The sequence below is a fragment of the Brevundimonas sp. genome (genome assembly GCF_041688735.1).
In the GTDB taxonomy this organism is placed as follows: domain Bacteria; phylum Pseudomonadota; class Alphaproteobacteria; order Caulobacterales; family Caulobacteraceae; genus Brevundimonas.
This window is the reverse complement of sequence record NZ_JBDNHO010000025.1, coordinates 1-50650: the sequence shown is the minus strand read 5'-3', so window position 1 is coordinate 50650 and position 50650 is coordinate 1. Positions and strand designations below refer to the sequence as shown.

The following is a 50650-nucleotide window of genomic DNA, read 5'->3' as shown; positions in this document are numbered from 1 at the left end:
CTAGGCTTACGGTCATGCCCAGCCCAAGCCCAAGCCCAAGCCCAAGCCTTGGCCACGGTCGCCGGGCGCCGCTCGCCTACAGGCCCGTTCGATCCTGACAGGGGCCGAAAACGCGCATGACCGTCACCTCCATCGCTTCCGCATCGATCTTGTAGATGATGGTGTGTCCCTCGATCAGCCTCTGTCGCGTTCCGGGCGCGGTATTTGCCGGCCATCGATCCGGCCTGAATTGGAGTTCGGCCAGGGCGCGGCTGATGCGTGCAATCCTCAACTGTGCCTTCAGCCCACTACCGGGTTGGAGCAGCCACTTCCTGATTGCGTTCAGGTCGCGTCTGGCCCGGGCGGTGAAAAAGACCGAATAGTCGGTCATCTAGCCGATAGCCGAATCTTCCAGCTCTTCCCCTGCGGCCCATCGGTCGAGCCAGTCGAGGGCTTCCTGACCACCTATAACCCGGCCGGCGGCGATATCCTCCTCAGCCTCGGCGATCCGTTCGCCTTCCCACGCCAGACGGGCTTCCCGTTCTGCGGATGTCTCGGTCGCGAGATCGACGGGGTATGTCGGGACAGGCTGGGCCATGGGAAGAGCCTATCACAACCTGCCGTCGTCGGCATCCTTCGGTTGACCCCCGCGTCACGGACAGGCATCTGTCCCTCGTCAGACGGTCGGGCGGTCGCGGCGGGGGCTTGCCCTTGTCGAGGAAAGTCCGGGCTCCACGGTGAAAAGGCGGCGGGTAACTCCCGCCCGGGGTGACCCGAGGGATAGCGCCACAGAAAGCAAACCTCCGGCCTCGCGAGGCCGGTAAGGGTGAAAGGGTGGGGTAAGAGCCCACCGCGTGCCTGGCAACAGGGACGGCATGGCAAGCCCCGCCTGGAGCAAGACCGAATAGGGACGTCGCGCGGGGCTCGCTTCGCAGGGTTCATCGCCCGAGGCGTCCGGGTAGGTCGCGAGAACCGTCCGGCAACGGACGGTCCAGAGGAATGATCGTCGCCCGCTTCGGCGGGAACAGAACCCGGCTTACAGGCCGTCTGACATTTTTTTAGAGGCCTATCGCGAGCCGCGCGGCGGCTCGCTGCTTGAGGTCGGGGGGCTCTCGCTCGCAATGCGAGGAAACCGCGCCGCCGCATTAACCATTTGGCCCCGAATATGGCGGAGGTTTGGTCCACAGCCTGTCTATACTTCGGATGTTCTGTGTATGTTCGCGGCGATACACCGCTCCGTGCCTCAATTGAGGTTAATCGGCGCTAACTAATCCCATTGAGACCCATCTAATCCCATGCTATCCCATATGTCTTGAACGGGGGATGGCGAGCGTTTGGTGGCGCTGCCGGGACGAGAGGGGCGGATCGAAGGGTCCGAGTTGGGGTAGAACGTGTTTCTCTCGACCTATGAGAAACAGCTGGACGGGAAGAGACGCCTGCTGATCCCGCAGGAGTTCCGCACCGCCGACAACGGCGCCGAGCACGGCGTCCTCTGCTTTTTCTCCATCATGTCGGATTGCCTCGAGGCCGGCGGCGACAAGCTGATGGCCGAATACGTCGCCCGCATCGAAGCCCTGCCGTTTGGCGGCGACCGTCGCACCGCGCTCGAAGAGGCTTTCTACGCCGGTCAGCGCCCGCTCGCGTATGACGGCGGCGGCCGGATCACACTGCCGGAAAGTCTTTGCCAGGACGCCGGTCTGGGCGAGGACGTGGTCATCGTCGGCCTGGGCCCCCGTTTCCAGATCTGGGACCGCGCCCGCTGGAACGCCCGCCGCGTCGCCAGCCGCGCGCTGGCCCGCGACGTGATCTCGGGGGAGGGCGCATGACCTCACCCCACGCCCCGGTCCTGCTGAATGAAGTGATCGAGACGCTCGCGCCCCGGGCCGGCGACGTGATGATCGACGCGACCTTCGGCGCCGGCGGCTACACCCGCGCCATCCTCCAGACCGGCGCGACCGTCATCGCCCTGGACCGCGACCCCACGGTCCAGTCTTACGCCGACGCCGTCGCCAACGACTTCCCCGGTCGATTCTCCCTCTTGCGCACGCCCTTCTCCGGCCTGGCCGCAGCCTTCGCCGACAGCGGCGAGGACCGGCTGGACGGGGTGGTCTTTGACATCGGCGTCTCGTCGATGCAGCTGGATCAGGCCGAGCGCGGCTTTTCCTTCATGCGCGACGGACCGCTGGACATGCGGATGTCGGCCAATTCCGACCATGGGGGCGAGACCGCCGCCGACATCGTCAACGGCTGGGACCACGGGCCGATGGCCCACATCTTCAAGCTCTACGGCGACGAGCGTCAGTCGGGGCGCGTGGCCACCACCATCCTGCGTCGCCGGGTCGAGCGGCCGTTCGAGCGCACGCTCGATCTGGCCGAGGTCGTCGAAAAGGCGCTGGGAGGCCGTCGCGGCGCGCCGATCCATCCGGCCACGCGCGTGTTTCAGGCCCTGCGTATCGCCGTCAACGACGAGCTGGGCGAACTGCGGGGCGGACTGGAAGCGGCCGAGGCGGCGCTGTCGCCCGGCGGACGTCTGGTCGTCGTCACCTTCCATTCGCTGGAAGACCGCATCGTCAAGGCCTTCCTGACCGAGCGCACCGGCAACGCCCCCGGCGGCTCGCGTCACGCCCCGGTCGCGGTCGAGACCCGCAAGCCCAGCTTCACCCTGCAATTCAAGGGCGCGCGCGAGGCGGCCGGGGCCGAGCTGACCACCAATCCCCGCGCCCGTTCGGCCAAGCTGCGCGCCGCCTTCCGCACCGACGCCGCGCCCTGGGGGAGGATCGCCGCATGACCGCGACCCTGGCCCTGAAGCGCATGTTCGACTGGAAGGTCCGCGGCGTCCGCTGGATCGAAATCATCGGCGTGGTCCTGGTCGGGGCCATGATCTTCTCAGTCTATCTGGCCAAGGCCGCCGCCGCCCGCGAGAGCGTTCGCATTTCGGGGCTGGAACGTCAGATCGGCGAGAACGGCCAGCGCGTCCGCCTGTTGCGGGCCGAGGTCGCGCGGCTGGAACAGCCCGGTCGGCTGGAGGCTTTGTCGCGCGGCGCGGGCCTGGTGCCCGTCGACGTGCATCGTCAGGCGACCGAGGACAAGCTGGCCACGCTGGCGCCCATTTCCGAACCGGCTCCGGTGGTGATCATCTCGCCGACCGCGCCGACCGAACCCGCCGTCGCTCCGGCCGAGGGGGTCGCGCGGTGAGCGTTCATGACCCCCGCGCCTGGGACGTTCCGCCGAGCCGGCCGACCGGCCCCGCCTATGCGCAGCGCCGCCGCATGCCGTCGTGGCGCTGGCTGACCGCGGCCATGTGGTGGGTCGAGCATGCCTTTGGCCGCGCCCGCGCCGACGCCCGTCCGGAAGAGGACACCCGCGTCCGCATTTTCCTGATCCTGACCGTCTTCGCCCTGGTCTTCGTCAGCCTGGCGCTGGGGGCCGCCAATGCCGCCCTGCTGGCCCCGCGTGGCGGCGTCGGTTCCGTCAACCATCCGAACGCCGTGGTCCGCGCCGATGTGGTGGACCGCAACGGTGCCCTGCTGGCCACCAACATCACCCACTACGGCCTGTACATCGATCCGTCGCAGGTCTGGGATCGTCGTCTGGCCGCGACGCGCATCAAACAGGCGCTGCCACGCGTCTCGATGGCCAAGCTGAACAAGGTGATGTCCGGCGACCGCCGCCTGATCGTCCTGCCCGGCCTGACGCCGCAGGAAAAAGTCGCGGTCCATGGGCTGGCGCTCGGCGGGGTGACGTTCGAGCCCGAGGATCGCCGGGTGTATCCGCTGGGGTCGTCGGCCGCCCACGTCCTCGGCATGGCCGACACCGGCGGCGAGGGCATCGCCGGGGCAGAGCTGGCCTTCAACACCGAAATCCGCGCTGCGGGCCTGCTCGGCGAGGACTTCCCGTTGTCGATCGACCTGCGCGTCCAGGGCGTGCTGGAGAACGAACTGGCCGCCGCCGCAGCCGAGAATCAGGCCAGGGGCGCCGTCGGCATCATCACCGACGTCCAGACCGGCGAGGTTCTGGGCATGGCCAGCTGGCCGACCACCGATCGACTGAACCGCGCGACCTCGGCCCACTATGAGATGGGTTCGGTGTTCAAGACCTTCACCGTCGCCGCCGGGCTCGACACCGGCCGGGCCGACATGGACACGCTGTTCGACGCCTCGCAGGCCTTCATGATCGGCAACCGCCGCATCACCGACTTCCACGCCACCAATCAGGTGCTGACGCTGGAAGAGGTCTATCTCCACTCGTCCAACATCGGCACGTCGCGGCTGGCCGTCGAAATGGGTCCGACGACGATGCGGGACTATTTCGCCCGCTTCGGCCTGATGGACGCCGCGCCTATCGAATTGCACGAATCGGCGCGTCCGCGCCGCCCGGGCAAATGGGACGATTCGACCCTGGCCTCGCTGTCGTTCGGCTACGGCATCATGATCACCCCGCTGCAGATGTCGGCGGCCATGGGAGCCCTGACCAATGGGGGTCGCTTCATCCCCCTGACCCTGCGCAAGGGTGGACGGCCCGGTGCTCAGGCGCGGCAGGTGGTGACGCCGCAAACCTCGCTGGCCCTGCTGGACCTGATGCGCCGCAACGTCGTGCGTGGCTCGGGCGGCCGGGCCGAGGCTGCGGGTCTGCGCGTCGGCGGCAAGACCGGTTCCGCGAACAAGCTGCTCAACGGCCGCTATGATCCCTCGCACGCCGTCGGCACCTTCGTCGCCGTCTTCCCGGCCGACGGCCCGGTCGACGCGCGCCGTTACTCGATCCTGATCCTGATTGATGAGCCGCAAGCCTATCCCAGGACCGGTGGCTTCGTCGCCGCGCCCGCCGTCGGCCGCATCGCCGACCGCATCGCGCCCTTCCTCGGGGTGGAGCGTCGAGCCGACCCCTACCGCACGGCGATGGGCGAGAGGATTCCGGCCTTTGAAGATGTTGGGGGCGACGGCCGATGAGCGCGCCCGCCGCCCCCTGGCGTCTGTCCGACCTGCTGCGCCGCGATGTGCCCGCCGACCCCGTCATCACCGGCGTGACTGCCGACAGCCGCAAGGTCGGGCCGGGTTCGCTGTTCGTCGCCCTGCCGGGCACGGCCACCGACGGGCGGGCCTACATTCCGCAGGCCCTGTCGCAAGGCGCCGCCGCCGTCCTGGCCCCATCCGACACCGACATCGGCCTGGCCCCTGTGCTGGTCACCTCGGGCGACGTGCGTCGGGCCTACGCCATCGCGGCGCGCAGCTTCTACGGCGCCCAGCCCGCGACCTGTGTCGCGGTCACCGGCACCAACGGCAAGACCTCCGTGGCCGCCTTTTGTCGCCAGATCTGGGCCGGTCTGGGCCTGCACGCGGCGAGCATGGGCACGCTGGGGGTTTTGGCGCAGTCGGGTAACGTTAATCGCGCGATAACGGGCCCGGGCCTGACCAGCCCCGACGCCGCCGACGCCGCCCGGTTGCTGGCCGATCTGGCCGTCGACGGCGTGACCCATCTGGCGCTGGAGGCCTCGTCGCACGGCATCGACCAGCGTCGTCTGGACGGGGTGTCGCTGAAGGCCGCTGCCTTTACCAACCTGACCCAGGACCACCTCGACTACCACGGCAGCATGGACGCCTATCGCGACGCCAAGCTGCGCCTGTTCGAGGCCCTGTTGCCGCGCGGCCGGACCGCCGTTCTGAACGCGGATTCCGACGCCTATTCCAGCTTCGCCGCCGCCTCGATCATGTCCGGGGTGGGCGTGATGGGCGTGGGCGAGCGGGGTCGGGACCTCAGCCTGGTCTCGCGCCGCGCCGTGCCGGAGGGCCAGCGCCTGACCATCGAGGTCTGCGGCATCACACACGAAGTCCTGCTGCCGCTGGCGGGCGCCTTCCAGGCCTCGAACGCCCTCGTGGCGGCGGGCCTGTGCATCGCCGGCGGCGAACCGGCCGACCGCGTGCTGGCCGCCCTTGAGGGCATCACGGGCGCGCATGGCCGTTTGCAGCGCATCGCCGGATCGGAACGCGGAGAGGTCTATGTTGACTACGCCCACACGCCGGACGGGCTGGAGACCGTTCTCAAGGCGCTGCGGCCGCATGCGACGGGGCGTCTGATTGTGGTCTTCGGCGCGGGCGGCGATCGCGACCGGGCCAAGCGGCCCATGATGGGCGAGATCGCGGGCCGTCTGGCCGACGTCGCCATCGTCACCGACGACAATCCCCGCTCGGAAGATCCCGCCGCGATCCGCGAGGCCATCCGCGCGGGCTGTCGCGACGCCAGGGACATCGGCGACCGCCGGACGGCCATTCGCGCGGCGATCGGACAAATGCGCGACGGAGATGTGGTGGTCATCGCTGGAAAGGGGCATGAGCAGGGACAGATCGTCGGCGCGGTGACCCATCCCTTCGACGACGCGACCGAAGCCGCCCAAGCCCTGCACCAACATGTCTGACCAGACGCCCCTCTGGACCTCCGATGAGATCGCGGCCGCGACCGGCGGGGCGTTGTCGGGACCGCCGTTCCACGCCTCCGGCCTGACCTACAACAGCCGGGAGATCGTCCCCGGCGACCTGTTCCTGGCCTTGAAGGGCGCGCGCGACGGCCACGACTTCGCCGCCGCCGCCTTCGCGGCCGGCGCGAGCGGCGCGGTGACCGAGCATGCGGTCGCGGGTGGGGCGTCCGTCGTCGTCGCCGACACCCTGCGCGCGCTGGCAGCCCTCGGATTCGCCGCGCGCGATCGCAGCCCGCAGGTCCGTCGCGGCGCCGTCACCGGCTCGGTCGGCAAGACCAGCGTCACCCAGGCGGTCAAGGCGGGACTGGATCTGGCGGGCCCGGCCCATGCGTCGATCAAGAGTTACAACAACCACATCGGCGTGCCGTTGACGCTGGCCCGGATGCCGCGCGCGACCCTGCGCGCCGTGTTCGAGATCGGCATGAACGCGCCCGGCGAGATCGCGCCGCTGTCGAAGATGGTCAGGCCTCATGCCGCCTGCGTCACCACCGTCGGCCCGGTCCACATCGAGGCTTTCGCCGAGGGTGAGGCGGGGGTCGCGGCGGAGAAGGCGGCGATTTTCGAAGGTCTGGCCCCCGACGGCGTCGCGGTGCTGAACGGCGACACGGGCTTCTCCGTCCTGCTGGACGCTGCGGCCCGCAAGGCCGGGGCGCGACGCGTGACCTTTGGGACCGCCGGCGGTGCCGACGCCCGCCTGATCAATTTCCAGCCCGATCCGCAAGGGGCGCGGGTGAAGGCCGAACTGTTCGGCAAGACGATCGATTTCACCCTCAGCCAGTCCGGCTTCCACTGGGGCCTGAACAGCCTCTGCGTCATCCTGATGCTGGAGGCGCTGGACGTGCCGCTGGAGACGGCGCTGGCGGCCCTCGCCGATTTCGAGCCGCTGGCGGGGCGGGGCCGGACCAGCGTGGTGGCCGCGCCGGGCGGGGCCTTCACCCTGATCGACGAGAGCTACAACGCCAATCCGCTGTCGATGGCCGCCGGCTTCCGCAGCCTGGGTGCCAGGCCGGTCCCCAAGGGCGGACGGCGCGTCGTGGTGCTGACCGACATGCTGGAACTGGGCGACTGGTCGCGCGCGCTGCACGAAGGCTTGTCCGCCGCCATCGCCGCCGCCGGCCTGGACCTGGTTCATGCGGCGGGTCCCGAGATCAAGCGCCTGCATGACGTCCTGCCGCCCGCCCGTCGCGGCCTGTGGCGAGAGACGGCCGCCGAGCTCGCCGCCGAGGCCGCCGATCTGGTCGCGCCCGGAGACGTGGTCATGGTCAAAGGTTCGAACGGGTCGAAGGCGTCGCTGATCGCCAAGGCTCTGTCAGACCTCGGCTCCCCCTCAAGCAGCGACGCGCCGAGCGCGGAGCGATAGGGAAACAAGATGTTCTACCTGCTCTATCTCCACTATGCCGACATCGCGAAGGACTACCCCCTGCTCAATCTGGTCCAGTACCAGACGGTGCGGGTGGCGCTGGCCATGGCCACGGCCATGATCGTCTCGGTCGCCATGGGCAGCCGGTTCATCGCCTGGATGCGGGTCAAACAGGGCAGGGGCCAGCCGATCCGGTCCGACGGCCCGGTGTCGCATCTGTCCAAGGTCGGCACCCCGACCATGGGCGGGCTGATGATTCTGGCGGGGATCGCGGTGGCGGTGTTCCTGTGGGGTGACCTGAGCAATCCCTACATCTGGATCGTCTCTGGCGTGACCGCGGCCTTCGGCCTGCTGGGCTTCATCGACGACTATGCCAAGGTGTCGAAACAGACCTCGGCCGGCCTGACCTCGAAACAGAAGCTGCTGGCGCAGGTGGTCATCTCGGTCATCGCCGGCGTGCTGACGGTGCTGTGGATGACAGCCTCGCCGACCTCCCCCAATCTTGAGACCTCGATCGCCTTCCCCTTCTTCAAGGCGGTTCTGCTCAATATCGGCTGGTTCTATGTCGTGTTCGCGGCCTTCACCATGGTCGGCTTCTCCAATGCGGTGAACCTGACCGACGGTCTCGACGGCCTGGCCATTGTGCCGGTGATGATGGCCGCGGGGGCCTTCGGCATCATCAGCTACCTGGTCGGCAACTTCATCTTCTCGGACTATCTGGGGGTCCACCATGTGCCGGGCTCGGGCGAGTTGGCCATCTTCTGCGCCGCCATCATCGGCGCGGGGACGGGCTTCCTCTGGTACAATGCGCCGCCGGCCAAGATCTTCATGGGCGACACCGGGTCGCTGGCACTGGGCGGCGCGCTCGGCGCCATCGCCGTGGCCACCAAGCACGAGCTGGTGCTGGGCATCGTCGGCGGCCTGTTCGTCATCGAGGCGCTCAGCGTCATGATCCAGGTCGGTTACTACAAGGCCACCAAGAAACGCATCTTCCTGATGGCCCCGATCCACCACCATTTCGAGAAGATGGGCTGGCCGGAATCGACGGTGGTGATCCGCTTCTGGATCGTCTCGGCCATGCTGGCGCTGGCGGGCCTCGCCACGCTGAAGCTGCGGTGAGGGACGAGTGCCTGTGGTCGAAACGCCCTCTCACAAAACCGCTCATCCCCGCGAAAGCGGGGACCCAGTCCTTTCGCTGAACAACCCTGTGGCCGATCGGCTGTCGGACCCATTGTCCGCACCGGCGCGCACAAAGCACGGGGTCCCCGCTTTCGCGGGGATGAGCGGAACCGAGGCATGATCCCCGTCCCCGGCTTTGAAGGGCGGCGCATCGCGGTCTTCGGCCTGGGACGGTCGGGGCTGACGGCGGCGCGCGCGCTGAAGGCGGGCGGGGCCCTGCCGGTGCTGTGGGACGACAGCGTGTCCAGCCGCATGCAGGCCGAGGCGGAAGGGTTTGCGGTCGAGGACCTGACCGCCGCCGACTGGTCGGGCTTCGCCGCTCTGGTGCTGTCGCCGGGCGCGCCGCTGACGCATCCCAAGCCGCACTGGACGGTGGACAAGGCGAAGGCGGCGGGCGTCGAGATCATCGGCGACATCGAACTGTTCGCCTGCGCGCTGGACGCCCTGCCAAAGGGCGAGCGGCCCCGCGTCGTCGCCATCACCGGCACCAACGGCAAGTCGACGACGACGGCGCTGATCGGCTGGGTGTTCAAGCAGGCGGGGATCACCACCCACGTCGGCGGCAACATCGGCATCGGCGTGCTGGCGCTGCCGGCCCCCACGCCCGACGCGGTCTATGTGATCGAGGTGTCGAGCTACCAGCTGGACCTGACCACGAGCTTCGCGCCGGACGTGGCGATCCTGACCAACGTCAGCCCGGACCATCTGGAGCGGCATGGCGGGATGGATGGTTATGTGGCGGCCAAGGCCAGGATTTTCCAGGCTCAGGGGCCGGACGGTGTCGCGCTGGTGGGGGTGGATGAGGACTGGGGAAAGGCCGTCACCGATCGTCTTGGAGACGCGGGTCGCGCGGTGACTATGGTCATGTCCGCTCATCCCGGCGAAAGCCGGGACCCAGTGCTTTCGTCGGAGCGCGGTGACGGGAATGAGCGACGGGACTCATCGTCCATGCCGGAGCGGCCAAAGGACTGGGTCCCGGCTTTCGCCGGGATGGGCGGATGTATCGGGGTGGCCGACGGTGCGCTGACGTTGCAAGGCACCCGCATCGACCTGACCTCCGCCCGCTCACTCCCCGGACGTCACAATGCCCAGAACGCCGCCTTCGCCTGGGCCGCCGCCCGGGCGCTCGGGGTCTCGCATGACGCCGCCGTACATGGCCTGATGACCTTCCCCGGCCTGGCCCACCGGATGGAAGAGGTCGGACGCCTCGGCAAGGTCCGTTTCATCAATGACTCCAAGGCCACCAACGCCGACGCGGCGCGGCAAGCGCTCATGTCCTACGCCCGCTGCTTCTGGATCGCCGGTGGGCGGGCCAAGCAGGGCGGCATCGACGACCTCGAGGAGCTGTTCCCCCGCGTGGTGGAGGCCTTCCTGATCGGCGAGGCGGCGGGACCGTTCGCGGCCCGGCTGGGCGACACGCCGCACCGGATCAGCGGCGACATGGCGACCGCCGTGCGTCAGGCCGCCGAGGCCGCCGCCGCCACGGGCCGCGAGGAGGTGGTTTTGCTGTCCCCCGCCAGCGCCAGTTTTGACCAGTATCCCGACTTCGAGGCGAGGGGCGAGGCTTTCCGCGCCGCCGTTCTCGGCCTCGGCGCCCGACCCTTCTCTGGCCCCGCGAGCGCGTCATGACCCAGAGCTACAGCCCCGCCTTCTCGCGCAACGATCAGGGTGCGATCGCCAAATGGTTCTGGACCGTCGACCGGGGCCTGCTGGCCGCGGGCCTGACGCTGATGGCCTTGGGCGTGGCGCTCAGCTTCGCCTCCAGCCCGGCCGCCATCCTCGCGAACCAGTCGATCTCTGACCCGTTCCATTATTCATGGCGGATGATCGTCTGGGCCGGACTGGGCCTGATCGCCATGCTGGCCAGTTCCCTGCTGTCCCCGCGCGGGGTCCGGCGGATCGCGGTGCTGGCGCTGCTGGGAGCCATCGTCGTCATGGCCGCCCTGCCGTTCATCGGCAATGAGGTGAAGGGAGCCGCGCGCTGGGTGAACCTCGGCCCGTTCAGCCTGCAGCCGTCCGAATTCGCCAAGCCCGCATTGATCGTCTTCGCCGCCTGGATGTTCGCCGAGGCCCAGAAGGGGCAGGGGGTGCCCGGCGTCAGCATCGCCTTCGCGGCCTGGGCCGTGACCGTCTTCCTGCTGCTGATCCAGCCTGACATCGGCCAGACCCTGCTGATCACCACCACCTTCATGGCCGTCTTCTTCATGGCCGGGGTGCCGCTGAAATGGGTGGCGGCGTTGGCGGCGGCGGGCGCGGCGGGCGTCGTCGGCCTGTATTTCGCCTTCAGCCACATGCGCGACCGCCTCAGCCGTTTCACCTCTCCGGAGACGACCGACACCCACCAGATCGACCGCGCGTTAGAAGCCATTCGCTCGGGCGGACTGGTCGGCCGCGGTGTGGGCGAGGGGGTGATGAAGCGCTCGGTGCCCGACCTGCACACCGACTTCATATATTCCGTCGGCGCCGAGGAGTTCGGCCTGATCCTGTCGCTGGTCATGATCGGTCTTTACGCCTTCATCGTGCTGCGCGGCATGCGCAGGGCGATGAAGCTGAACGACCCCTATGAGCAGACCGCGGCGGCGGGCCTGTTCATGCTGATCGGGTTGCAGGCCTGCATCAACATCGCGGTCAATCTGAACCTGATCCCGACCAAGGGGATGACCCTGCCCTTCATCAGCTACGGCGGCTCGTCGATGCTGGCCATGGGGCTGACAATGGGGCTGGCGCTGGCCTTGACCCGCCGCCGCCCCGGTGCCTACGAGCCGGGGGCCAGCCTGCCGCAGGGCCGGCGGATACTGCCGTAAGGGCCGCCATGTCATCGAAAGTCTGCGTCGTCGCGGCCGGGGGTACCGGCGGTCACATGTTTCCGGCCGAGGCGCTTTCGCGCGAGCTTCAGGCGCGCGGCTGGCGCATCGTCCTGGCCACCGATCATCGCGGCGAGGCCTATGCCCATGACTTCCCGGCCGAGGAACGGATCGCGCTCGACGCCGCCACCGGGCGCGGGCCGATCGGGATGGCCAGGGCCGGCGTGGCCATTGCGCGCGGGCTGTTCAAGGCCCGCGCGGCGCTGAACCGGCTGGACGCCGCCGTGGTGGTCGGCTTCGGCGGCTATCCGTCCGCCCCGGCCCTGCTGGCCGCGCTGAGCCAGAAGCGGCCGACGCTGCTGCATGAGCAGAACGCCGTGCTGGGCCGCACCAACCGCTGGCTTTCGCCCTATGTCGGCGGCGTCGCCTCGTCCTTCCCCAATTTGCGGAAGGTCCCGCCCGCCGTCGCCGGACGCGTGACCCTGGTCGGCAATCCGGTGCGGCCCGACATCCGTGCCCTGTTCGACCGGCCCTATCTCGCGCCGACGGGTGATGGCCCGATCCATGTGCTGGTCACCGGCGGGAGCCAGGGCGCCCGCATCCTGGCCGAGACCGCGCCCCGCGCCCTGGCGGCTCTGCCCCCGCCCTTGCGCAAACGTCTGCGTGTGCAGCAACAGTCGCGCGCCGAGACGCTGGAGGCCGCCCGGGCCGTCTATCAGGCCGCCGGCATTGAGGCCGAGGTCGCCCCCTTCTTCGGTGACATGGCCCGGCGGCTGTCGGCGGCCCATCTGGTGATCGGTCGCGCTGGGGCCTCGACCTGTTCCGAGCTGGCGGTGGCCGCCGTGCCTTCGCTGCTGATCCCGCTGAAGATCGCCATGGACGACCACCAGCGCTTCAACGCTCTCAGCCTCGCCGAAGCCGGCGGGGCCGAGGTGATGCTGGAGGATGAGGTGACGGTTGAGGCCCTGACCGTCGTCCTCTTGTCTCTGCTGTCCGATCCCGCCCGACTGTCCGCCATGAGCGCCGGTGCCCGGTCCGCCGCCCTGCCGGACGCGACCGGGGTCCTTGCCGATATGGTCGAGGGGTCGGTCCGCCCTGCCTGAATCGTCAGGGCTGGGCCGCGAAGAGTTGCGCGGCCGAAGCACGCGCCGCCGTCAGGGTGGGCACGGGCCGGGTGCGGGGACGCTCGGTCGTGCAGGCGGCTCCCATGGTCACGGCACCCGGCGTGCCTGCGGCAGGCACTGCCGCCGCCGCCGGTCCGGCGTCCGTGCGCATGTGGGTCGCATCCTGATAGACGACCGTGCGTACGGTGTGCACGGTTCCCGCTGTGCAATCGACATCCCATTCCATCGCCAGGGTGTTCGCGCCGCCGGCGATGGGCTGTTTCAGAAACAGCCAGGTCCAGACCTGTCTGTGACCCGTCTCGACCGTCTTCGGCATGGTCATGAAGGCGACGACGCCGGGGACCTGGAAGATCTGGCGCATGGGTTCGTCGGGGCCCTGGGTGACGTCCTGAGTCCGGGCGGTCGCCGGGATTGCCACGGCTGTCGCTACGGCAAGACAAAGTGCGAGTGATTTCATTTAAGCCTCCCTGTCCGGATTATGGCCGAAAAACGGCGCTGCGCGAGTCCCGGAAGCGTTTGAATTCGATATTCAATGCCGGGTTACAAGCCTGCCATCGCTGCGCGCCCAACGCGAACCGCGTCGGCCAGGTTGTCCGCTTCCGCCTCACCCGCCGATACATCATCGAGGGGCCGGCGATCTTCGGCTGGTTCGTACGATGCGAGGTGCCGGGGTCGCAGTCCTCCCCCCGAGCGCAGCAACAGGGGGAGGGGGACCGCCGGTACGGCGGTGGAGGGGGCTTGCCCCACAAACCGGCACTTGCAGTTGGCCCCCTCCACCATCCTTCGGATGGTCCCCCTCCCCCTATGGGGGAGGATTTAAGCCACCAGCGTTTCAGCCTGCCGCAGGTCCACGCTGACCAGTTGCGACACGCCGCGTTCGGGCATGGTCACGCCGTAGAGGCGGTCCATCCGGCTCATGGTCACGGGGTTGTGGGTGATGACGATGAAACGGGTATCGGTGCGCTTTCTCATCTCGTCCAGCATGCGGCAGAAGCGGTCGACGTTGGCGTCGTCCAGCGGGGCGTCGACCTCGTCCAGCACACAGACCGGAGCCGGATTGGCGAGGAAGACGGCAAAGATCAGCGCCGCCGCCGTCAGGGCCTGTTCGCCGCCGCTCATCAGGCTCATCACCGACAGCCGCTTGCCGGGCGGGCAGGCGTAGATTTCCAGCCCGGCCTCCAGCGGGTCGTCGCTTTCGACCAGTTTCAGCTCGGCCTGGCCGCCGCCGAACAGGGCCTCGAACAGGCTTTTGAAATTGGCGTTGATGACGTCGAACGCCGCGACCAGCCGCTCGCGGCCCTCGGCGTTCAGCTCATCGATGCCGTCGCGCAGTTTGGCGATGGCGCTGGTCAGGTCCGACCGTTCGGCCTTCATGGTCTGCAGTCGGTCGCCGTAGTCGTTGGCCTCGGCCTCGGCCAGCAGGTTGACCGCGCCCAGCGCCTCGCGCTCGCGCTCCAGACCGTAGAGCAGGCTTTCGGCCCCGGCCGCGTCCGGCGGACTGGCGATGGCGTCGTCGGTCAGCTTGCGGGCCAGCTCTTCCGGCGACATCTGGGCCGTCTCGCGCAGGTTCGCCTCGGCATCGGCCAGACGCTCGGTCGCCGCCTCCGCCCGCGCCGCCAGACCCGCCCGGGCCTCGCGCGCCGCCGAGGCCGAGCTCTCCGCCGCCCGCGCGCCGCGATCCGCCTCGGTCGCCGCGTGCTCGGCCACGGCGAGGGCGTCGGCGGCGGCCCTGCGTCGCGTCTCCGCCGTGGTCAGGGAATCCAGCAGGGACGATCGCTGCGTCATTAGCTGTTCCGGCGCGTTCGACGCCGCCTTCAGCCGCCCAGCCGTCTTCTCCGCGTCGGTCTCCAGCACGGCGATCCGCGCCGTCGTGTCCTTCGCCCGCCCGGCCCAGCCGTCGCGTTCGCGCGTCAGCCCGTCCAGCCGCGACTGGCGGCCCGCCACTTCGCGCGCCTCGGCGTCGCGTTCGACCCGCGCCGTTGACGCCGCGCTCCGCGCCGCCTCCGCCGCCGCCCGCGACACCGTCAACTCCGCCCTGAGCCCGTCCAGAGTCTCCGACGGCGCCTGGCCCCCCTGGGCCTCCGCCAGAGCGGTCGTGTCGACCTCCACCTCAAGCGCCAGCCGCGTCAGGGTCTCGTCCAGCGCCTGCGCCCTGGCCTCATTGCGGGCCTGTTCGCGGCCCAGCGCATCGACCCGGTCGCGGGCGGTCGAGACGGCCTTGTCCAGCGGGAAGGGTGCCGCGCGAGCCGTCCTGACCGTCTCCTCGGCGGCGCGGAAAGCCTCGGTCGCCGCCTTCAGCGCGGCCTGCGCGGCTTCCAGCGCCGGTTTGCCGTCATCGATGTCGGCTTCCAGCTCGGACAGTCGCGTGCGCTGGGCCAGTCGAACGGCCGCCGGGCGCGGAGCCTCGGCGCGCTGGACGAAGCCATCCCAGCGCCACAGGTCGCCCTCGCGCGTCACCAGCCGCGCCCCGACCGGCAGGGCCCTGGCCAGCCGTTCGATCTCGTCGCGCGCCGCCACCCCGCAAAGGGCGAGGCGCGCCTGCAACTGGTCCGGCGCCGAGACATGGTTCGCCAGCGGCTCGACGCCGGCAGGCCACGCGGGAGAGGGGACATCCGCTCCCGCCCACCAGGCCGCCGCCCGCGGGTCCAGTGCCGCGTCCAGATCGTCGCCCAGCGCCGCAGCCAGCGCGGCCTCATAGCCCTTGCCCGCCTGAACCCGGTCCAGCGCCGGGGGATGCTCGCGCCGACCCTGCGTCAGCAGCTGAGCCAGTCCGCGCGCCTCGGTCTGCAGACGGCCCAGCCGGTCCTCGGCCGCCCGCGCCTGTGTCCGCGCCTCGGCTTCCGCTCGCGCCCGGTCGCCCCGGTCGGCTTCTGCGGCCTCGACCGCCGCCCGCGCCGCCGACAGCGCTGCCTGCACCGTCTCCAGCGCGACGGTCGCCGCATTGATCTCGGGCGTCTCCAGCGGGCCTATCGCCTCACGCTCCGCCTTCGCCGACGACCACTGGGCCTGGGCCCGCGCCACCCGCGCCTCGGCATCGCGCCTGCGGGCGGTTTCGGCGTTCACGCGGGCCTCGATCGAGGCCACGGCACCCGCGACCCGCTCTACCTCGGCGTCCGCCGCCCTGCGCGCGTCCTCGGCCGGGGCGAGGGCGGCCTCCAGTTCGGGACCACGCGTCGGCGCGCCCGCCATCTCGGCCTTCAGCGTCTCCAGCGCCGCGTTCAGCCGCGCCAGCTCGCCCCCGGCGTCTCCGGCCATGGCGGTCTCGCGTTCAATGTCGGCGGCGATGCGCGCGCCCTCGGCGATCAGCCGCTCGACCTCGGCGCGCGCCGCCTGTTCGGCCATGTCCAGCCGGTCGCGTTCCAGCGATGCGCGGTGGAGCAGAGCGCCAGCCACGGCGTCCTCCTCGCGGGCGGGCTTCAGCGCGTCCTGGGCGTTCAGCGACGCCGTCTGCTCTCGGCCCGACGCCGAGGTGGCCTCCAGAACCGCGCGTTCGGCCTCGGCCAGTTCCCGCGTCGCGCCCTCGGCCGCCACCCGCGCATCATTCCAGCGGACGTAAACCAGCGCCGCCTGAAGCGCCCGGATCTCGGCCGAGATCTTCTTGTACTTCTCGGCCTGCCGCGCCTCGCGCTTCAAGCGGGCAAGCGTGGTCTCGAGCTCGCGGCCGATGTCGTCCAGCCGCTCCAGATTGGTCTCCGCCGCCTTCAGCCTCAGCTCCGCCTCATGACGCCGGGTGTGCAAACCGGCCACCCCACCGGCTTCCTCGAGGATGCGGCGGCGGTTCTGCGGCTTCGCGGCGATCAGCTCGCTGATCTGTCCCTGGCGCACCAGAGCGGGCGAGTTGGCACCTGTCGAGGCGTCGGCGAACAGCAGCTGCACGTCGCGGGCGCGCACCTCCTTGCCATTGATGCGATAGGTCGAGCCCTGACCCCGGTCGATGCGGCGCGACACCTCGATAATGGCGCTGTCGGTGAAGGGCTGGGGAGCCTTGCGCTGGGCGTTGTCGATGGTCAGCTGGACTTCGGCGTGGTTGCGCGGCGGGCGGTCGGCGGCCCCGGAGAAGATGACGTCATCCATGCCCTGACCGCGCATGGCCTTGGCCGAGTTCGCTCCCATGACCCAGCGCAGGCCTTCCAGCACATTGGACTTGCCGCAGCCGTTGGGGCCGACCACCCCGGTCAGGCCCGGCTCGATATGCACCTCCGCCGGGTCGACGAAGGACTTGAAGCCCACGAGCCGGAGGCGCTGGAACTGCATCGGCTAGGGCGTCACCGACCGGCCAGCAGAGGCTGCAGGACGGCGTCGAAGGCCGCGACGTCATGCGTTTTCGACGTGAGCAGAACGGGACTGCCGTTGACGAAGAAGGCGGGCGTGAACTCGACGCCATCGTCGATGGCTTGTTCCCCGCGGGCCTCGACCACAGCCTTGCCCGCCGGGTCCTGCATGCAGGCGTTCATCTGCTCGATCGTCATGCCGCCGGCCGCTCCGGCCTGCGCGAGCCAGATTCGGGCTGCGGCGGGATAGGGCCCGGCCTGCAAGGCGGCCTGACCCCGAAAAAGGCCGTCCAATACGTCGTCGTAGCGGTCTTCTGGCGCGCACCGGGCCATCGTGGCACCGGCGACGGCCAAGGTTTGAGGCGGGGTCGGCAGGTCGCGGTAGACGATCCGGACCTGACCGTCGTTCACATACCTGGCCTTGATCGTCGGCAGGTCGGTCGTGTGCCAGGCGGCGCAGTGGCCGCAGGTCGCCGACAGATAGACCGTGAGGGTGACGGGCGCGTCGGCGCTGCCCAGGGTCCGGTCGTCCGGACGCACCGGCTCGATCGCCTGCGCCATGACGACCGCAGGCGCGAGCGCCGCGATCAGCATGGGCAGCAGGAAGCGAAGCAGACGCGCCACGTCCCGGCTCACTTGGCCAGTTCGGCGTCGATGGCCTTGGACAGGTCGGCCAGGCTGGTGCCCGACTGCGATCCCGGGGTGATGATCTTCACGCCGTTGACGAAGAAGGTCGGCGTGCCGTCGACGCCAGCGGCGCGCGCGGCCTTGGCGCGTTCCTCGGCACCCGTCAGGGCGGCTTCGTCGGTGATGCACTGCTGGACGCGTTCGTTGCTCAGGCCGGCGCCGTTGCCGACGCGGAACAGGGTGGCGCGGGGATCGGCGCGCATCTCGTCCTGGCTGGACAGCAGTTCGTGCACGACGTCGAAATACTTGTCGTCCCCGGCGCAGCGCGCGATGGCGAAACCGGCGATGGCTACCTGGGCCGGCGGCGTCGGAATTTCGCGGAAGACGTAGCGCACCTTGTTGGTGTCGACGTAGGCGCGCTTGAGACCGTCCCAGTGCTCGGCCTGCCAGGCGGCGCAGACGTGGCAGGTGATCGACGCATACTCCACCACGGTGACCTTGGCCCCTTCGGCGGCGCCCAAGGCCATGTCGCCGTCGACAGGCGCGCCCGCGCCACCGCCGCCGCAACCGGCCAGGGTGGCCATGGCGGCCAGGGTGGCGGCCGTCATGGCGGCGCGGCGGTTCATCGCGGCGTATCTGGTCCTGCCGCTGATCTGGGCGCTGATCTGGTCGCTCATGACGTGGTCCTTGCTGTCGCGGGGCTGCTGGAGTTTCGCGCGATTCCCCGCAAAAGCGCGCACATGGGTTTTCGAGAACAGAAGCGGCAACATTACGCCACGACTGTCGCCGATATCCTATCCAAGGCCCCAAAGCCAAGCGATCCCCGGAGGATTGGACCTGCGGTCAACGCGAGCGGACTCGCCGACGGTCTGGATGGGTGGGGAGCGGACATCGCCTCCGCACGCCGCAACTGTCCTTACGGCACCAAGAGCGATGCTTACCAAGTCCCCGGAAACACGACATTCCGCTCAAGCTGGCCTGGATTGAGACGGTAAGCTTGTCGGTTTGTCATTTGAGACGAATTCCGACCCTCTGCGGCCGGCGCAGTTCATGGCCTCGATAATCGCCGCGCATCGAACCGGAGGGTCGAACCGGAGGGTCGAACCGATCCGCAGCCTCTCTCTCAATCAGAATTCCAGTCGCCTCATTGCGCGCCTTCACCTGTGGCCAGGCCGCGGCCTTCGATCGAGATGCAGCGCTGCCGGGTGCCTTGCTCGCCCGGTTCCGTGCGGGCGACAAGGCTGACGGCCTCGCCGCCCGGACCATAGGTGGCGAGCCACTGACAACCGGTCTGCAAGTCGGTGAGCACGAACAGGTTCGCCTCGGCGGTGGGCGTCTTGGTAAAGGTCGCTCCCAGAGCCGCGGTCCGCAGAGCCCCGACCGGATCGTTGATCGCCCCCTGTATCTCGGACGCACGCGCATTCAAGCTGTCAGCCGCAGTGCGAGCCGCCTCTGCCGTCTTTTCTATCTCGCGCAGGGCCGACGTATCGATCGGCTCGCACGCGGCCAGAGCCACCACGGCCGATAAGGCAACCAGCGTGGTGCGGATTGTGGATATCATCAGGCAAGTCCCTTCAAGACAAATGGGCCGGTGATGCGAATCGACCGCCCCTTAACCGCGATCAGACGCGGATATCGAATGTGTGCCGGCTGGGTCGGCGGGTCAGCGTTTCATCGTTGATGGCGCCAGCGGGATCGACGGGTCGATCCGTGGGCGTGCTCTGATGCCCAGCCACCCGGCCCGTCATCTGGGAGAGCTGAACGGCCCATGCGTGAGCGGTTGGGTTGAATGGTGCGCCGACCCTCATCTTCGCTCATCTTCGCTCTGGATCAGGTCATAAGGTTCGGGATCGACGCCCAGGAGTTTGCAAAGTCGCAGGATCACGGCCCGTTCTTCGGCGTCAAGGCCGCCGTCGGCTTCGGCGACCGAGCAGGCCGTCTCGATCAGCAGACGAGAGGCGCCCGGCTGGCCTCGCAGGCGCGCGACCGCGAGCTCCGCCGTCTCCTCCCCATCGTCGAGATCGCGCTCGAACCGCAGGTTCAGCGCTTCGAACAAGGCCAGCACGTCGTCGGTGCCGAAGAAGGCGATCGTCGGTGAGTTACGCATGCGGTCGAGCATGCGCGTGCGCTCGTCGGCGGTGACCCAGCCGTCGGCCTGGGAAACCATGGCACAGGCGGCCACGACCGCGTCCATCTGGACGATGTTTCCGGGAGTCCAGACGTCGTTCTGGTCAATCCCGGGACGTTTTCGCAGCAATCTGTTGGACTGGGGCATTGGGCCTCGCATTGCATCGCCGGTTATGCGGCGATCGGCTGTTGATATGGGAGCGATCGGGGTCGGCGACCGGGGGAAGCCGCCGACCCTCCTCTTCGCTAGCGCGACCCGACCGCCTTCTGGCGACCGTCGAGGACGGCGAACCGGTCCTTGACGGCCGGCTTCTTCTTCTTGATGTCCGCGACGGTGCGGTCGTCCCCCGGCGCCATCTTAAGCAGGGCATGAAATCCCTGCAGCCTGCGCGCCAACGCAATAGTCATGCGGCCTCTCCTTCTCTGATGGGGAGAGCTCGACGCCGAAGCCGACGGTTCGATGGGGGAGAACAGCCGGACCCCGTCATCGAGCGCACCCGATGCGATCCGACATCACGATCGCCAGCGATCGTCAGAGGGGCCCGGGCCGCTCCGATAAGCTGCCGCACTTCCGATGCGGGCGCCAATAAGAAGTTCTGATGCCAGGCATCACAAAGCAATATGCTCGCGATCCGGCAATAGAAGCACCGGCTCGGACAGTCGCGCGCTGACCGGCGAGACTGGGTTAAGTCTGCGATACGGAAAGCGGCACCCTGGTCGGTCAGCGTCATGACGCGTTGACGCGTCGTGTGTATGCCGTCATTGACGGCTCCTCCACGGGTCCGGGCCCCTCTGGCAGCCGAGGCGTCGGCTGCGATGTTGGACCCCCGCATGGATGGCGTGACGCGGCGCCTGTTTCTTTATTATGAGGTCCGGGATGCTTGAGTCCCTTCCATTTCTGGCCGCGACCTATGTCGGCCAGCCGATATGGCTTTGGCTGGCCTTCCTCGGCTTCATCGGCTTCCTGCTGTGGATCGACCTGGGGGTCGTGAACAACAAGGACGGGGTGGTGTCGGCCAAGAAGTCGGCAGCGATGTGGGCGTCGTTCGCATCCCTCGCCATCGCGTTCGGGGCCTATGTCTACTTCGTTTACGAGCCCGACCCGATCTACTATATGAGTCCCGATAATCTCAATCAGCAAGCCGTTCTACAGTATTTTACCGGCTATCTTCTCGAAACCGCGCTGGCGTTCGACAACATCTTCGTCATCGGGATGATCTTCACCTTCTTCGCGGTCCCACGCGAGTACCAGCATCGCGTGCTGTTCTGGGGCATCATCGGTGCAATCGTGTTCCGGGCGATTTTCATCTCGCTCGGCGCGGCCATCGTGAACGAGTTCACCTGGGTGCTGTTCATCTTCGCCGCCTTCCTGATCTTCACGGGCTGGAAGATGATTTTCGGCGGCAGTCACGAGATGGATCTGAACGATAATCCGATCCTCAAGTTCCTGAAGAAGCGGATGCGCGTCACGGACACGATCGATAATCACAACTTCTTTGTGAAACGACCCGACCCCAAAGGCTCGGGTCGGCTCGTTTTGTTCGCGACCCCGCTGTTCCTGGCCTTGATCATGGTCGAGGTGGTGGACATCATCTTCGCGGTTGATTCCGTGCCGGCGATCTTCGCGGTCACAAAGGACCCCTTCATCGTTTACACGTCCAACATCTTCGCGATCCTGGGCCTGCGCTCGATGTATTTTATGCTCGCCGAGGCAGTCGCCCGCTTCAAATATCTGAAATACGGGCTGTCGCTTGTGCTCGTGCTGATCGGGGTCAAGATCATCTGGAATTTTGGTCTCTACAAGGCTTGGAAAGACATGACCGGTGAGGCGCTGGTGCCCTACCTCGAGCCACAATGGTCCCTTATTGCGACCCTCGCCCTGATCGGTGGCTCCATGCTCTATTCCTGGATCAGGACCCATGAGGGGAAGGACGGGCGGAACCCTCCGGTCGATTGATCTGTCACCCGGTCAGCGTGCTGTCGGGATAGCAAATATGCCGACAGCACCAGCCGCACTCGCCCGAGCAATCAGGCCTGACAGGGAGCCTCGCCTCTTACAAATGCGAACTTAGCCGCTTCAGGTCCAATGTCCGGGCTGGGTCGAAAACGTCTTGTGCGCGTCGCCGGCAAGCGGGCCTAGCGACCGTGGCCCAAGAACAGACACCACGCGTGGCAGACAAGGGTCGAAAGCGGTCAATGACTTCCACCCTTTAATCGACCATCCGGCATAAGCTGGGCTCGACAAGGAAACCCAGCCTTTTTGCAACGTCCCGCGGTTGCCAATTGGAACACGCCAGCGGCGAAGTTCTGTTATCGGCCCGAGCGATCGGTGCCCTTGTCCGGATCGCTGAGGACGGCGCGGCCGAGCCGCTCCAGCGCGCCCTTCAGTGCGTCCGGCGCAGCGGCGACAGAGGCCTTCAGCTCGGCCTCCGCATGGGCAGGAAGGGGGGTGGGCGCGACCTTGCGGGGACGCGGCGCGGCGCAGTCTACCATTGGCTTGACCGGTCCCTGCGCGATCCTCAGCTTGTCGACGCTGCCCGCGCCGAGGAACAGATTGACGCGCTGAAGAATGTCTTCCGACTGATGCTGGACCAGCAGGGCGGCCGGGCCCGCGACGCGCAGCTCCAGCGTTCCACCACCGCCCCGGCTTTTGCTCAGCTTCTGCGGTCGGGTGACGCGCGCCAGCCGCTCGCCGACGATCTCGCGCCAGCGCGGTTCCAGCGCGGCGGCTCCGCGCCCGAACTTGTCGTCCAGTTCCTTGATCAGCCCCTGCAAGGCTCGACCGGCCTTGGGCGCGGGACGCGGCGCGGCGCGCGTGCGTCGCCGCGACAGGATTTCACGCGCTTCGGCGTCCGTTGGCAGCGAGCGGGCCATTTCCGGTCTATAGCGCGAAGGATGCCCCCCGTCTCCGCTATCCGCGCCGCGCTTCTGAACTGGTACGACGCCCATGCGCGGACTCTGGCCTGGCGCAGTTCGCCGGGGACGGCCGCGCGGCCCGATCCGTACCGGGTCTGGCTCTCGGAGGTCATGCTGCAACAGACCACGACCCCGCACGCCACGCCCTATTTCCAGGCTTTCACAGCCCGCTGGCCTGCGGTCTCCGACCTGGCGGCGGCCGAGGACGGCGAGGTCATGGCCGCATGGGCGGGCCTGGGCTATTACGCCCGCGCTCGCAACCTGCTGGCCTGCGCCCGTGCGGTGACGAGAGACCACGGTGGCGTCTTTCCCGATACGGAGGCGGGGTTGCTGGCCCTGCCGGGGGTCGGCACCTACACCGCTGCGGCCGTCGCCGCCATCGCCTTCGACCGGCCCGCCAATGTGGTGGACGGCAACGTCGAGCGGGTCATGGCGCGGCTGTTCGCGGTCGAGACGCCACTGCCCGCCGCCCGGTCGCGTCTGCGAGAACTGGCCGGAACGCTGGTCGGGGACGACCGTCCGGGAGACTGGGCCCAGGCGTTGATGGACCTCGGGGCGACGGTCTGTCGTCCGAAGACCCCGCTATGCGAGCGATGCCCCCTGACCGAATGGTGCGCCGCCTACGGTTCGGGCCGGCCCGAACGCTATCCCTTGAAGGCCAGGAAGGCCGATCGCCCCCATCGGTCGGGAACGGCCTGGGTGCTGCGCGACGGGCAGGGTCGCGTCGCCCTCGTTCGGCGTCCGGACAAAGGCCTGTTGGGCGGCATGCTGGGTCTGCCCACCGGCGACTGGACCGCGGCGCCCCAGCCCACGCCGCCGCCCGTCGCGGCCGAGTGGCGCGATGCGGGCGCGGTCGAGCACGTCTTCACCCATTTCTCCCTGACCCTGACCGTCCACGCGGCGGAAGGGCACGGCGACTTCATCTGGACGCCCGAGGGCGAGGCGCTGGAGTCGCTGCCGACCGTGTTCCGCAAGGCGCTGGAGCGCGGGTTGGCTTAGCGAACCAACCGCACGACCACGTCGCCGATCCGGTTACGCGGCACGACCACCGTGTGTCCGTCCAGGCGCTGGAAGGCCAGGTCCACGACGGCGTCCCCGACCCGCAGGTTCGAGATGGTCAGACGTTCGACGCCGGTGGGCAGCATGGGATCGTCGACCTCGATCACTCCCTTGGTCGCATCGACCCGAACCCCCAGCGTCGATTGCAACATCAGGAACACCGATCCGGCCGCCCAGGCCTGCGGCAGGCAGGCCACCGGATAGGCGATGGGCGGCTCGCCCGGCTCACGCTCGAAGCCGCAGAACAATTCCGGCAGTCGCAGATGGAAATGCGCCGCCGCGGAATAGATCTCGGACAGGATCAGGCCGACCGCCTCGCGCTCGCCATACCGGGCCATGCCCGCCACCGCCATGGCCGTGTCGTGCGGCCAGACCGAGCCGTTGTGATAGCTCATCGGATTGAACCGGGCCTGACCGCGCGCCAGGGTGCGGATGCCCCAGCCGGACCGGAACTCGGCCCCCAGCATCCGTTTCGCCACGACCTTGGCGCGCTCGGGCGACGGCAGTCCGGAGAACAGCAGATGCCCGGCGTTCGACCCGATGGCGCGGCACTGCCGCCCGTCGCCGTCCAGGGCGATGGCGTAGAACTGCTCGTCCTCCATCCAGAACAGGTCTTCGACCCGTCGTCTGACGCTTTCGGCCCGCGCCGCCCATTCCGGCGCGCGGTCGTCGCCGAGCGTCAGAGCCAGATCGGCCATCGCCTGCCAGGCGGAATAGGCGTAGCCCTGCACCTCCAGCAGTGCGATCGGTCCCTTCGGGAACTGTCCATCGGCATGGAAGATGGAGTCCTCGGAGTCCTTCCAGCCCTGATTGGACAGGCCGGTGTCGGCACCGCGCTGATAGCGGATCAGGCCGTCGCCGTTGACGTCGCCATAATCCGTCATCCAGCCGACGGCGGCGATCAGATTGGGCCACAGGGAGCGGATGGTCTCGAAATCCCCGGTCCTGCGCGCATAGGCCCCGGCAAGGGCGACGAACAGGCAGGTCGTATCGACGCCGCCGTAATAGAGACCGAACGGCACCTCTCCGAGCGCCGACATCTCGCCGCCGCGGGTCTCGTGCATGATCTTGCCGGGGGCGGAGTCCTGGAAGGCGGAGCTTTCAGTGGCCTGACGCATCGCCAGATAGGTCAGCACCCCCTTGGCCAGGGAGGGATCCAGCCACAGCAACTGCCAGGCCGTGATGATCCCGTCCCGCCCGAACGGCGTCGAGAACCAGGGCACGCCCGCATAGGGATAGGGGCCCGTCGGCAGGTCGCTGGTCAGCAGGGCGACGTCGGCCCGCGACTGGTCCAGCCATTGGTTGAAGCGCGGGCTGCGCGGACCCCGAACCGAGGTGCCCCGCCTGCATCGCGCCCGCATGGCCAGCCGCGCATCGACCGCGTTGGCCCGAAACCGTATGGCGTCCGGAGCCTCGCAGGCGTCGCCGCCGCATTCGATGTACAGGTCGCACCGCTTGCCCATTGGCAGACTGAACATGAATTCCGCCCGCGATCCCGACAGGCGCGCCGGCGGCTCGGAAAAGGCCAGGCAACCTGACCGCCGAACGCCGTCCAGACCCAGATAGCCGAAGGTCACGCGCCGGCCGTCGTGGGTGGGAGTCTCGCTCGCGCCGCGTTTTTCCCTCAGCGTGCCGCGTACCTGGAAGATGTCGGCGAAGTCGGCCGCGAAGTCGAAGGCCAGCGGCAGCAGCAGGTCTTCGGTGCCGTGGTTGACCATCCGCACCCGCTCGAACATGCGCCGTGCACGGACGAAGCGCCGCCGCTCCATGTGGATCACCCCCGCCGGCGCGGACCTCTTGCCCATCGGCGGCAGGGGCCGGTTGGTGGTGTGGCAGGTGAAGAAGACGTTGTCCGAGCCGACGCCAGAACTCAGCCGCGAGGGTCGCGTCTGACCCGCCGTCATGACGAACCGGGACAACAGGCGGGTGTCGCGGTCGAACAGGCCGTCCGCTCCGCCCTTCATGTCGCCCCAGCCGTCGGCCACCACGAAGGTGTCCCCATCCTTCAAGGCCATCAGGCGCTCGGGACCATCCGTGTCCGTAAACTCGGCGGCGTTCGTCGCGACGGAATAGGTATCATCCATGCGGGCTCCGGATTCGGGCGAGGCAGCGACGCTGACCATGGAATGCGAACGCTTTGAGGCCGCATCCCGTTCATCTTGCGCCCATCAGGCGCCGATGGCGAAGCTCTTGTCCTCGTAGGGCCGCAGCGGGGTGACCACGTCATCCAGAGGCGTCTCCGCGAAAGGGCGTTTGGCCAGCAGGTCGGCATAGACGTCCAGATAGCGTCGCGCCATGGCTGTCGCGGAGAACCGCAGCTCGAACCGCGTGCGGATCGCTTCGCGGTCCAGCAGATGCGCTCTTCCCGCAGCCGCGATTGCCTGTTCCAGCGTATCGACCAGGAAGCCCGTCTCGCCATCCTCGATCACCTCGGGGGTGGAGCCGCATTTGAAGCTGATCACCGGCGTGCCGCAGGCCATGGCCTCGATCATCACCAGGCCGAAGGGCTCGGGCCAATCAATGGGGAACAGCAGCGCCTCGGCTCCGCCCAGGAAAGCGGATTTCTGATGATCGCCGATCTCGCCGACAAATTCGATCAGGGGATTGCCGTCGACCATAGGCTTGATGGAGGTCTCCCAGTAGGCCTTGTCCGCCGCGTCGACCTTGGCCGCGATCTTCAGCGGCATGTTCAGGGCGGTGGCGATCTTGATGGCGCGGTCCGGTCGCTTCTCCGGCGAGATGCGACCGAGGAAGGCCAGATAGCCCGACGATTTCGGCGAGAAGGCGTACAGATCGGACGGCATGCCGTGGTGCACCGTCGCCTTCCAATTGGCGAAGGGCAGGGGGCGCCGCTGGTCGTCGGAAATCGATACCAGCCCGAACTGCGGCCACAGTTCATAGACGCCGTCGATGTCCTTCATGTCCAGCCGCCCGTGCAGGGTGGTGAGGGTCCGGTCGGCGTACCGCTCGAACATGGGGAACTGGACCATGTCGGTGTGGAAATGGATGACGTCAAAATCCTCGGCCCGCGCGAGCACCTCCGACAGCATGACCATATGCGCGGCCAGATCGGACTTCAGCGGGGCCGGGTCCAGCCGGATCGCCTGGTCCCGCACCGGGACAAGGCGCGCCCGCGTCTGGGCGTCGGCGCTGGCGAACAGGGTGACATCATGCCCAAGGTCGACCAGGGCGTCGGTCAGATGCGCGACGACACGCTCGGTGCCGCCGTAAAGTTTCGGGGGCACGGCTTCGTAAAGCGGCGTGACTTGCGCGATCTTCATGGCCGTACTCCCGACGCTCCGGGGAGGAGGCGACCAATATGCAACCATCTCGCACTTGCGAAGTTCCGCGAACCGCGGTTTCCCCTGCGGGAACTGCGCGGGTTATCGTCGTTCCAGCGTTAGCCCACGTTCACTGCATCCCGGCGCGAACCTCGGCCCTCAGGGTGTCGATCGACCTAAGTCCCTGATCCGTCTTGAAGCGCCAGTAGGTCCAGCCGTTGCAGGCCGGGGCGTTCTCGAACAGGGCGCCGAGCTTGTGGATCGAGCCGCTCATCTCGCCGGCCACCAGCGAGCCGTCGGCCCGGACCCGCGCCTCGCGCTCACCCTTGGGGCAGTACAGCTTGTCGCCGGGCGACAGCAAGCCGGCCTCGACCAGCGCCCCAAACGGCACCTTCACCTCGGCCCGCTTTGAGCCCATGACCATCAGGTCCTCGGGCGACGCGGGGATCACCGCCTTGATCCGCTTCTCGGCCACCTTGACGTAGGTCTCGTCGCGCTCGATGCCCATGAAATGCCGCCCCAGACGTTTCGCCGCCGCGCCCGTGGTGCCGGTGCCGAAGAAGGGGTCCAGCACCACGTCGCCCGGCCGCGTGGCCGCCAGCAAGACCCGATGCAGCAGGCCCTCGGGCTTCTGGGTCGGATGGGCCTTCTTGCCGTCCGCGTCCTTGATCCGCTCCTCCCCGGTGCACAGCGCCAGGGTCCAGTCGGACCGCATCTGGGTGTCCTCGTTGAAGGCCTTCAGGGCGTCGTAGTTGAAGGTGTAGCGCTTCTGGTCACGCGACCGCGCGGCCCAGATCAGGGTCTCGTGGGCATTGGTGAAGCGCGTGCCCTTGAAGTTCGGCATCGGATTGGTCTTGCGCCAGATGATGTCGTTCAGCACCCAGAAGCCCAGGTCCTGGATCGCCGTGCCGAGCCTGAAGACGTTGTGATAGCTGCCGATCACCCAGATCGAGCCTTCCGGCTTCAGCACCCGGCGGCATTCCGCCAGCCATTCGCGGGTGAAGGCGTCATAGGATGCGAAACTGTCGAACTTGTCCCAGTCGTCATCGACCGCGTTGACCAGGCTGTTGTCCGGCCGCAGCAGGTCGCCGCCCAGTTGGAGATTATAGGGCGGGTCGGCGAAGACCATGTCGACGCAGGCGTCGGGCAGCGATCGCAGCACCGCGATGCAGTCGCCCTTCAGGATCTGGTCGACAGGAAGATCGGACATGGATACGCGGCCCCGCACAGCTTGAAGGCTGATTGGTGAATCATCGCGGTTAAGGGCGGTTTAAGCGGCGGCGCGTTCGTGATGCATGCCGGCCTGGGATGCCGCTCGATTTTCCTTCTCCCCTTGCGGGACAAGGAACCTGTGACCTTGCCCAACAGAATCCCGCTCGACTTCCCTCGGGTCATCACGGAATGTTTCAGGCTCGTGGTCAGGAGGATTCATGCCCATCGCGCGCGCCGGACTGCAGGTCGACGAGGCCCTCGTGGCCTTCATCGAGGACGAGGTCATGCCGGGGCTCGGCCTTGAGGCCGATGCGTTCTGGACGGGGGCCGCGGGCCTGTTCGCCCGGTTCGCGCCGGAGAACCGGCGTCTGCTGGCCGTCCGCGACGACATGCAGGCCCGCATCGACACCTGGCATGTCGAGCGGCGCGGCCGTCCGCATGACGTCGCCGCCGCGACCGTCTTCCTCGGCGACATCGGCTATCTGGTGCCCGAACCTGCGGCCTTCGCCGTCGGCACGCGCAATGTGGACGCCGAGGTCGCCACCCTGGCCGGGCCTCAGCTCGTGGTGCCCAGCCTGAACGCCCGCTTCGTGCTCAATGCCGCCAACGCCCGCTGGGGCAGTCTGTACGATGCCTTGTACGGCACCGACGCGCTCGGCGAGGCCGCAGCTCCGGGACCCTATGATCCCGTCCGTGGGGCCCGCGTGGTGGCCCGGGCCAAGGCCTTCCTCGACGCGGCCGTGCCCCTGGCCACGGGGTCATGGACCGAGCTGTCGAACCCGTATGAAGGCATCGCCATCCGCGATCCGGATCAGTACGTGGGCAAGAGCGAAGCCTCGCGGCTGTTCCGCCACAACGGGCTGCATATCGAGGTGGTGTTCGACCCGGAGCATCCGATAGGCCGTGACGATCCGGCGGGCATCGCCGACGTGGTGCTGGAATCCGCGCTGTCGACCATCGTCGATCTGGAGGATTCGGTCGCCGCCGTCGACGCGCAAGACAAGGTCGCGGCCTATCGCAATTGGCTGGGCCTGATGACCGGCGAGCTCAGCGAGACCTTCGACAAGGGCGGTCGGTCGATGACCCGCAAGCTCGCTGCGGATCGTCTGTTCGAGACACCGGGCGGATCGACCGTGACCCTGCCCGGCCGGTCCCTGCTGTTCGTCCGCAACGTCGGCCATCTGATGGCCACGCCGGCCCTGCACCTGCCGGACGGATCGGAAGCGCCCGAGGGCATTCTCGACGCCGTCATGACGTCGATGATCGCGATGCACGACCTGAAGGGTCTCGGTCGGTTCCGCAACAGTCGCGCCGGCTCGATCTATATCGTCAAACCCAAGATGCACGGGCCGGAGGAGTGCGCCTTCACCAATGACCTCTTCGACGCGGTCGAGGACCTGCTCGGGCTGAGCCGTCACACGATCAAGGTCGGCGTCATGGACGAGGAGCGCCGCACGTCCGCCAACCTCGCGGCCTGCATCCATGCGGTGAAGGACCGGATCGTGTTCATCAACACCGGCTTTCTCGACCGCACCGGTGACGAGATCCACACGGCCATGCAGGCCGGGCCGATGGTGCGCAAGGGCGACGTCAAAGCCTCGACCTGGATCGCCGCCTATGAAGCGCGCAACGTCGCCATCGGCCTGCAATGCGGCCTGTCCGGCAAGGCCCAGATCGGCAAGGGCATGTGGGCCGCGCCCGATCGCATGGCCGAGATGCTGGAGCAGAAGGCGGCCCATCCCGGGACCGGCGCCAACACCGCCTGGGTGCCCAGTCCGACCGCCGCAACCCTGCACGCGCTGCATTATCATCAGACCGACGTTTTCGCCCTGAGGGCCGAGATCGCCGCCCGGCCCCTTCCCGGCCTCGACGCGCTGCTGACACCGCCGCTGGCGGATGGCCGAAACTGGTCGGAAGACGAGGTCGCCGAAGAGCTCGACAACAACGCCCAGGGCCTGCTCGGCTATGTCGTGCGCTGGGTCGATCAGGGCGTCGGCTGTTCCAAGGTGCCGGACATCCACGACGTCGGCCTCATGGAGGATCGCGCCACCCTGCGGATTTCCTCGCAACACATGGCCAACTGGCTGCTGCACGGTGTCTGCACCGCCGAACAGGTGGACGCCGCCCTGCTGCGGATGGCCGCGCGGGTCGACGCCCAGAACGCGCCCGATCCCCTCTATCGCCCCATGACCCCCGACCCGGCGAACAGCCTCGCCTTCCAGGCGGCGCGGGCCCTGGTGTTCGAGGGGACGGCCCAGCCCAACGGCTATACCGAGCCCCTGCTGCATGCGTTCAGGCAAAGGGCCAAGGCGACACTTTGAGCCTTGGCTGACCGCGCGACTTGACTCCGTCACACAGTATGCGTCATACACTGTATGTCACACACTATGTGACGGGCAGGGTAACGGTATGAGCGTCGATCCGGCCCTTTTCGAATCCATGCGGATGGAGCTGCGGCGCGGGTCGCTGGTGCTGGCGGTGCTCGCCTGCCTGAGGACCGAGCGATACGGCTACACCCTGCGTCAGGCGCTGGCCGCCGACGGGCTGGAGATGGAGGAATCGACCCTCTATCCGCTGCTGCGCCGGCTGGAGAGCCAGGGCCTGTTGAACAGCGAATGGCGCGAGGAGGAGAAGCGGAAAAAGCGCTTCTACGTCCTGTCGCCCGGGGGCGTGTCGATGCTGGCCGCCCTGGCCGACGAGTGGCGGGGGATCAACGCCTCGCTCGACAAGATTCTCTGAAAACCGGGGCTCAAGGGGAAACCGAAATGGACCTGATTGATCGCTATCTGAACGCCGTCGCTGCGCAACTGCCGCAGGACGAACGGGCCGACATCACCGCCGAACTGCGCGACCTGATCCTGAGCCGGTTCGAGGCCAAGGAAGAGGAGCTGGGCCGCGCCCTGACCGGGGACGAGCAGGAGGCCATCCTGCGCGAGATCGGCCATCCGCTGGTCGTGGCGACACGCTACCGCAAGGGTCCGGACTCGCTGGTCGGGCCGGAGCTGTTTCCCTACTGGCTGTTCGGGGTGAAGGCGGGACTGATGGTGCTGGGGGCTGTCTTTGCCCTGGGACTGCTGGTGCAGCTCGTCAGCGGGTCCGGGAATTTTGGCCAGGACATCGCCCAGGCGTTTCATGGCTTCTTCGGAGCGGGTCTGACGCTGATCGGCTTTGCCACCCTGGCGGCCGCCATTTTCGAGCATCAGGGCATCCGGCCGACCTTCCTGACCAAATGGCGGGTGAAGGATCTGGGTGCTTTCGGCTTGGCCGATCCTGGGGCATGGGGCGCGTCACTGGCCGGAACGAAGACGGCGAAGGCGACCTGGATGCCGAAAGCCCGGGCGAAGGCCTGGCCGGGCGCAGAGTATCTGTTCTCGTTCATCGCCGTCGGCATGTTCGCGCTGTGGTGGATCGGGGTCCTGAACTTCCCGGGGCTGATGAAGGTCACCGTGGCGGGCGCCGATGCGACGGTGACACCCACGCCGATCTGGACGACCCTGTTCGTTCCGATCCTGGCCTATGCCCTGATCCAGATGTCGGTCGACCTGACCAGCCTGTTTCGCCCCTATGCGGTCCGGATGCGGGCGCTGGCGCAGATCGGGCTTGCGGTCGCGGGCCTGTGGCTGACTTGGGTCATCGTCGAGGCCGGCCACTGGTTCACCCTGAGCCGCGAGGGCGAGACCGCCCGCATCGCCGGCGACTGGGTCATGCTGGACTTCGATACCATGCGCACGCTGGGCGACGGCACCCGCGATCTGGTGGGCGTAGCGTCGAGCCTGTCGATGGTCATGACCTGGGCGCTGGCCCTCTCGGCGATCAGCCTGATCGTCAACGTCTGCGTAAACCTCTGGCGGCTGGCGCGGGGGTAAGCGTTCCTCCCCCGACGGGGGAGGGGAACCGCGAAGCGGTGGAGGGGGCTCACTCCAGTCACCGGCGTTTGGGGCCGGCCCCCTCCACCACCCGTGGGGCGGTCCCCCTCCCCCCGGTGGGGGAGGATTAGTCATGTCCGAAAACCGCGAGACATCCGGCGACGCCGGGGCCATTCTGCGGTCATGGAAGACGCCGCTCAACTGGATCAGGAGGCCTGTTACCGCGCAGTGTTGACCCGTGACGCGCGGTTCGACGGGCGGTTCTTCGGCTGTGCGAAGACCACGGGCATCTACTGCCGCCCGGTCTGTCCGGCGCGGACGCCGAAGCGGGACTCACAGGCGTCGCCTTGGAACGGATGGAGAAGTGCGATGCCAAACGCGCAGCCTGAAACCCTGACCCTGGACCGGGTCGCCACGCCGGTCGGCGAGGTGCTGCTGGTCACCGACATGGACGGCGCCGTCAGGGCGCTCGATTTCCAGGACTATGAAGAACGGATGACGCGGCTGCTTCATCGCCATGCGCCGGGCGCGGCACTCGTCGATGGGCGGGCACCGGAAGCGGTCCGCACGGCGGTCGAGGCCTATTTCGGCGGCGACCTGCGGGCGCTAGACAGCGTCGTGGTCAGGACTGGCGGCACGGTCTTCCAGCGGACGGTCTGGGCGGCGCTAAGGGCCATCCCGGCGGGCGAGACGCGCAGCTATGGCCAGCTGGCGGCGGCCATCGGCGCGCCGAGGGCCGTGCGGGCGGCAGGGCTGGCCAACGGTCAGAACCCGATCGCGGTCATCGTGCCGTGCCACCGCGTGATCGGGGCGAACGGGATGCTGACCGGCTATGCCGGCGGGCTGGAAAGGAAGCGCTGGCTGCTGGCTCATGAACAGGGTTCAGCGACGGCTCGCACTCGCAAGTGAACTTCAGCCGCTTGCGTTTTCCGACGACCGGCCTACATTCACTCCGACTTATGCTAACTTTGAGCATAAGTGGAGGAAGAGCGAGATGGCGGACGGCATGTTTGGCTTGTCGAAGGCACTGGAGCGGGAAACCGCGCCGGTCTGGGCCAAGGTCAAGGATCACGTCACCCCCATGGAGTGGCCGGATCAGGCCCGGCTGATCCACGAAATCAACGCGCTGAAGAAGGAGCGTGACGGCGTCATTCTGGCCCACAACTATATGACGCCGGAGATATTCCACGGCGTCGGCGACTATGTCGGCGACAGCCTCGGCCTGGCCAAGGAGGCGGCGCGGTCGAAGGCCAGGGTGATCGTTCAGGCGGGCGTGCATTTCATGGCCGAGACGTCCAAGATCCTGTCGCCCGACAAGACCGTATTGATTCCCGATCTGAAGGCCGGCTGTTCGCTGGCCGAGTCGATCACGGGGGAGGACGTGCGGCTGATCAAGCAGCGCTATCCGGGCCTGCCGGTGGTGACCTATGTCAACACCACGGCCGACGTGAAGGCCGAGACCGACATCTGCTGCACCAGCGCCAACGCCGTGCAGGTGGTGGAGTGGGCGGCAAAGGAATGGGGTGTCGACCGGGTCATATTGATCCCCGACGAATTCCTGGCGCGCAACGTCGCGGCCCAGACCCACGTCGGCATCATCGCCTGGAAGGGCCGCTGCATCGTGCACGAGCGGTTCACCGCCGCGGACATCGCCGAGATGCGGGCGGCGTATCCCGGGGCCGAAATCCTGGCCCATCCGGAATGCCCCGAGGACGTTCTGGCGGCGTCGGACTTCGCCGGATCGACCGCGGCGCTGACGGACTATATCGCCGCCAACAAGCCCAGGCAGGTGGTGCTGCTGACCGAATGCTCGATGGCGGCGAACATCCAGGGCGACGCGCCAGAGGTCAGCTTCATCGGCCCGTGCAACCTCTGCCCCTATATGAAGCGGATCACGCTGGAGAACATCCGCGACGCCCTGCTGCACATGCAGTTCGAGGTGACGGTGCCGGAAGAGATGGCCGAGCGCGCGCGTCTGGCCGTGCAGCGGATGATCGACCTGCCGCCGCCCGCGATCCCGGCCCGGTACGACCTGGTCAAGGCAAAGCACCACGTGGCGGTGGAGCTGATCTGATGCACTCTGTTTCCCCCGTCCGTATCGTGGCCGGCCTGGAGCCGAAAAGCCTGCGGCTTCTCGCCCTGCCGGCCTTGTGGCCGCGGTCGGAAAAGGCCACGTCACCGCGATGACAGACACAGACCGAACCCGCCGCCCCGGTCCTTGGGACGGCCTGCCGCCCGCCGCGCCGGTCGAGCGAGAGATCGCCCGCCCGCAGGCCGATGAGCCGCCGCTGGACAAGGGTCAGAAGCCGGTCTGGGCCGTGATCTCCACCCTGCTTCTGGGCGGCTTCATCTGGTTCATCTCCGGCAGCTGGGTCATCGCGGTCGCCGCCGTCTGGGGCCTGCTGGTGCATGAGTACGGCCACGTGCTGGCGATGAACAAGCTCGGCATGGGACCGGCCCGCATCTACATCATTCCTTTCCTGGGCGGCGTGGCCAAGAGCCAGCGCCTGCCGGCCAGCGAATGGCACGGCGTGCTGGTGTCTCTGGCCGGGCCGGCGTTCGGCCTGCTGGCGGCCATTCCCTTTTTCGCCCTGTTCCTCGGCACGGGGCAGGGGATGTGGCTGCAGGGCGTGTTCGCCATCGCCCTGATCAATCTGGTCAACCTCGCCCCGGCGCCGCCGCTGGACGGGTCAAAGGCGTTGGGTCCCGTGCTGGCCCTGATCCACCCGATGGTCGAGAAGGCCGCCATGGTCGCCATCGGCGTGCTGGTGGTGTTCTGGGGCATCACCAACGGCGCCTACATCTTCGCGGCCTTCCTGGCGCTGGCCCTGTTCGGCCACCTGCTTCGCGGGGCGTGGCGGCCGGACGGTTGTCCGCTGACCTGGCCCGAGGCGGGTCGCAGCGTCGTCCTGTTTGTGGTGACCGCCACGGCCTGCGCGGCCGTGGGTCTGGCCGGGCTGATGCCCGTGACGGGATCCGTGGGCGAGGCGCTGGCACTGGGCGCGAGCTATTTCGGGTTCGGCCGTTGAACCGTATCCGTCATGACGGACCCCTGATCGTGGGTGGCGGGCTGGCGGGGCTTTCGGCCGCGCTGGCGGCGGCGCCGCGCAAGGTTCTGGTCGTGACACCCGCGCCGTTGCTGGAGGCCTGCTCCTCGGCCTGGGCCCAGGGCGGCGTGGCGGCCGCGCTTTCCGACGCCGACGCGCCCGCCCTGCATGCGGCCGACACTGTCGCGGCCGGTGCGGGACTGGTCGACGCAAAGGCCACCCGCGCCCTGACCGAGGACGGCCGCGCCACGGTCGAATGGCTGGCGGCGCTGGGCGCGCCGTTCGACCGCGACGCCGGGGGCGGGTTCGCCGTCAGCCTCGAGGCCGCCCACTCGCGGGCCCGGGTCGCGCGCGTCGGCGGCGACGGTGCCGGGCGGGCCATCCTGTCGGCCCTGGTCATGGCGGTCCGCGCCTCGGCCCATGTCGAGGTCTGGGAAGACGGACGGCTGCGTGGCCTGCTGCGGGATGAAACGGGCCGGGTCCGGGGGGTGCTGATCGCGCGCGCCGGCGGACTGGTCGAGGTGACGGCTTCGGCCGTGGTGCTGGCGACCGGCGGGGCCGGTGGACTGTATGGTCAGACGACCACGCCCGCCGCCCTGCTGGGCGAAGGTCTGGCGCTGGCCTGGCGCGCCGGGGCCGAGATCGTGGATCCCGAGTTCGTCCAATTCCATCCCACCGCCATCGACGTCGGCCTCGACCCCATGCCGCTGGCCACCGAGGCGTTGCGCGGCGAGGGCGCGAGGTTGATCGACCGCGATGGCGCCTTCCTGCTGGGTGCCGCGCCGGACGCCGACCTGCAACCGCGCGACGTGGTGGCCCGCGCTGTGCATGCCGCGCGCGCCGAAGGCCGCGGCGCGTTTCTCGACGCGCGCGCCGCCATCGGCGAAGAATTCCCCCACGCCTTCCCCACCGTCTTCGCCGCCTGCATGCGAGCCGGGCTGGACCCCAGGGTCTCTCCCATCCCGGTGGCGGCGGCGGCGCACTATCACATGGGCGGGATCGCCGCCGGACCGGACGGGCGCACGACGCTGCCGGGGCTGTTCGCGGTCGGCGAATGCGCCGCGACCGGGGTGCACGGGGCCAACCGGCTGGCGTCCAACTCCTTGCTCGAGGCGGCGGCCTTCGGGCGGCGCACCGGTCGCGCGGCGGCCGGGGAAGGCGGCATCGGCGGCTCGACGTCCCCGGTCGCCAATCCACCAGACATGGAGGCCGACGATCTGCAGAACCTGCGCGAGACGATGAGCGCCGACGTCGGCGTCGTACGCGACGCGGCGGGTCTGCAGCGGGCGTTGGCCTTGATCTCCACCCTGGAAGTGCGCGCGCCGGGCGCTCTACCCTTGATCGCCGCGCGCCTGATCGCCGAGGGGGCTCTGGCCCGGCGCGAGAGCCGGGGCGGCCATTTCAGGCGTGACTATCCGGCGACCGCTGACGCGGCGCGGCACACCCGGCTGAGCCTGAACGTCGCCGCCCCCGCCCTTCTCGTCACGGCATAGGCCGATGCTCCGACCGCTCCCGCACCTGCTGGTCGAACCGATTGTGCGCATGGCCCTGGCCGAGGATCTGGGCCGCGCCGGCGACGTCACGGCTGCGGCCTGCGTTCCCGAGGGCGCGCGAATGAAGGCGGCCTTCGTCGCGCGCAAGGCCGGCGTGCTGGCGGGCGTGGACTGCGTCCGGCTGAGCCTGCTGGCCATGGACCCGGATGCGAGGATCGAGCCGCGGCTGCGCGACGGCGACGTCTTCGAGGCGGGGGCCGTTCTGGTCGAGGCCGAGGCCGACGCCCGCGCCTTTCTGGCGGCGGAGCGGACGGCCTTGAACCTGCTGGGGCGCCTGAGCGGCATCGCCACCCTGACCCGCGCCTATGTGGACGCCGTGGCCGGGACGCGGGCGCGCATCGCCGACACTCGCAAGACCACGCCCGGCCTGCGCGCGCTGGAGAAGCATGCGGTGCTCTGCGGCGGCGGCGTCAATCACCGCTTCGGTCTGGACGACGCCATTCTGATCAAGGACAACCACGTGGCCGTGTGTGGCGGCGTGGCCCAGGCCGTTCGCGCCGCCCGGGCCGCCGTCGGTCACCTGATGAAGATCGAGGTCGAGGTCGACGGGCTGGATCAGCTGGATCAGGCCCTTGCGGAGGGTCCAGACGTGATCATGCTGGACAATTTCACGCTCGACATGCTGCGCGAGGCCGTGAAACGGGTCGCCGGCCAGGTCACGCTGGAGGCGTCCGGCGGGGTCAGTCTGGAGACGGTCCGCGCCATCGCGGAGACGGGCGTGGACGTGATTTCCGTCGGTGCCCTGACCCATTCGGCACCTGTGCTGGACATCGGCCTGGACGCGCGCTGAGCGATCCAGCGAACGCCACTGATGCCGTGAATCAGGCTCCAACATGATCCTGGAGCGAAATGCGGGTTCGGACGCGTCGCGTCCAAAACCGAACCCGCTCCAAGGAACGCTACAGGCGCGCCGGGGGTTAATCGGGTCAAGGAAGGAGACTTCAATGACCCACGCTCCCCGCGTTCCCAAGGGACAGCGCAGCGACGCCGACAAGGGCGGCAAATCCGTCGAGGACGCCGCCAACACCGACCGCCGCGATCTTGAGACCGAGATTCAGACCGGTCAGCCCGGCGACGCCGACGTCAACCTGGATCAACAGGGCCGGTTCGGCAATCTCAAGCAGAACCTGACCAATCAGTGGAAGGGTCGTGGACGCTGAGCTTTCGGGAATGTGACGATCAGGTCGAGGGCGACGTACCGGCCGAAGACGCCATCGGAACGGTGATGGTTTCCGGGGCGACGGGAGTTGCGACTTCAACCCTCGCCGTCGGCGCGGCGATAGCGGCTTCGGGCGCGGCGCGACCCGGGTTCTGGGGAACCAACAGCGTGTAGGCAATGGCCCCTGCTTCGCGCACCGGGCCTGAGGGATCAAGACTGGCCTGGATCAGGCGCGGTTCGTCGGCGTGGTTCGACGGGCGGGCGGCGTAGGAGAAGGCCGCGCTGGAACCCGAGCGACCGCCAAAGCGGTAGAAGATGTGGACGCCAACCTGATTCACGCGCTGTAGCGAATGCCGCCACGAAGGCGAGACGCCGGTGGTGTGGAAATGAGTAGCGTTGCCGACCGCGCTGTAAACCGCGCCGGACAGGGCCGCCGAGGCTACGTCGCGGGCCCGGTTCCAGGCGGTGGAGTTGACCCTCGAGCGCATGGAGTCGTTGCAGGTGAAGCTGAACTGGCAGCCCGTGCGGCGTTCCGCGCCTTGGTAAACGACACCGCAGACGCTTTTGGGGAAGGCGGTGTGGCGGGCGCGGTTCAGGACCACCTGGGCCACGGCCCTCATGCCGTCGCGACCTTCGCCGCGGGCTTCATAATAGGCGGCCTGGGTCAGGCATTCGAGATCGCGCGAGGCGTCCAGCGCGCCGCCGAGGCGGAATGGCTGGGCGGCCACGGGGCCGGTCAGGCTGACGCGGCGAAGATGGGTTTCGGCGGACTGGCCACGCAGCTGTTCCAGACGCGCGGTCATCAATTCGGACTGACGATCGCGCTGGGCCGAGCCGGCGACGGTGTAGGGATCATGGCGGCGCGCGATGGCCAGGGCGCTTTCGTCCAGACCGCCGGCGGCGGCCGCCAAGGCTTCTTCGGTGAACCCCGCTGCGGTCGCGCCGTCGATGCGCTCGGCCTGGGCCCGCACGGTCGTCGCCTTCGCCGCGGTTCCACCCAGATAGGCGCAGCCGATCGCCAATCCCAACAATGCGCCGAAGGTCGCCGCAGCCGTCGCAGGCCGGATCTTGGCTTTGCGGTCGGCAGGGGAGGTCACGCGCGATTGCGAGGCGTTCGACAAGGGCTCGGTCCATTCAGCGGGGCGCAATGCCGCCCCCGGATAGTCTCGCGGGGGGGGGCGACGCATTCCATCCCGTGGGATTCAACGTCGCGGGCCTGCCGCGTAAAGATCGATGGTCGGCGAACGACCGGGTCATCAAAGGACGCGCCTTAAGCCAGCCGTTTATGGCGCCAATGTGGTTGATTCGCAAGATTCGGGTGCGACGCAACATCGCGTGCTGTCGCCAATGGGTCTTGAAGTTAAGGCGCTCATAATATGCGTCTAATTTAAAAGTCTATCGAGCGAGAACTGTATCCACTAATCATTGGAGGACATAATCCGTTCGCAAGGTCATTAAAGGGTCACTTATCAAGCCGACTTGTATTGTCTTTATGTGGCTCGAAACGATCGCGTCGACTTCCCCTGAAAGGCGAGCCGGAACCGCGCGATGTCCGCGGCGTTCCGGCCAATGCAAACACAGGAGTCCGTCATGAAACGCCTCGCCATCGCTCTGTTCGTCGCCGCCGCGCTGACTTCGGTCGCCGCCTGCGGCACCACCCGCTCGGAAAAAGCCGCAACCGGCGCGGTCGCGGGTGCGGTCGTCGCCGGACCTGTCGGCGCGGTCGTGGGCGGGGTCGCCGGCGCGGCCCTGGCCAAGCCCAAGTGACACATCTGAAGTCCTGATTGCGAGGCGAAACGGTTTTCATCGCCCCGCGATCTTGATTTTGGTCTCCATATGGGGTTAGCCGACCCGCATCAGGTTGAGCGCCGCTCGCCCGCGCTTCCGGCGCGCTTCAAAACGATCAAGGACATCGACGACTTCCCGCATGAGAGATCTTAAACAAACCGGCTTCACCGATCGCCTGACCACCCAGCAGGAGGCCAAGAAGGCCCTGCTCGCCCGCTTCAAGCCCAAGCCCGCCGTGCAGGACCCCGAGTTCGACCGCCTGGCCGCCAAGCGCGCCGCCGAGAAAGACGCCCTGCGCCAGCAACACGAACTGGTGAAGGCCGAAACCAAGCGCGTGAAGGCCGAGGCAGACGGCGCGCGCGCGGACGCCCAACGGGAAGCGGTGGAAGCCGTCGAGGCCGAGAAGCGCGCCGCCCGCAAGGAGCGCAAGCAACTCACCAAGGAAGAGCAGAAGACCGCGCGCGACCAGCGCTACGCCGCCCGCAAGGCGCGCACGCGCTGATCGACCTCCGCCGCGGCGCGATGCAACGCATCGTGACGACTGGTGTTCATACGTCACCCTTCGCGGTCAATGCGACGGCGCTCCCGGATTAGAGCCCGCACCGTCCTGACTGCGCGGGTCGACGCCATTGAACAGCACAGGATCTCCTCATGATAGCGACCATCGACACCGGCCTGACCAAGACCGAGCGCGCCGACGTGGCCCAGGAACTGACCAAGGTCCTGGCCGACAGCTTCGCCGTCTATCTGAAGACGCATGGCTACCACTGGAACGTCCGGGGGCCGGAGTTCTTCAGCTTCCACAATCTGCTTGAGCAGCAGTACCGCGAGATCTGGGCCGCGCTGGACGACATCGCCGAACGTATCCGCGCCCTGGGCGTGCTGGCCCCGCAGAGCTTCTCCGGTTTCGGCAACCTGACCGCGATCAAGGACGGCGATCCCGAGAAGGAGGCGACCGCCATGCTCAAGGAACTGATGCAGGACCACGAGACGCTGATCGCCACCACGCGCAAGGCGCTGGAGGCCGCCGCCGGAGCCGGCGACGAGGCCTCGGCCGATCTGATGACCCAGCGCCTCGCCGCGCATGAAAAATTCGCCTGGATGCTGCGATCGACCCTCGGTGGGCGTTGAGGCTTGACCTCACGGCGTTTTTCGGCCTGAAAAGCGCCCCGCTTCGGGGATAGAAGAGCCATCCGGTGCGGCATGCCGGGGCTGGGAGTTGTGGATTGGCCGACATCGACTGGACACGGTTGCTGAAGACGTCACGCCGGTTCGCAGCCGCCGCGCCGGCGGCGCTCGCCGCCTTCGGCGTCGCCATGGCCGCCAGTTCGACGCCCCGTCCCGAGATCGACGCCCGAGCTGAGGCCGTACGCCTCCTGACCGACGGTCGACTGGGAGCCGAGGGGCTGGCGGCCATCACGGCGCGCATGGACCCGTCTCAATTGGCCATCGCCGTCCGTCACTCGCCGGGTGATCGCCAGGCCGCCCTCTATGGCCTGACCCCGGGTTGGGAAAGTCTGACCCTGGGCGGCAAGCCCTCGCTGGATCTCGGCGCCTCGGGTCTTGAGGCCCATATGCGGAACGCGGCGACGCCGAACGCTTCGAACCTGTTGCGTGTCGCCCGACCCTTCCCGTTCAAGCCCGCGACCGAGGCGGATCGCCGCCGCGCCATGCGTTGTCTGACCCAGGCCATTTATTACGAAGCGGCGCTGGAACCGACGGCCGGCCAGGAAGCCGTGGCGCAGGTCATCCTGAACCGGATCCGCGACCCGAACTACGCCAACAGCGTCTGCGGCGTGGTGTTCCAGGGCGCCGCGCGGGTCACCGGCTGCCAGTTCAGCTTCACCTGCGACGGCAGCCTGAGCCAGGCCCCCGTCGCCTGGGCCTGGAACCGGGCGAAGTCGGTCGCCGAGCGGGCGCTGGCCGGCAAGGTGGCCACGGCGGTCGGGACCGCGACCCACTATCACGCCGACTACGTTCATCCCTGGTGGTCGCCGACGCTGGGCAAGCTGACCCAGATCGGGGCGCACATCTTCTATCGCTGGAAGGGCGTCTATGGAGAGCCTGCCGCCTTCCGTCAGGCCTATGCGGGTCGTGAGCCGATCATCGACGAGGCCCGCTTCTCGCGCCCCCGCCTGCAGATCGCCTCCGCCGCCGCCTCCCGGATGGCGCTGGCCGAGGCCGTCGCCAACGGCGAGAGCGTCATGCGCACGGTCGAGATCGACGGCCAGACCCGCGTGGTCGGCTTGGCCTCGCTGGGCGGTCGGCGTCAGGCGTCGGCCACCGATATCGCTGCTATCAACGAGCGTCTGGCAGCCTTCGAAACACCGGCGTCGCCTTCGCAGCCGGCACCCGTCGCCGTCCCCGGCGCGACGCCGATGGCGGTTGAAGAAGTGGGCCGACCGGCGTCCTGAGCTTCAGCTGTTCGGATAAGTCCGACCGCCTACCAGACGCCGATCTTTTCTGCCTCTTTGTGGCTGATCGGGTGGCCGGCGGCCTTGTGATCCTGCTCGGCCAGGAATCGGACCGCCTCCAGCGCGGCCATACAGCCCATGCCTGCGGCCGTGACCGCTTGACGGTAGATGTCGTCAGTCACGTCACCCGCCGCCCAGACGCCCTCGATGGCCGTGGCCGACGTGCCGGGCTTGACCACCAGATAGCCGCCGGTCTTGATCTCCAGCTGACCGGTGAACAGGTCCGATGACGGGGCGTGGCCGATGGCGATGAAGACACCGTCGGCGGCGACGTGGCGGGTCTCGCCGGTCTTGACGTTCTTCAGCCGCGCCCCGGTGACGTTGACGCCGCCGTCCTGTGTGGCCCCCAGGATTTCGTCGACGGCACTGTCCCAGATGACCTCGACCTTGGGGTTCGAGAACAGCCGGTCCTGCAGGATGCGTTCGGCGCGGAATTCGTCGCGGCGGTGGACGACGGTGACCTTGGCGGCGAATTTGGTCAGGAACAGCGCCTCCTCGACGGCGGTGTTGCCGCCGCCGACGACGATCACGTCCTTGCCGCGATAAAAGAAGCCGTCGCAGGTGGCGCAGGCCGAGACGCCGAAGCCCTGGTATTTCGCCTCGCTCTCGATACCCAGCCATTTGGCCTGGGCACCGGTGGAGATGATCACCGTCTCGGCCAGCAGCTCGGTGCCGCTGTCCAGTTTCAGCCTGAAGGGCCGCCGCGACAGGTCGGCGGAGACGACGATGTCTTCGATCACCTCGGTCCCGACGTGCTCGGCCTGGCCGCGCATCTGGTCCATCAGCCAGGGGCCCTGGATGACGTCGGCGAAGCCGGGGTAGTTTTCGACGTCGGTGGTGATGGTCAGCTGGCCGCCCGGTTGCAGGCCGGCGATGATGACCGGGCTCAACATGGCGCGCGCGGCGTAAATGGCGGCGGTCCAGCCGGCGGGGCCGGATCCGATGATGGCGATGCGGACGGTACGGGGAGTGCTCATGGACCCTATTTAGGGAGTGATTCCGCCCGTGGCGATGCCAGAGCTAAATCGGTCTGGCTGTATGAAGTCCATCAAGACCCGGATTTCACTCCAGCCTGATTCCAGACCTTTTTTTGGAGTCAGGACGATTCGACCTGAAGCAAAAATGGTCTAGGTTCAACCTCACCCACAGGGAGACGATCATGCAGGGACGGAGCTTCATCGGCATCGGAGCGGCACTGGGCGTAACCATCGGGGCGGCTGTGGGACTCGCGCTCGACAGTCTGGCGCTGGGCATAAGCCTGGGCATCGCCATCGGCGTCGGCACAGGCGTGGCGCTGGATGCGGGCGCGAAGGCGAAAGCCAGGCGCGACGGTTCGGACGGCGGGACGACACATGCCTCGGACGGCGGCGGGCGCAACAAGGACACCGACGCCCAGGGATCGGATGGCGGCTCGGATGGCGGCTCGGACGGCGGCCGCGACTGACAACTACGGACCGCCGTTCTGCATTTGTGCACCCTTCGATCTCGCCGAAGCTTGGATCTAATCAAATTTGGGTAGGACCATCTCGCAGGATCGGGGCAAAGCGTCGCTGGCGCCGCCGGAGAGCCGTCAGCGGACCGCAAGACGCTCCAGAACGGCATGCGCCGCGCCGTCGGTTTCGTTCAGCGGCGCATAGGTCCAGGCATCCAGTGATCCGTTGAACGGGCGCGCGGCACCGCGCTCGCGCAAGTCGGCGTGCAGACGCTCGAACTTGCCCGCAGGCTTCAGCGGGATCATCGGCAGGATGTGCACCGGTGCGCCGGTCGAGGCGGCCTCGGCGGCCATGTTGGCGCTGTCCTCGGTGACCAGGATGTGGTCGGCAAATTTCAGCAAGGCGAAGTAGGGGTTCGGACCCTCGCCATCCCAGATCATTCCCGGCAGGTGGGACAGCCGGGCCGTCATCGCCGCCTTCGCCGCCTCGGGCGTCCGGCGAGAGAAGGTCAGCATCAGCGATCCGCCCGCCGCCTCGACGGCGCGGGCGATCTGATCCGCGAGCTCGGCGGCGTGCGTCGCGGTCAGGTCGAACGCCTTTGAGCGTCCGCCGATCAGTGCGGCGACGCGTGGGCGGGGCAGGGCGGCCAAGGGGTCGGCGAACGCCGCTGCACCCTCGGCCAGCCGTTCGGGCGTCACCCTGTGAGGCGACCCTGTGATCGACAGGACATTGGGCCCGACGACGCGATCATGCGCCGGGGCGACGATCAGGTCATAGGCGGCGTTGCGCCAGCGCGGGTCCTGGGTCTGAACCACCAGGGTCTTGCCACCCGAGCGGTAGCGCACAGTGGCCGACAGCGGCAGGGTCGCACGGCCGGTGGCGATCCACAGGTCGGGGCAGGCCTGGCCGGGTGCCGGTGTCACGGTGTCGGACGACGGGTCTAGCATCCATGCCGCCTTCAGCGCCGAGGGCCATTTGTCGAACGCCTTGCGCCAGCGGATGCGCTTGACCGTTATCCCGGACGGAAAAAGGCGCTGGACGGCTTCCGCCAGCCCCAGCGCCTGATTTTCCATGCCGGCCCGGCCGTCGGAGACGACCCAGATGGAGAGCGGGCCCGTTCGGGAGCCTATTTCCACTCGACCTTGAGAATCTCATAGGCCTTGACACCGCCGGGGGTGTTGACCTCGACCACGTCGCCGACGGACTTGGAGATCATGGCGCGCGCGATCGGCGAAGCCACGGAAACCTTGCCCTGCTTCACGTCGGCCTCGTGTTCGCCGACGATCTGGTAGCGGCCCTTTTCCTCGGTGTCCTCGTCCACCACGGTGACCGTGGCACCGAATTTCACCTGGTCCCCGGACAGCTTGGAGACGTCGATGACCTGAGCGCGGCTGATCTTGTCCTCGATGTCGGCGATCTGGCCTTCGATCCAGCCCTGCCGTTCCTTGGCCGCGTGATATTCGGCGTTCTCGGACAAATCGCCATGCTCACGCGCTTCCGAGATGGCCGCGATCACGCTTGGCCGCTCCACGGACTTCAATTGCTTCAGCTGGTCGTCGAGGACACGGTAGCCCCCGGCCGTCATCGGCACTTTTTCCATATGTCGTGAGTTTCTTGCTTCGCCCGCTAGAGGTTCTGATGACGCCAAGGTCGCTGGGCGCTCGCGACCGGCCAAAGAGGGTAGGGCGTCTGGCCCCAAGGTTCAAGGGGCAAGGCGCGCAAACAGAATGGCGTTATGTGGCGCGTTTGCGCCGCCGTTCGCGAATCTGCTGAATGTCCCCCCACAGTTTGATACGGCGGACGAGGCTCCAGGCCAACCAGCCGACGGCCAACAACCCTACGGCCATGAACAGGCTGGAGACGAGAAAAATCCCTGCGGACATGAAGGCCAGGATGAAGGCGACGGCGGCCGTCAGGGCGGCGATGACTTGAACTGTCTTGAAACGCATGGGCGCTCAACGCGCGCGGGTCGCGAGGGTTTCGTCCATTCGTCATGCGTAGGCATAGGGTCCGCCGCGCTCCAGGGCGCGTTGATACGCCGGCCGGGCGTGGATTGCCGTCAGGAAGGCCTTGAGCCGGGGCTTGTCATCTCCGTAACCGACACGGCTGCCCGCCGCCTCGACGGGAAAGCTCATCATGATGTCGGCGGCCGAGAAGTCGTCGCCGGCGAACCATTCGGATTTCGTCAGCTCGGCTTCCCACCAGGCGGTATGGGCGGCGATCTGGGGATCGATCAGATTGGCCCCTACGCCCTTCGATATCCCTCTGGCCACGCCACGGGCCAGAAAGGGGACCCGTTTGGGAATGGCCGCGAAGATCAGCTTGAGCAGCAGCGGCGTCATCGCCGACCCCTCGGCATAGTGCAGCCAGTAGGTGAACCGGCGTCCCTGCGCCGAACCCGTTGCGGGGCGCAGACCCGAGCCCGGATGGGTTTCCAGCAGGTATTCGATGATGGCCCCGGTCTCGGCGACGCAGGCCGCTCCGTCGTCGAGCACCGGCGACTTGCCCAGCGGATGGATCGCGCGCAACTCGGGCGGCGCCAGCATGGTTCTGGCGTCCCGCTGATAGCGTTTCACCTCATAGGGCTCGCCCAGTTCCTCGAGCAGCCACAGAATGCGCTGCGACCGCGAGTCGTTCAGATGATGGACGGTGATCATGGCCTTGCCTCCGCTGTACCCGGCCAGTTAGCGCGGTTGACGCGAGGGCGGTCCAGCGATTTCAGACCCGGCGCCCGCTCCAGCGGCGGCGCGGGTGGGCGGCGGGGCCCTGCGGCGGGGCACCCGGCTTCTTCGCCGCCTGACGCTGTTCCCATAGCTGCCAGGCCAGAGTCGCCAGAGCCAGCTTGCCGGCGTGGCGGCCGGCCATGCGCCGCCCGCCCCTGCTGAGCAACAGGCCGCCGATCAGGGTCGCGAGTTTGGAAAAGGGCATGGCGGTCTCCGGTTGACACACTGAAACGGACGGCACGGGGAACGGTTCAGTGGACACCGCCCGGCGGTTGAGTTCCACCGCTATTTCGCCCACACCCGCCCCATGACCACCCTTGAGCCCCGCCTGACCTCGCTCGCCCATGGCGGCGGTTGCGGCTGCAAGCTGGCCCCGGCGGTGCTGCGCGACATCCTGAAGGGGATGCCGCTGGCCGGACCCTTCGCTGATCTGATGGTCGGGACCGAGACCAGCGACGACGCGGCGGTGTGGCGGCTGAATGACCAGCAGGCGCTGGTGGCGACCACGGATTTCTTCATGCCGGTGGTCGATGACCCGTTCGACTTCGGACGGATCGCGGCGACCAATGCCTTGTCCGATGTCTATGCCATGGGGGCGACGCCGATCTTCGCCCTGGCCCTGGTCGGCATGCCGGTGGCGACCCTGTCGGTCGAGACCATCGGCCGCATCCTGCAGGGCGGGACCAGCGTCTGCGCCACGGCGGGTGTGCCGGTCGCCGGGGGTCATTCCATCGACAGCGTCGAGCCGATCTACGGTCTGGTGGCGCTGGGGCTGGTGCATCCGGATCAGGTCCTGACCAATCGCGGCGCGCGGGCGGGGGACGTCCTGATCCTTACCAAGGCCCTGGGCGTCGGGGTGCTGAGCGCAGCCTTCAAGCAGGCGCGGCTGGGCGAGGCGGGCTATGCCGCCCTGATCGGCTCGACGACGCAGTTGAATACCCTGGGCGCGCGGCTGGCCGGACGGACGGGCGTGCACGCCGTCACCGACGTGACCGGCTTCGGCCTGTTGGGTCACGCGCTGGAGATGGCGCGCGGGTCAGGCCTGACGGTCGAGCTGACGCAGGGCGCGGCGGCCGTCCTGCCGGGGGTCGAGACGCTGCTGTCCGAGGGTGTGCGAACCGGGGCCTCGACGCGCAACTGGGCCGGTTACGGCGAGGACGTCGACCTGCCCGCAGGCCTTGCGGACGCGGCGCGCGACCTGCTGACCGATCCCCAGACCTCGGGCGGCCTGCTGATCGCCGTCGCCGCCGATCAGGCCCGGGCCCTGCTGGCCGAGGCGCGCGCCGACGGCTTCGACCAGTCGCGGATCGTCGGCCGGCTGGTCGAGGGGCCGGGCCGCGTCCGGGTCGTCTGAGATGATCCGCCGGACCACGGACCTGTCAGCGGCCGATCGCGATGCCTTCGACGCCGTCATCGACGTGCGCAGTCCCGGCGAGTTCGCCGAGGACCACCTGCCCGGCGCGATCAACCTGCCGGTTCTGGACGACGCCGAACGGGCCGAGGTCGGCACTGAATTCGTCAGGGGCTCCAAATTCCTCGCCCGCCGGACCGGCGCGGCCAGGGTGGCGCGCAACATCGCCGCCCATCTGGAGGGGGCGCTGGGCGATCGTGACGGGTCGTTCCAGCCCTTGATCTACTGCTGGCGCGGCGGACAGCGGTCGGGGGCCATGGCGGCGGTGATGGACCAGGTCGGCTGGGGGGTGACCGTGCTGGACGGCGGCTACCAGACCTGGCGGCGACAGGTGAAGGCCGGCCTCTATGACGCGCCGCTGCCGCATCGACTGACGCTGCTGGACGGCCCGACGGGCTCGGGCAAGACGGCGCTGCTGGAGGCCGTGGCCGCGCAGGGTGTTCAGGTCCTCGATCTGGAGGCGCTGGCCGGGCATCGCGGCTCGCTGTTCGGGGCCATGCCCGGCGGACAGCCGTCGCAGAAGGGGTTCGAGACCCGGCTGCACGAAGCGCTCGCTCGGCTCGACCCGGACCGTCCCGTCGTCGTCGAGGCCGAAAGCAGCAAGATCGGCGCGCGCGTCGTGCCCCCTTCGCTCTGGGCCGCCATGACCAGCGCGCCCGTGATCGAGATCACGGTGCCGCTGGAGGCGCGGGTGCGCCACATCGTGTCGACCTATGCCGACATCGCCGCCGACCGGGTCGCGCTGGACCACGCCCTGACCCGCCTGCCGCGGCATCATGCCAAGGCGGTCATATCGGGCTGGCGGGACCTGGCGGCCCGGGGCGAGATCGCCACCCTGGTCGAGCTGCTGATCGCGGCGCACTACGATCCGTCCTATGCCCGGACCGGTAGCGTGAGGGACCGCGCCGTACTGGCGCGGATCGCGCTCCCCGACCTGACCGACCCCGCGCTTGAGCAGGCCGCCCGGACCGTCGTTTCGAGTCTCGACCGCACCGCGCGCCCGGCCTAGCTTCGCCGCATGACCCAATCCCGCACCGCCGCCCTGTTTTCCTCGCTCAGCGTCCGGGTGCTCCTCGCCCTGGCCGCCGGCTTGGCCGCCGGTGCGGCGGCGCAGGCTTACGGCATTCCGGGCGGGACCGGCGCGGTGGCGATGATCGACGGTGTGGGCCAGCTGTGGCTCAACGCCCTGCGCATGACGATCATTCCGCTGGTGTTCAGCCTGCTGGTGACCGGCATCGCCTCCATCGCCGACGCCGCCGCGACGGGGCGGGTGGCGTTGAAGGCGGTGGTGATCTTCGCCCTGCTGCTGGTTGGTGCGACCGTCTACGGCATCCTCGCCTCGATGGGCCTGCACGCGATCTGGCCGATCGATCCGGAGGGCGGCCGTCTGCTGCTGGCGGGCGCTGCCGGGGACGCGGCGGTGCGCGACAACGTCGGCGGCGGAGGCGGAGGCGGCTTCGTGGCCTTCCTGACCAGCCTGGCCCCGGCCAATCTCATCCGCGCCGCGACGGAAGACGCCATCCTCGGCATCGTCGTCTTCGCCATCGTCTTCGGCTTCGCCACCACCCGCCTGCCGGCCCGGCTGCGCCAGCCGCTGACCGTCTTCTTCGAGGCGGTGGCCGAGACCATGATCGTCATCGTCCACTGGGTCCTGCTGGCCGCGCCTGTGGGCGTCTTCGCCCTGGCGCTCGGCGTCGGCCTGAGGGCCGGGCTGGGGGCCGCAGGGGTGCTGGGCCACTACATCGCCATCGTGTCGCTGGCGCTGATCGGCCTGATCCTGCTGACTTATGTGGTCGCCGTGATTTTCGGTCGGATCGGTCTGGCGCGGTTCGCGCGCGGCGTGGCTCCGGTGCAGGTGGTCGCCGTCTCGACCCAGTCGTCATTAGCCTGCCTGCCGGCCATGGTGGATCGGGCGACAAACGCGCTGGGCGTCTCCCAGGCGACGGCGGGACTGATCCTGCCGCTGGCGGTGGCGGTGTTCCGCATCACCTCGACCGTCGCCAACCTGGCCGTCTGCATCTACGTCGCCCACCTGTATGGCATCGCCCTGTCGCCCGGCGTGCTGCTGGCCGGCGCGGTCACGGCCCTGGCCATCAGCGTCGGCACGGTCGGCCTGCCCGGTCAGGTTTCGTTCTTCGCCTCCATCGCCCCCATCGCCCTGGCCATGGGCCTGCCGCTGGAGGTCCTGCCCCTGCTGCTGGCGGTCGAGGTGGTGCCCGACATCTTCCGCACCGTCGGCAACGTCACCGCCGACCTGGCGGCGGCCCGGATGGTCGAGGGGCGGGATGCGGAGGCCGATGATGAGGCGGCTGCGGGCATCTAAGGTCCGTCCTCGATAACCGCTCATCCCTGCGACAGCGGGGACGAGCGGAGATGGATGGGCCGTTGATTATCGCTCACCTTCAATTGAGTCTGGACCCGGGTGGATTGGTGCCGACACAGGAGTCCGCTGAAAGTCCGCATCCCGGTATGATCCCAATTTCGATTCGCGATGCGTTGCGGACATCGACTGATTACGGCAGGGTCGATGGATTGCCAGCTCGAAGCAGTTGAAGTGGCTCCTCACGTGCAGTGCTGTTGGCGCTGTCTGGATGTTTGCGGGCGCGGTGGGAGTAGGGATCGGCATCGATTTGGGCAGGGCGATGTTTAGCTAGGCTCAGGACCCATTAAAGGGATTCACACGGTCGTGGCGATCTGATTCACTGGTGGCAGGAGGAGCCTGTCATGAGTGATCTGTTTTGGCTGACGAACAAGCAGATGCGTCGGATCAAGCCATATTTCCCGCTGT

At 68.2% G+C, this 50650-nt stretch carries 49 protein-coding genes, 1 other RNA gene and 1 pseudogene; 31 read left to right on the top strand and 20 right to left on the bottom strand.

All coding sequences use genetic code 11. The annotated features are described in order from the left end of the window. Positions 1–76: 76 nt before the first annotated feature. Both ACESMO_RS03315 and ACESMO_RS03310 read right to left on the bottom strand, forming a co-directional pair. Positions 77–370: a type II toxin-antitoxin system RelE/ParE family toxin gene (locus ACESMO_RS03315; RefSeq protein WP_372706757.1), complete on the bottom strand. Its 294-nt coding sequence runs from the start codon at positions 368–370 to the stop codon at positions 77–79. Next, complete coding sequence (locus ACESMO_RS03310) at positions 371–577, bottom strand: hypothetical protein (protein ID WP_372706756.1); 207 nt, start codon at positions 575–577, stop codon at positions 371–373. Positions 578–655: 78 nt separating this feature from the next. Between ACESMO_RS03310 and rnpB the strand changes: the two genes are divergently transcribed. The 11 genes from rnpB to murG all read left to right on the top strand — a co-directional run bounded on the left by rnpB (position 656) and on the right by murG (position 12894). After that, an RNA gene (rnpB, locus tag ACESMO_RS03305) (RNase P RNA component class A) lies at positions 656–1034 on the top strand. A 336-nt stretch (positions 1035–1370) separates the two neighbouring features. Then, a complete protein-coding gene (locus ACESMO_RS03300) occupies positions 1371–1805 on the top strand; it encodes a division/cell wall cluster transcriptional repressor MraZ (RefSeq protein ID WP_372706755.1) in 435 nt (144 codons plus the stop codon). Then, the gene (gene rsmH, locus ACESMO_RS03295) at positions 1802–2767 is read left to right on the top strand and encodes a 16S rRNA (cytosine(1402)-N(4))-methyltransferase RsmH (protein WP_372706754.1); all 966 of its coding nucleotides are present in this window, start codon (positions 1802–1804) and stop codon (positions 2765–2767) included. The genes ACESMO_RS03300 and rsmH overlap by 4 nt, the downstream gene beginning before the upstream one ends. Continuing rightward, positions 2764–3174 carry a cell division protein gene (locus ACESMO_RS03290; protein ID WP_372706753.1) on the top strand — a complete coding sequence of 137 codons (411 nt, stop codon included), beginning with the start codon at positions 2764–2766 and terminating at the stop codon, positions 3172–3174. The genes rsmH and ACESMO_RS03290 overlap by 4 nt, the downstream gene beginning before the upstream one ends. A 74-nt stretch (positions 3175–3248) precedes the next feature. Further along, complete coding sequence (locus ACESMO_RS03285; RefSeq protein WP_372706759.1) at positions 3249–4925, top strand: peptidoglycan D,D-transpeptidase FtsI family protein; 1677 nt, start codon at positions 3249–3251, stop codon at positions 4923–4925. Continuing rightward, positions 4922–6388: a UDP-N-acetylmuramoyl-L-alanyl-D-glutamate--2,6-diaminopimelate ligase gene (locus tag ACESMO_RS03280; protein WP_372706752.1), complete on the top strand. Its 1467-nt coding sequence runs from the start codon at positions 4922–4924 to the stop codon at positions 6386–6388. Before ACESMO_RS03285 ends, ACESMO_RS03280 begins: the two co-directional genes overlap by 4 nt. Continuing rightward, the gene (murF, locus tag ACESMO_RS03275) at positions 6381–7808 is read left to right on the top strand and encodes a UDP-N-acetylmuramoyl-tripeptide--D-alanyl-D-alanine ligase (protein WP_372706751.1); all 1428 of its coding nucleotides are present in this window, start codon (positions 6381–6383) and stop codon (positions 7806–7808) included. Before ACESMO_RS03280 ends, murF begins: the two co-directional genes overlap by 8 nt. Positions 7809–7817: 9 nt before the next feature. Then, positions 7818–8927, top strand: a complete 1110-nt coding sequence (gene mraY, locus ACESMO_RS03270) for a phospho-N-acetylmuramoyl-pentapeptide-transferase (protein WP_372706750.1) — start codon at positions 7818–7820, stop codon at positions 8925–8927. Between the two features lie 177 nt (positions 8928–9104). Continuing rightward, positions 9105–10616, top strand: coding sequence for a UDP-N-acetylmuramoyl-L-alanine--D-glutamate ligase (murD, locus tag ACESMO_RS03265; RefSeq protein ID WP_372706749.1), 1512 nt, complete (start codon positions 9105–9107; stop codon positions 10614–10616). After that, positions 10613–11791, top strand: coding sequence for a putative lipid II flippase FtsW (gene ftsW, locus ACESMO_RS03260; protein ID WP_372706748.1), 1179 nt, complete (start codon positions 10613–10615; stop codon positions 11789–11791). The genes murD and ftsW overlap by 4 nt, the downstream gene beginning before the upstream one ends. Positions 11792–11799: 8 nt before the next feature. Then, a complete protein-coding gene (murG, locus tag ACESMO_RS03255) occupies positions 11800–12894 on the top strand; it encodes an undecaprenyldiphospho-muramoylpentapeptide beta-N-acetylglucosaminyltransferase (RefSeq protein ID WP_372706747.1) in 1095 nt (364 codons plus the stop codon). A gap of 4 nt (positions 12895–12898) precedes the next feature. Here the strand turns inward: murG and ACESMO_RS03250 are convergent, their stop codons facing one another. The 7 genes from ACESMO_RS03250 to ACESMO_RS03220 all read right to left on the bottom strand — a co-directional run bounded on the left by ACESMO_RS03250 (position 12899) and on the right by ACESMO_RS03220 (position 20348). Beyond that, positions 12899–13276 (bottom strand): hypothetical protein, encoded by a 378-nt coding sequence (locus ACESMO_RS03250; protein WP_372706746.1) that lies wholly within the window; start codon positions 13274–13276, stop codon positions 12899–12901. A gap of 455 nt (positions 13277–13731) precedes the next feature. Next, positions 13732–17169 carry a chromosome segregation protein SMC gene (gene smc / locus ACESMO_RS03245; RefSeq protein WP_372706745.1) on the bottom strand — a complete coding sequence of 1146 codons (3438 nt, stop codon included), beginning with the start codon at positions 17167–17169 and terminating at the stop codon, positions 13732–13734. 11 nt (positions 17170–17180) lie between these two features. Then, positions 17181–17810: a thioredoxin domain-containing protein gene (locus tag ACESMO_RS03240; protein WP_372706744.1), complete on the bottom strand. Its 630-nt coding sequence runs from the start codon at positions 17808–17810 to the stop codon at positions 17181–17183. Positions 17811–17818: 8 nt separating this feature from the next. Beyond that, entirely contained in the window at positions 17819–18490 is a 672-nt protein-coding gene (locus tag ACESMO_RS03235; protein ID WP_372706743.1) for a thioredoxin domain-containing protein, read from the bottom strand. Positions 18491–18957: 467 nt separating this feature from the next. Continuing rightward, positions 18958–19374, bottom strand: coding sequence for a hypothetical protein (locus ACESMO_RS03230; RefSeq protein WP_372706742.1), 417 nt, complete (start codon positions 19372–19374; stop codon positions 18958–18960). 243 nt (positions 19375–19617) lie between these two features. Continuing rightward, positions 19618–20088, bottom strand: coding sequence for a tellurite resistance TerB family protein (locus ACESMO_RS03225; RefSeq protein WP_372706741.1), 471 nt, complete (start codon positions 20086–20088; stop codon positions 19618–19620). 98 nt (positions 20089–20186) lie between these two features. Further along, on the bottom strand, positions 20187–20348 hold the full coding sequence (locus tag ACESMO_RS03220) for a hypothetical protein (RefSeq protein WP_372706740.1): 162 nt from the start codon (positions 20346–20348) through the stop codon (positions 20187–20189). A 469-nt stretch (positions 20349–20817) separates the two neighbouring features. On the opposite strand from ACESMO_RS03220, the gene ACESMO_RS03215 reads away from it, so the two are divergent. After that, on the top strand, positions 20818–21897 hold the full coding sequence (locus ACESMO_RS03215; RefSeq protein WP_372706739.1) for a TerC family protein: 1080 nt from the start codon (positions 20818–20820) through the stop codon (positions 21895–21897). A gap of 353 nt (positions 21898–22250) precedes the next feature. On the opposite strand, the gene ACESMO_RS03210 is transcribed toward ACESMO_RS03215, so the two are convergent. Then, positions 22251–22814 (bottom strand): DUF721 domain-containing protein, encoded by a 564-nt coding sequence (locus ACESMO_RS03210; protein WP_372706738.1) that lies wholly within the window; start codon positions 22812–22814, stop codon positions 22251–22253. A 21-nt stretch (positions 22815–22835) separates the two neighbouring features. Between ACESMO_RS03210 and mutY the strand changes: the two genes are divergently transcribed. Next, positions 22836–23855 carry an A/G-specific adenine glycosylase gene (gene mutY, locus ACESMO_RS03205; RefSeq protein WP_372706737.1) on the top strand — a complete coding sequence of 340 codons (1020 nt, stop codon included), beginning with the start codon at positions 22836–22838 and terminating at the stop codon, positions 23853–23855. On the opposite strand, the gene ACESMO_RS03200 is transcribed toward mutY, so the two are convergent. From ACESMO_RS03200 to ACESMO_RS03190, 3 genes are all read right to left on the bottom strand, one after another. Beyond that, complete coding sequence (locus ACESMO_RS03200; protein WP_372706736.1) at positions 23852–25999, bottom strand: glycogen debranching N-terminal domain-containing protein; 2148 nt, start codon at positions 25997–25999, stop codon at positions 23852–23854. The two genes, mutY and ACESMO_RS03200, sit on opposite strands and share 4 nt — an antisense overlap. A gap of 84 nt (positions 26000–26083) precedes the next feature. Next, positions 26084–27196: a glycosyltransferase family 4 protein gene (locus tag ACESMO_RS03195; RefSeq protein ID WP_372706735.1), complete on the bottom strand. Its 1113-nt coding sequence runs from the start codon at positions 27194–27196 to the stop codon at positions 26084–26086. A 130-nt stretch (positions 27197–27326) separates the two neighbouring features. Beyond that, positions 27327–28406 carry a site-specific DNA-methyltransferase gene (locus tag ACESMO_RS03190; protein ID WP_372706734.1) on the bottom strand — a complete coding sequence of 360 codons (1080 nt, stop codon included), beginning with the start codon at positions 28404–28406 and terminating at the stop codon, positions 27327–27329. A gap of 220 nt (positions 28407–28626) precedes the next feature. On the opposite strand from ACESMO_RS03190, the gene ACESMO_RS03185 reads away from it, so the two are divergent. The 10 genes and pseudogenes from ACESMO_RS03185 (at position 28627) to ACESMO_RS03140 (ending at position 38034) form a co-directional block, all read left to right on the top strand. Further along, complete coding sequence (locus tag ACESMO_RS03185; RefSeq protein ID WP_372706733.1) at positions 28627–30729, top strand: malate synthase G; 2103 nt, start codon at positions 28627–28629, stop codon at positions 30727–30729. Positions 30730–30817: 88 nt separating this feature from the next. Continuing rightward, the gene (locus tag ACESMO_RS03180; RefSeq protein WP_372706732.1) at positions 30818–31147 is read left to right on the top strand and encodes a PadR family transcriptional regulator; all 330 of its coding nucleotides are present in this window, start codon (positions 30818–30820) and stop codon (positions 31145–31147) included. A 26-nt stretch (positions 31148–31173) separates the two neighbouring features. Continuing rightward, entirely contained in the window at positions 31174–32274 is a 1101-nt protein-coding gene (locus ACESMO_RS03175) for a hypothetical protein (RefSeq protein ID WP_372706731.1), read from the top strand. Positions 32275–32457: 183 nt separating this feature from the next. Continuing rightward, positions 32458–32550 (top strand): annotated as a pseudogene (locus ACESMO_RS03170) (hypothetical protein); the annotation flags it as partial. 93 nt (positions 32551–32643) lie between these two features. Next, positions 32644–33183, top strand: coding sequence for a methylated-DNA--[protein]-cysteine S-methyltransferase (locus ACESMO_RS03165; protein WP_372706758.1), 540 nt, complete (start codon positions 32644–32646; stop codon positions 33181–33183). Between the two features lie 85 nt (positions 33184–33268). Then, on the top strand, positions 33269–34348 hold the full coding sequence (nadA, locus tag ACESMO_RS03160) for a quinolinate synthase NadA (protein WP_372706730.1): 1080 nt from the start codon (positions 33269–33271) through the stop codon (positions 34346–34348). A 109-nt stretch (positions 34349–34457) separates the two neighbouring features. After that, positions 34458–35303, top strand: coding sequence for a metalloprotease (locus ACESMO_RS03155; RefSeq protein WP_372706729.1), 846 nt, complete (start codon positions 34458–34460; stop codon positions 35301–35303). Continuing rightward, entirely contained in the window at positions 35300–36814 is a 1515-nt protein-coding gene (locus tag ACESMO_RS03150; RefSeq protein ID WP_372706728.1) for an L-aspartate oxidase, read from the top strand. The genes ACESMO_RS03155 and ACESMO_RS03150 overlap by 4 nt, the downstream gene beginning before the upstream one ends. 4 nt (positions 36815–36818) lie before the next feature. Further along, the gene (gene nadC / locus ACESMO_RS03145; protein ID WP_372706727.1) at positions 36819–37664 is read left to right on the top strand and encodes a carboxylating nicotinate-nucleotide diphosphorylase; all 846 of its coding nucleotides are present in this window, start codon (positions 36819–36821) and stop codon (positions 37662–37664) included. A 154-nt stretch (positions 37665–37818) separates the two neighbouring features. Continuing rightward, on the top strand, positions 37819–38034 hold the full coding sequence (locus ACESMO_RS03140; RefSeq protein WP_372706726.1) for a hypothetical protein: 216 nt from the start codon (positions 37819–37821) through the stop codon (positions 38032–38034). 19 nt (positions 38035–38053) lie between these two features. On the opposite strand, the gene ACESMO_RS03135 is transcribed toward ACESMO_RS03140, so the two are convergent. Then, entirely contained in the window at positions 38054–39220 is a 1167-nt protein-coding gene (locus ACESMO_RS03135; protein ID WP_372706725.1) for a cell wall hydrolase, read from the bottom strand. Between the two features lie 403 nt (positions 39221–39623). On the opposite strand from ACESMO_RS03135, the gene ACESMO_RS03130 reads away from it, so the two are divergent. The 4 genes from ACESMO_RS03130 to ACESMO_RS03115 all read left to right on the top strand — a co-directional run bounded on the left by ACESMO_RS03130 (position 39624) and on the right by ACESMO_RS03115 (position 42235). Next, positions 39624–39800, top strand: coding sequence for a hypothetical protein (locus ACESMO_RS03130; RefSeq protein ID WP_372706724.1), 177 nt, complete (start codon positions 39624–39626; stop codon positions 39798–39800). Positions 39801–39960: 160 nt separating this feature from the next. Beyond that, complete coding sequence (locus ACESMO_RS03125) at positions 39961–40323, top strand: DUF6481 family protein (RefSeq protein ID WP_372706723.1); 363 nt, start codon at positions 39961–39963, stop codon at positions 40321–40323. A 149-nt stretch (positions 40324–40472) separates the two neighbouring features. After that, on the top strand, positions 40473–40952 hold the full coding sequence (locus tag ACESMO_RS03120) for a Dps family protein (RefSeq protein ID WP_372706722.1): 480 nt from the start codon (positions 40473–40475) through the stop codon (positions 40950–40952). Between the two features lie 95 nt (positions 40953–41047). Beyond that, on the top strand, positions 41048–42235 hold the full coding sequence (locus tag ACESMO_RS03115) for a cell wall hydrolase (RefSeq protein WP_372706721.1): 1188 nt from the start codon (positions 41048–41050) through the stop codon (positions 42233–42235). 29 nt (positions 42236–42264) lie between these two features. On the opposite strand, the gene trxB is transcribed toward ACESMO_RS03115, so the two are convergent. Then, positions 42265–43272, bottom strand: coding sequence for a thioredoxin-disulfide reductase (gene trxB / locus ACESMO_RS03110; RefSeq protein WP_372706720.1), 1008 nt, complete (start codon positions 43270–43272; stop codon positions 42265–42267). Positions 43273–43454: 182 nt separating this feature from the next. Between trxB and ACESMO_RS03105 the strand changes: the two genes are divergently transcribed. Beyond that, a complete protein-coding gene (locus ACESMO_RS03105) occupies positions 43455–43739 on the top strand; it encodes a hypothetical protein (protein WP_372706719.1) in 285 nt (94 codons plus the stop codon). Positions 43740–43865: 126 nt separating this feature from the next. Here the strand turns inward: ACESMO_RS03105 and ACESMO_RS03100 are convergent, their stop codons facing one another. From ACESMO_RS03100 to ACESMO_RS03080, 5 genes are all read right to left on the bottom strand, one after another. After that, on the bottom strand, positions 43866–44864 hold the full coding sequence (locus ACESMO_RS03100; RefSeq protein WP_372706718.1) for a mitochondrial fission ELM1 family protein: 999 nt from the start codon (positions 44862–44864) through the stop codon (positions 43866–43868). Continuing rightward, positions 44855–45328 (bottom strand): transcription elongation factor GreA, encoded by a 474-nt coding sequence (greA, locus tag ACESMO_RS03095; RefSeq protein WP_372706717.1) that lies wholly within the window; start codon positions 45326–45328, stop codon positions 44855–44857. Before greA ends, ACESMO_RS03100 begins: the two co-directional genes overlap by 10 nt. Before the next feature lie 133 nt (positions 45329–45461). Then, complete coding sequence (locus ACESMO_RS03090; RefSeq protein WP_372706716.1) at positions 45462–45677, bottom strand: hypothetical protein; 216 nt, start codon at positions 45675–45677, stop codon at positions 45462–45464. Between the two features lie 42 nt (positions 45678–45719). Continuing rightward, a complete protein-coding gene (locus ACESMO_RS03085) occupies positions 45720–46385 on the bottom strand; it encodes a glutathione S-transferase family protein (protein WP_372706715.1) in 666 nt (221 codons plus the stop codon). 61 nt (positions 46386–46446) lie between these two features. After that, the gene (locus ACESMO_RS03080) at positions 46447–46656 is read right to left on the bottom strand and encodes a cysteine protease (protein ID WP_372706714.1); all 210 of its coding nucleotides are present in this window, start codon (positions 46654–46656) and stop codon (positions 46447–46449) included. A 102-nt stretch (positions 46657–46758) separates the two neighbouring features. Here ACESMO_RS03080 and selD point away from each other — a divergent pair, with 102 nt between their 5' ends. From selD to ACESMO_RS03065, 3 genes are read left to right on the top strand one after another with little or no spacing between them, the layout of a single operon-like run. Next, positions 46759–47805 (top strand): selenide, water dikinase SelD, encoded by a 1047-nt coding sequence (gene selD, locus ACESMO_RS03075; RefSeq protein WP_372706713.1) that lies wholly within the window; start codon positions 46759–46761, stop codon positions 47803–47805. A 1-nt stretch (position 47806) separates the two neighbouring features. Beyond that, positions 47807–48871: a tRNA 2-selenouridine(34) synthase MnmH gene (gene mnmH / locus ACESMO_RS03070; RefSeq protein ID WP_372706712.1), complete on the top strand. Its 1065-nt coding sequence runs from the start codon at positions 47807–47809 to the stop codon at positions 48869–48871. Positions 48872–48880: 9 nt separating this feature from the next. Further along, entirely contained in the window at positions 48881–50185 is a 1305-nt protein-coding gene (locus ACESMO_RS03065; protein WP_372706711.1) for a dicarboxylate/amino acid:cation symporter, read from the top strand. The last annotated feature ends 465 nt before the right edge of the window (positions 50186–50650 follow it).

What these genes read in the sequence shown, in the direction of transcription:
- ACESMO_RS03225 (WP_372706741.1), bottom strand. Translation starts at nt 20,088, where the DNA reads ATGCCCCAGTCCAACAGATTGCTGCGAAAACGTCCCGGGATTGACCAG.
- ACESMO_RS03155 (WP_372706729.1), top strand. Translation starts at nt 34,458, where the DNA reads ATGACAGACACAGACCGAACCCGCCGCCCCGGTCCTTGGGACGGCCTG.
- ACESMO_RS03180 (WP_372706732.1), top strand. Translation starts at nt 30,818, where the DNA reads ATGAGCGTCGATCCGGCCCTTTTCGAATCCATGCGGATGGAGCTGCGG.
- ACESMO_RS03165 (WP_372706758.1), top strand. Translation starts at nt 32,644, where the DNA reads ATGCCAAACGCGCAGCCTGAAACCCTGACCCTGGACCGGGTCGCCACG.
- mnmH (WP_372706712.1), top strand. Translation starts at nt 47,807, where the DNA reads ATGATCCGCCGGACCACGGACCTGTCAGCGGCCGATCGCGATGCCTTC.
- mraY (WP_372706750.1), top strand. Translation starts at nt 7,818, where the DNA reads ATGTTCTACCTGCTCTATCTCCACTATGCCGACATCGCGAAGGACTAC.
- ACESMO_RS03290 (WP_372706753.1), top strand. Translation starts at nt 2,764, where the DNA reads ATGACCGCGACCCTGGCCCTGAAGCGCATGTTCGACTGGAAGGTCCGC.
- smc (WP_372706745.1), bottom strand. Translation starts at nt 17,169, where the DNA reads ATGCAGTTCCAGCGCCTCCGGCTCGTGGGCTTCAAGTCCTTCGTCGAC.
- murF (WP_372706751.1), top strand. Translation starts at nt 6,381, where the DNA reads ATGTCTGACCAGACGCCCCTCTGGACCTCCGATGAGATCGCGGCCGCG.
- ACESMO_RS03090 (WP_372706716.1), bottom strand. Translation starts at nt 45,677, where the DNA reads ATGCGTTTCAAGACAGTTCAAGTCATCGCCGCCCTGACGGCCGCCGTC.
- ACESMO_RS03315 (WP_372706757.1), bottom strand. Translation starts at nt 370, where the DNA reads ATGACCGACTATTCGGTCTTTTTCACCGCCCGGGCCAGACGCGACCTG.
- nadA (WP_372706730.1), top strand. Translation starts at nt 33,269, where the DNA reads ATGGCGGACGGCATGTTTGGCTTGTCGAAGGCACTGGAGCGGGAAACC.
- ACESMO_RS03200 (WP_372706736.1), bottom strand. Translation starts at nt 25,999, where the DNA reads ATGGATGATACCTATTCCGTCGCGACGAACGCCGCCGAGTTTACGGAC.
- ACESMO_RS03230 (WP_372706742.1), bottom strand. Translation starts at nt 19,374, where the DNA reads ATGATATCCACAATCCGCACCACGCTGGTTGCCTTATCGGCCGTGGTG.
- ACESMO_RS03220 (WP_372706740.1), bottom strand. Translation starts at nt 20,348, where the DNA reads ATGACTATTGCGTTGGCGCGCAGGCTGCAGGGATTTCATGCCCTGCTT.
- ACESMO_RS03285 (WP_372706759.1), top strand. Translation starts at nt 3,249, where the DNA reads ATGCCGTCGTGGCGCTGGCTGACCGCGGCCATGTGGTGGGTCGAGCAT.
- ftsW (WP_372706748.1), top strand. Translation starts at nt 10,613, where the DNA reads ATGACCCAGAGCTACAGCCCCGCCTTCTCGCGCAACGATCAGGGTGCG.
- ACESMO_RS03235 (WP_372706743.1), bottom strand. Translation starts at nt 18,490, where the DNA reads ATGAGCGACCAGATCAGCGCCCAGATCAGCGGCAGGACCAGATACGCC.
- ACESMO_RS03105 (WP_372706719.1), top strand. Translation starts at nt 43,455, where the DNA reads ATGCAGGGACGGAGCTTCATCGGCATCGGAGCGGCACTGGGCGTAACC.
- ACESMO_RS03190 (WP_372706734.1), bottom strand. Translation starts at nt 28,406, where the DNA reads ATGTCCGATCTTCCTGTCGACCAGATCCTGAAGGGCGACTGCATCGCG.
- ACESMO_RS03120 (WP_372706722.1), top strand. Translation starts at nt 40,473, where the DNA reads ATGATAGCGACCATCGACACCGGCCTGACCAAGACCGAGCGCGCCGAC.
- murG (WP_372706747.1), top strand. Translation starts at nt 11,800, where the DNA reads ATGTCATCGAAAGTCTGCGTCGTCGCGGCCGGGGGTACCGGCGGTCAC.
- ACESMO_RS03310 (WP_372706756.1), bottom strand. Translation starts at nt 577, where the DNA reads ATGGCCCAGCCTGTCCCGACATACCCCGTCGATCTCGCGACCGAGACA.
- trxB (WP_372706720.1), bottom strand. Translation starts at nt 43,272, where the DNA reads ATGAGCACTCCCCGTACCGTCCGCATCGCCATCATCGGATCCGGCCCC.
- nadC (WP_372706727.1), top strand. Translation starts at nt 36,819, where the DNA reads ATGCTCCGACCGCTCCCGCACCTGCTGGTCGAACCGATTGTGCGCATG.
- ACESMO_RS03185 (WP_372706733.1), top strand. Translation starts at nt 28,627, where the DNA reads ATGCCCATCGCGCGCGCCGGACTGCAGGTCGACGAGGCCCTCGTGGCC.
- ACESMO_RS03280 (WP_372706752.1), top strand. Translation starts at nt 4,922, where the DNA reads ATGAGCGCGCCCGCCGCCCCCTGGCGTCTGTCCGACCTGCTGCGCCGC.
- rsmH (WP_372706754.1), top strand. Translation starts at nt 1,802, where the DNA reads ATGACCTCACCCCACGCCCCGGTCCTGCTGAATGAAGTGATCGAGACG.
- ACESMO_RS03210 (WP_372706738.1), bottom strand. Translation starts at nt 22,814, where the DNA reads ATGGCCCGCTCGCTGCCAACGGACGCCGAAGCGCGTGAAATCCTGTCG.
- ACESMO_RS03065 (WP_372706711.1), top strand. Translation starts at nt 48,881, where the DNA reads ATGACCCAATCCCGCACCGCCGCCCTGTTTTCCTCGCTCAGCGTCCGG.
- greA (WP_372706717.1), bottom strand. Translation starts at nt 45,328, where the DNA reads ATGGAAAAAGTGCCGATGACGGCCGGGGGCTACCGTGTCCTCGACGAC.
- ACESMO_RS03130 (WP_372706724.1), top strand. Translation starts at nt 39,624, where the DNA reads ATGAAACGCCTCGCCATCGCTCTGTTCGTCGCCGCCGCGCTGACTTCG.
- ACESMO_RS03135 (WP_372706725.1), bottom strand. Translation starts at nt 39,220, where the DNA reads ATGCGTCGCCCCCCCCCGCGAGACTATCCGGGGGCGGCATTGCGCCCC.
- selD (WP_372706713.1), top strand. Translation starts at nt 46,759, where the DNA reads ATGACCACCCTTGAGCCCCGCCTGACCTCGCTCGCCCATGGCGGCGGT.
- ACESMO_RS03175 (WP_372706731.1), top strand. Translation starts at nt 31,174, where the DNA reads ATGGACCTGATTGATCGCTATCTGAACGCCGTCGCTGCGCAACTGCCG.
- ACESMO_RS03125 (WP_372706723.1), top strand. Translation starts at nt 39,961, where the DNA reads ATGAGAGATCTTAAACAAACCGGCTTCACCGATCGCCTGACCACCCAG.
- ACESMO_RS03215 (WP_372706739.1), top strand. Translation starts at nt 20,818, where the DNA reads ATGCTTGAGTCCCTTCCATTTCTGGCCGCGACCTATGTCGGCCAGCCG.
- ACESMO_RS03085 (WP_372706715.1), bottom strand. Translation starts at nt 46,385, where the DNA reads ATGATCACCGTCCATCATCTGAACGACTCGCGGTCGCAGCGCATTCTG.
- ACESMO_RS03140 (WP_372706726.1), top strand. Translation starts at nt 37,819, where the DNA reads ATGACCCACGCTCCCCGCGTTCCCAAGGGACAGCGCAGCGACGCCGAC.
- murD (WP_372706749.1), top strand. Translation starts at nt 9,105, where the DNA reads ATGATCCCCGTCCCCGGCTTTGAAGGGCGGCGCATCGCGGTCTTCGGC.
- ACESMO_RS03250 (WP_372706746.1), bottom strand. Translation starts at nt 13,276, where the DNA reads ATGCGCCAGATCTTCCAGGTCCCCGGCGTCGTCGCCTTCATGACCATG.
- mutY (WP_372706737.1), top strand. Translation starts at nt 22,836, where the DNA reads ATGCCCCCCGTCTCCGCTATCCGCGCCGCGCTTCTGAACTGGTACGAC.
- ACESMO_RS03195 (WP_372706735.1), bottom strand. Translation starts at nt 27,196, where the DNA reads ATGAAGATCGCGCAAGTCACGCCGCTTTACGAAGCCGTGCCCCCGAAA.
- ACESMO_RS03080 (WP_372706714.1), bottom strand. Translation starts at nt 46,656, where the DNA reads ATGCCCTTTTCCAAACTCGCGACCCTGATCGGCGGCCTGTTGCTCAGC.